Source organism: Micrococcus terreus (genome assembly GCF_900116905.1).
In the GTDB taxonomy this organism is placed as follows: domain Bacteria; phylum Actinomycetota; class Actinomycetes; order Actinomycetales; family Micrococcaceae; genus Citricoccus; species Citricoccus terreus.
Window position 1 is genome coordinate 1 of record NZ_FPCG01000003.1, and the last position, 57671, is coordinate 57671.

51 protein-coding genes and 1 pseudogene (1 of these 52 running past the window's edge) are annotated in these 57671 nt (G+C 69.0%); 41 read left to right on the forward strand and 11 right to left on the reverse strand.

From position 1 onward, the window contains the following. On the forward strand, positions 1-332 hold a 332-nt coding region (locus tag BM355_RS04445; RefSeq protein WP_143109415.1), incomplete at its 5' end, for an integrase core domain-containing protein. 81 nt (positions 333-413) lie between these two features. Here the strand turns inward: BM355_RS04445 and BM355_RS04450 are convergent. Next, positions 414-1985, reverse strand: coding sequence for a DUF1846 domain-containing protein (locus BM355_RS04450; protein ID WP_091696004.1), 1572 nt, complete (start codon positions 1983-1985; stop codon positions 414-416). A gap of 94 nt (positions 1986-2079) precedes the next feature. On the opposite strand from BM355_RS04450, the pseudogene BM355_RS14920 reads away from it, so the two are divergent. The 3 genes and pseudogenes from BM355_RS14920 to BM355_RS04460 all read left to right on the forward strand — a co-directional run. Beyond that, a pseudogene (locus BM355_RS14920) lies at positions 2080-2214 on the forward strand (helix-turn-helix domain-containing protein); the annotation flags it as partial. 249 nt (positions 2215-2463) lie between these two features. Next, on the forward strand, positions 2464-2757 hold the full coding sequence (locus BM355_RS14545; RefSeq protein ID WP_245760596.1) for a hypothetical protein: 294 nt from the start codon (positions 2464-2466) through the stop codon (positions 2755-2757). Then, positions 2747-3496: a hypothetical protein gene (locus BM355_RS04460; protein WP_143109416.1), complete on the forward strand. Its 750-nt coding sequence runs from the start codon at positions 2747-2749 to the stop codon at positions 3494-3496. The genes BM355_RS14545 and BM355_RS04460 overlap by 11 nt, the downstream gene beginning before the upstream one ends. Before the next feature lie 70 nt (positions 3497-3566). On the opposite strand, the gene BM355_RS04465 is transcribed toward BM355_RS04460, so the two are convergent. Further along, on the reverse strand, positions 3567-4004 hold the full coding sequence (locus BM355_RS04465; protein ID WP_091695450.1) for a hypothetical protein: 438 nt from the start codon (positions 4002-4004) through the stop codon (positions 3567-3569). 14 nt (positions 4005-4018) lie between these two features. Next, positions 4019-5965: a primary-amine oxidase gene (locus BM355_RS04470; protein WP_091695452.1), complete on the reverse strand. Its 1947-nt coding sequence runs from the start codon at positions 5963-5965 to the stop codon at positions 4019-4021. A 187-nt stretch (positions 5966-6152) separates the two neighbouring features. Here BM355_RS04470 and BM355_RS04475 point away from each other — a divergent pair, with 187 nt between their 5' ends. The 5 genes from BM355_RS04475 to BM355_RS04495 all read left to right on the forward strand — a co-directional run bounded on the left by BM355_RS04475 (position 6153) and on the right by BM355_RS04495 (position 13964). Next, on the forward strand, positions 6153-6743 hold the full coding sequence (locus BM355_RS04475; RefSeq protein WP_091695454.1) for a TetR/AcrR family transcriptional regulator: 591 nt from the start codon (positions 6153-6155) through the stop codon (positions 6741-6743). Between the two features lie 95 nt (positions 6744-6838). Next, the gene (locus BM355_RS04480; RefSeq protein ID WP_091695457.1) at positions 6839-7837 is read left to right on the forward strand and encodes an AraC-like ligand-binding domain-containing protein; all 999 of its coding nucleotides are present in this window, start codon (positions 6839-6841) and stop codon (positions 7835-7837) included. A 111-nt stretch (positions 7838-7948) separates the two neighbouring features. Continuing rightward, positions 7949-9430 (forward strand): APC family permease, encoded by a 1482-nt coding sequence (locus BM355_RS04485; protein ID WP_091695459.1) that lies wholly within the window; start codon positions 7949-7951, stop codon positions 9428-9430. Between the two features lie 64 nt (positions 9431-9494). After that, positions 9495-10922, forward strand: coding sequence for an aldehyde dehydrogenase family protein (locus BM355_RS04490; protein WP_091695462.1), 1428 nt, complete (start codon positions 9495-9497; stop codon positions 10920-10922). 270 nt (positions 10923-11192) lie between these two features. After that, positions 11193-13964 (forward strand): cation-translocating P-type ATPase, encoded by a 2772-nt coding sequence (locus tag BM355_RS04495; RefSeq protein ID WP_091695464.1) that lies wholly within the window; start codon positions 11193-11195, stop codon positions 13962-13964. Positions 13965-14000: 36 nt separating this feature from the next. Here the strand turns inward: BM355_RS04495 and BM355_RS04500 are convergent, their stop codons facing one another. Beyond that, positions 14001-14675 (reverse strand): flavin reductase family protein, encoded by a 675-nt coding sequence (locus BM355_RS04500; RefSeq protein ID WP_091695467.1) that lies wholly within the window; start codon positions 14673-14675, stop codon positions 14001-14003. Continuing rightward, positions 14672-15757: an AlkA N-terminal domain-containing protein gene (locus BM355_RS04505; protein ID WP_245760597.1), complete on the reverse strand. Its 1086-nt coding sequence runs from the start codon at positions 15755-15757 to the stop codon at positions 14672-14674. The genes BM355_RS04500 and BM355_RS04505 overlap by 4 nt, the downstream gene beginning before the upstream one ends. 130 nt (positions 15758-15887) lie before the next feature. Between BM355_RS04505 and BM355_RS04510 the strand changes: the two genes are divergently transcribed. From BM355_RS04510 to BM355_RS14775, 3 genes are all read left to right on the forward strand, one after another. Continuing rightward, a complete protein-coding gene (locus BM355_RS04510) occupies positions 15888-16352 on the forward strand; it encodes a hypothetical protein (RefSeq protein ID WP_143109417.1) in 465 nt (154 codons plus the stop codon). A 67-nt stretch (positions 16353-16419) separates the two neighbouring features. Then, entirely contained in the window at positions 16420-17910 is a 1491-nt protein-coding gene (locus tag BM355_RS04515; protein ID WP_143109418.1) for a hypothetical protein, read from the forward strand. A gap of 71 nt (positions 17911-17981) precedes the next feature. Further along, positions 17982-19781 (forward strand): HNH endonuclease signature motif containing protein, encoded by a 1800-nt coding sequence (locus BM355_RS14775; protein ID WP_281247558.1) that lies wholly within the window; start codon positions 17982-17984, stop codon positions 19779-19781. A gap of 3 nt (positions 19782-19784) precedes the next feature. Here BM355_RS14775 and BM355_RS04525 read toward each other — a convergent pair whose 3' ends face one another. Both BM355_RS04525 and BM355_RS04530 read right to left on the reverse strand, forming a co-directional pair. After that, complete coding sequence (locus BM355_RS04525; RefSeq protein WP_091695475.1) at positions 19785-20366, reverse strand: DUF421 domain-containing protein; 582 nt, start codon at positions 20364-20366, stop codon at positions 19785-19787. 15 nt (positions 20367-20381) lie between these two features. Then, on the reverse strand, positions 20382-20801 hold the full coding sequence (locus BM355_RS04530; RefSeq protein WP_091695478.1) for a phage holin family protein: 420 nt from the start codon (positions 20799-20801) through the stop codon (positions 20382-20384). A gap of 201 nt (positions 20802-21002) precedes the next feature. Here BM355_RS04530 and BM355_RS04535 point away from each other — a divergent pair, with 201 nt between their 5' ends. From BM355_RS04535 to BM355_RS04640, 22 genes are all read left to right on the forward strand, one after another. Continuing rightward, the gene (locus BM355_RS04535; protein ID WP_091695480.1) at positions 21003-22037 is read left to right on the forward strand and encodes a hypothetical protein; all 1035 of its coding nucleotides are present in this window, start codon (positions 21003-21005) and stop codon (positions 22035-22037) included. A gap of 89 nt (positions 22038-22126) precedes the next feature. Next, positions 22127-24769 carry a hypothetical protein gene (locus BM355_RS04540; protein ID WP_143109420.1) on the forward strand — a complete coding sequence of 881 codons (2643 nt, stop codon included), beginning with the start codon at positions 22127-22129 and terminating at the stop codon, positions 24767-24769. Between the two features lie 127 nt (positions 24770-24896). Continuing rightward, positions 24897-25427 (forward strand): septum formation family protein, encoded by a 531-nt coding sequence (locus tag BM355_RS04545; RefSeq protein WP_091695485.1) that lies wholly within the window; start codon positions 24897-24899, stop codon positions 25425-25427. A gap of 166 nt (positions 25428-25593) precedes the next feature. Continuing rightward, the gene (locus BM355_RS04550) at positions 25594-26685 is read left to right on the forward strand and encodes a histidinol-phosphate transaminase (RefSeq protein WP_091695487.1); all 1092 of its coding nucleotides are present in this window, start codon (positions 25594-25596) and stop codon (positions 26683-26685) included. Positions 26686-26816: 131 nt separating this feature from the next. After that, complete coding sequence (locus tag BM355_RS04555) at positions 26817-28043, forward strand: thiamine pyrophosphate-dependent enzyme (protein WP_245760599.1); 1227 nt, start codon at positions 26817-26819, stop codon at positions 28041-28043. Then, positions 28040-29092, forward strand: a complete 1053-nt coding sequence (locus tag BM355_RS04560) for an alpha-ketoacid dehydrogenase subunit beta (protein WP_091695490.1) — start codon at positions 28040-28042, stop codon at positions 29090-29092. Before BM355_RS04555 ends, BM355_RS04560 begins: the two co-directional genes overlap by 4 nt. Before the next feature lie 24 nt (positions 29093-29116). Next, positions 29117-30787, forward strand: a complete 1671-nt coding sequence (locus tag BM355_RS04565; RefSeq protein ID WP_091695494.1) for a dihydrolipoamide acetyltransferase family protein — start codon at positions 29117-29119, stop codon at positions 30785-30787. A 249-nt stretch (positions 30788-31036) separates the two neighbouring features. Continuing rightward, positions 31037-32059, forward strand: coding sequence for an ABC transporter substrate-binding protein (locus BM355_RS04570; protein WP_218154307.1), 1023 nt, complete (start codon positions 31037-31039; stop codon positions 32057-32059). A gap of 499 nt (positions 32060-32558) precedes the next feature. Beyond that, the gene (locus BM355_RS04575) at positions 32559-33365 is read left to right on the forward strand and encodes an ABC transporter permease (protein WP_091696013.1); all 807 of its coding nucleotides are present in this window, start codon (positions 32559-32561) and stop codon (positions 33363-33365) included. Then, the gene (locus tag BM355_RS04580; RefSeq protein ID WP_091695497.1) at positions 33362-34135 is read left to right on the forward strand and encodes an ABC transporter permease; all 774 of its coding nucleotides are present in this window, start codon (positions 33362-33364) and stop codon (positions 34133-34135) included. Before BM355_RS04575 ends, BM355_RS04580 begins: the two co-directional genes overlap by 4 nt. A 304-nt stretch (positions 34136-34439) precedes the next feature. Beyond that, positions 34440-35252 carry an ABC transporter ATP-binding protein gene (locus BM355_RS04585; RefSeq protein ID WP_091696016.1) on the forward strand — a complete coding sequence of 271 codons (813 nt, stop codon included), beginning with the start codon at positions 34440-34442 and terminating at the stop codon, positions 35250-35252. A 141-nt stretch (positions 35253-35393) separates the two neighbouring features. Then, the gene (locus BM355_RS04590) at positions 35394-36266 is read left to right on the forward strand and encodes an IclR family transcriptional regulator (protein WP_091695500.1); all 873 of its coding nucleotides are present in this window, start codon (positions 35394-35396) and stop codon (positions 36264-36266) included. Between the two features lie 133 nt (positions 36267-36399). Next, positions 36400-37614: a 4-hydroxybenzoate 3-monooxygenase gene (locus BM355_RS04595; protein ID WP_091695501.1), complete on the forward strand. Its 1215-nt coding sequence runs from the start codon at positions 36400-36402 to the stop codon at positions 37612-37614. A gap of 193 nt (positions 37615-37807) precedes the next feature. Further along, on the forward strand, positions 37808-38572 hold the full coding sequence (gene pcaH, locus BM355_RS04600) for a protocatechuate 3,4-dioxygenase subunit beta (RefSeq protein ID WP_091696019.1): 765 nt from the start codon (positions 37808-37810) through the stop codon (positions 38570-38572). Continuing rightward, positions 38572-39225 (forward strand): protocatechuate 3,4-dioxygenase subunit alpha, encoded by a 654-nt coding sequence (gene pcaG, locus BM355_RS04605; protein WP_091695502.1) that lies wholly within the window; start codon positions 38572-38574, stop codon positions 39223-39225. The genes pcaH and pcaG overlap by 1 nt, the downstream gene beginning before the upstream one ends. A 136-nt stretch (positions 39226-39361) precedes the next feature. Beyond that, positions 39362-40897, forward strand: a complete 1536-nt coding sequence (locus BM355_RS04610) for a lyase family protein (RefSeq protein WP_091695504.1) — start codon at positions 39362-39364, stop codon at positions 40895-40897. After that, on the forward strand, positions 40894-41691 hold the full coding sequence (locus BM355_RS04615; protein ID WP_091695507.1) for an alpha/beta fold hydrolase: 798 nt from the start codon (positions 40894-40896) through the stop codon (positions 41689-41691). The genes BM355_RS04610 and BM355_RS04615 overlap by 4 nt, the downstream gene beginning before the upstream one ends. Then, a complete protein-coding gene (gene pcaC / locus BM355_RS04620; protein ID WP_091695510.1) occupies positions 41688-42149 on the forward strand; it encodes a 4-carboxymuconolactone decarboxylase in 462 nt (153 codons plus the stop codon). The genes BM355_RS04615 and pcaC overlap by 4 nt, the downstream gene beginning before the upstream one ends. Positions 42150-42260: 111 nt before the next feature. After that, positions 42261-43475 (forward strand): thiolase family protein, encoded by a 1215-nt coding sequence (locus BM355_RS04625; protein ID WP_091695512.1) that lies wholly within the window; start codon positions 42261-42263, stop codon positions 43473-43475. 55 nt (positions 43476-43530) lie between these two features. Continuing rightward, positions 43531-44337, forward strand: a complete 807-nt coding sequence (locus BM355_RS04630; RefSeq protein ID WP_091695514.1) for a 3-oxoacid CoA-transferase subunit A — start codon at positions 43531-43533, stop codon at positions 44335-44337. A 13-nt stretch (positions 44338-44350) separates the two neighbouring features. Then, complete coding sequence (locus BM355_RS04635) at positions 44351-45052, forward strand: 3-oxoacid CoA-transferase subunit B (protein ID WP_091695516.1); 702 nt, start codon at positions 44351-44353, stop codon at positions 45050-45052. Positions 45053-45472: 420 nt separating this feature from the next. Further along, complete coding sequence (locus BM355_RS04640) at positions 45473-46906, forward strand: NAD(P)-binding domain-containing protein (protein ID WP_091695518.1); 1434 nt, start codon at positions 45473-45475, stop codon at positions 46904-46906. Positions 46907-47007: 101 nt separating this feature from the next. On the opposite strand, the gene BM355_RS04645 is transcribed toward BM355_RS04640, so the two are convergent. Next, the gene (locus BM355_RS04645) at positions 47008-47502 is read right to left on the reverse strand and encodes a MarR family winged helix-turn-helix transcriptional regulator (RefSeq protein ID WP_091695520.1); all 495 of its coding nucleotides are present in this window, start codon (positions 47500-47502) and stop codon (positions 47008-47010) included. A gap of 190 nt (positions 47503-47692) precedes the next feature. Here BM355_RS04645 and BM355_RS04650 point away from each other — a divergent pair, with 190 nt between their 5' ends. The 5 genes from BM355_RS04650 (at position 47693) to BM355_RS04670 (ending at position 52425) form a co-directional block, all read left to right on the forward strand. After that, a complete protein-coding gene (locus BM355_RS04650) occupies positions 47693-48625 on the forward strand; it encodes an SDR family NAD(P)-dependent oxidoreductase (protein ID WP_091695523.1) in 933 nt (310 codons plus the stop codon). 8 nt (positions 48626-48633) lie between these two features. Continuing rightward, on the forward strand, positions 48634-49590 hold the full coding sequence (locus BM355_RS04655; protein ID WP_091696021.1) for an amidohydrolase family protein: 957 nt from the start codon (positions 48634-48636) through the stop codon (positions 49588-49590). Then, positions 49583-50779, forward strand: a complete 1197-nt coding sequence (locus BM355_RS04660; protein ID WP_091695525.1) for an acyl-CoA dehydrogenase family protein — start codon at positions 49583-49585, stop codon at positions 50777-50779. Before BM355_RS04655 ends, BM355_RS04660 begins: the two co-directional genes overlap by 8 nt. A gap of 98 nt (positions 50780-50877) precedes the next feature. Next, a complete protein-coding gene (locus BM355_RS04665) occupies positions 50878-51351 on the forward strand; it encodes a MaoC family dehydratase (RefSeq protein WP_091695527.1) in 474 nt (157 codons plus the stop codon). Positions 51352-51420: 69 nt separating this feature from the next. Next, positions 51421-52425 carry an ABC transporter substrate-binding protein gene (locus BM355_RS04670; protein ID WP_091695529.1) on the forward strand — a complete coding sequence of 335 codons (1005 nt, stop codon included), beginning with the start codon at positions 51421-51423 and terminating at the stop codon, positions 52423-52425. Between the two features lie 79 nt (positions 52426-52504). On the opposite strand, the gene BM355_RS04675 is transcribed toward BM355_RS04670, so the two are convergent. Next, positions 52505-52993: a MarR family winged helix-turn-helix transcriptional regulator gene (locus BM355_RS04675; RefSeq protein ID WP_177227835.1), complete on the reverse strand. Its 489-nt coding sequence runs from the start codon at positions 52991-52993 to the stop codon at positions 52505-52507. 234 nt (positions 52994-53227) lie between these two features. Between BM355_RS04675 and BM355_RS04680 the strand changes: the two genes are divergently transcribed. Continuing rightward, positions 53228-54787, forward strand: coding sequence for an acyl-CoA synthetase (locus BM355_RS04680; protein ID WP_091695533.1), 1560 nt, complete (start codon positions 53228-53230; stop codon positions 54785-54787). A 29-nt stretch (positions 54788-54816) separates the two neighbouring features. Here BM355_RS04680 and BM355_RS04685 read toward each other — a convergent pair whose 3' ends face one another. Together BM355_RS04685 and BM355_RS04690 are read right to left on the reverse strand one after the other, a co-directional pair. Continuing rightward, positions 54817-56037, reverse strand: coding sequence for an aminotransferase-like domain-containing protein (locus tag BM355_RS04685; RefSeq protein ID WP_091695536.1), 1221 nt, complete (start codon positions 56035-56037; stop codon positions 54817-54819). A 50-nt stretch (positions 56038-56087) separates the two neighbouring features. After that, a complete protein-coding gene (locus BM355_RS04690; RefSeq protein ID WP_091695538.1) occupies positions 56088-56915 on the reverse strand; it encodes a GerMN domain-containing protein in 828 nt (275 codons plus the stop codon). Between the two features lie 490 nt (positions 56916-57405). Here BM355_RS04690 and BM355_RS04695 point away from each other — a divergent pair, with 490 nt between their 5' ends. Continuing rightward, positions 57406-57671, forward strand: the beginning of a protein-coding gene (locus BM355_RS04695; RefSeq protein ID WP_091695541.1) for an HpcH/HpaI aldolase/citrate lyase family protein. 580 nt of this gene lie beyond the right edge of the window; the window shows 266 of its 846 coding nt (coding positions 1-266); its start codon is at positions 57406-57408; its stop codon lies off the right edge, out of view.

Sequence of the window (57671 nt, forward strand, 5' to 3'; positions counted from 1 at the left end):
GCACCGTGAAGGGCTCCCAGCACTACCCCGGAGTCTTCCAAGACATCGACCACGCCCAGACCTGGGTCACGGACTGGGTCTGCTGGTACAACACCGAACACCGCCATTCCGCTCTGGCCGGATACACCCCAGCCTCCATGCACGACGGGAGCTGGACACAGCAGGCGGCGGCCCGGCAGCAAGCCATGCACGCTCACTACCGGGCACATCCACGCCGCTACCGCCAGGAACCAACCGTCCTGACCCCACCAGCTCGGGCCACGATCAATCTCGCCAACGACGGCTCCCGACTGAAGCTACCCCCGACCATTCACACCCTCATATCCCACTAACGGTTCACAACAGGTTGACACCCGTCGAAAGCAGCCGATGAGAGTGATAACTGACCTCCAGATGCGAAGTGAGGGCGGCGCCTACTTCTTCCGGTACAGCGCCTTGCGCTGGTACCGCGGCTCGGAGGTGACCAGGACCCCCAGCGAACGGAAGATGCCCTCGTCCACCGGGCCCAGGATCGTGGTGGTGTGCACATCGCAGCCCCGCAGGTTGGCGAGCTGACCGAGGGCGCGGCGGGCGTCGTCGTTGGATCCTGCCGAGACGGACAGCGCGATCAGCACCTCATCTGTGTGCAGGCGCGGATTGCGTGAGCCGAGGTGCTCGGTCTTCAGGGTCTGGATCGGCTCGATCGACTCCGGCGAGAGCAGGTGCACGTCATCGTCGATCCCGGCCAGCTGCTTGAGCGCGTTGAGCACCATGGCCGCCGAACAGCCCAGCAGCTCGGTGGTCTTGCCCGTCACGATGCGCCCGTCCGCCAGCTCCATGGCCGAACCCGGCTCACCGGTGCGCTCCTCCACGGCCACGGCAGGCCCGACGACGGCCCGATCCTCAGGCGTGCATTCCGCCTTGGCCATCACGATGGCGATGCGTTCGGAGGCATCCGCGTCCCGCTCGGACTCCCGCTCCTCCACGAGCGCCTTGTAGTAGCGGCGGATGATCTCCTGACGGGAGGCGTCCCGGCAGACCTCGTCGTCCACGATGCACCGTCCCACCAGGTTCACGCCCATGTCCGTGGGGGACTCGTACGGGGAGGAGCCGGTGAGCTGGATCAGCAGGGCCTTGAGCAGCGGGAAGACCTCCACGTCCCGGTTGTAGTTGGTGGCCTGCTCGCCGTACGCGCTCAGATGGAACGGGTCGATCAGGTTCACGTCATCCAGGTCTGCCGTGGCCGCCTCGTACGCCAGGTTGACCGGGTGCTCCAACGGGAGGTTCCAGATGGGGAAGGTCTCGAACTTGGCGTACCCGGAGGCCACCCCGCGCTGGTGGTCGTGATAGATCTGCGAGAGGCAGGTGGCCAGCTTGCCCGAGCCCGGACCCGGCGCCGTCACCACGATCAGATCGCGCGTGGTCTCCGAGTACTCGTTCTGCCCGAAGCCCTCCTCGGAGACGATCCGCGCCGTGTCCTGCGGGTATCCCGGGATCACCCGGTGCCGCGCGACCTTCAGGCCCAGCCGGGTCAACCGCTCCCCGAACGCGTGCGCCACGTGGTTGGACTCCTCCAACTGGGTCATCACCACGTGCTCCACCAGGAACCCGCGCTCGCGGAAGACATCCACCAGGCGCAGCACGTCCTCCTCGTAGGGGATGCCCAGGTCCGCGCGCACCTTCTGCCGCTCCAGGTCCTTGGCGTTGATGCACACCATGATCTCCAGCTCGTCCGCGAGCCGCTCGAGCATGGCGATCTTGTTGTCCGGCGTGAACCCCGGCAGGACGCGGGAGGCGTGGAAGTCGTCGAAGAGCTTGCCGCCCATCTCCAGGTAGAGCTTGCCGCCGATCCGCTCGCGCCGCTCCTGGATGTGCCGCGACTGCAGCTCGATGTACCGCTCCCGGTCGAACCCGACCGGCCGTGCTGGGCCCGTGAGGTGAGGCGCGGCCTCCGCGGCGGGGTCAGTGGGGGTCTGGACGGCGGGGGAGGAAGGCTGGCTGCTCACCCCCACCACGGTAGTCCAGGTGGGTGGGTCACCGAGGGTGAGATTCCCGACGACGAGTATGTACTAATAGGTCCGCTCTCGGTAGTATTGATGCATGTTGACCACCGGAGAGGTCGCAGCGCGACTCGAGGTATCGGAGCGCGAAGTCAGGCGGCTTGCCGCGCGTGGAGTGCTGTCTTCAAGGAGGATCGGCGGTGCACATGTCTTCGATCCCGCTGACGTGGCCAGGGTGGCGCGACAGTCCCGCAGCCCGGGCAGGCTGTGGTCTGCGCGCACTGCCTGGGCGGCCCTTGAACTGCTCACCGGACTGGACACGGACTTGGTGGATCAGCCTCGGAGGTCCCGGCTCAAGCAGCGGCTGCGGAGCCTTGACCCAGAGCGGCTCCACCGTCTGGCCGCCCACCGAGCGGAGGTCTTTCGGTTTCACGCCAGTGAGAGAGGTGCGTCTCGCCTGCGCCAGATGGTGACACCCACTGGCGTGAGCTCCCTCGAAGATGATCACGAGGCGCGTCAGTTCGGTCTGGTGCAAAGCGCCGAGTCACGGCGAGTCGATGGCTACACCCGTGGCCCGCTGGATGACATCGTCAGGCGGTGCAGGCTCGTGTTGAATGCGGGAGGCAATGCGACGGTTCGGGCCCTGCCAGCCGGCCTGAGGGTCGATCATCTTCTGGGGACACTGCCGGTGGTCGCTGTGGACCTGATGGATTCCGAGGATGTCCGGGAGCGAAGCAGTGGTCGAGACATGCTGGAGAGGTTGACCCGTGAACTCTGATTTCGGTCGACCAGTCGTCCCCGTGGACGGCGGTCATTGGCCGTTTCCCTGGCCCGCCGACTTCGAGTTGGAGAACACGGTCGGCAGTCAGCACTGGTCTCTCATCGGCGGGCTGATGGTCCAGTATGTCAACGACATGGAGCCGACCAGGGCCACCACGGACATCGACACGCTGGTTCACGTGGAGATCGAGAACCAGGGGAGTCTCAATGCCTTGACATCGGGGCTGCGGAAACTCGGCTACACAGCGGTGCCCAGGCTCGACTCACGTCAACCAGTGCATCGATTCCGGCGAAAGGACGGTGCTGGAGAGACGCAGGTCGATTTCCTGGTGGCCGACCACGTTGCACCACGGGTGCTGGACCGGCTGCGACCTCCGACGCCGGTGGAAGCACCCGGAGGGACCAACGCACTGTCTAGGACTCAAGTCTTTGAGGTGACTCATGAGACAGGGATGTCTCGCATCTCCACACCTGACATCGTCGGTGCACTGGTCCTCAAGAGTGAGGCGTATCGGGTTGACTCGCGTGACAGGGAACGACATCTGATGGATGCGGTCACCTTGGCCTTACTCCTTGACGGCGAGAACTCTGGGCCACCGCTGCATGGCACAGCTTCTCGACGCATGAGGCGACTGATCAGGCGACTTGATGACCCACGAGCCTGCGACCGTGCCGGACTGGACCGGGACGATGTGAGCGATGCGATCATCGCGCTGGAAGACCTGCTGGACGGGTAGACCCGGTCAGCATCCCCCGCCCCTTGTCATCCCGAGGTCAGTTATCACCCGCAAGCGCCCGATTCGGGGGCTATGGGGGTGATAACTGACCTGCAGGTGCCGCGGAGAGGGGAGTGCGCCGCAGGGCCACGGCGCAGACGACGGCGACGGTCAGCTCCAGGGCGATGATGCCCACCATGAGCGCGCCGCCCTCACCGTGCCCGGCGGCAGCACCGTGCCCGTGATGTCCACCCGTCAGTCCAGGCGGTCCTGCCAGCAGTGCGCCGTGCAGCACGGCCATGGTGACGGCCATCGCCCACAGGTGCATCACCGGCGGACGATGGAACCTCCGCCCGGAGCGCCACACATGCAGCGCGCACAGGGCACACCACCCGGTCATCACCACCATCAGCGTGGTGATGACCGGATCGTGGTGTCCCATGGCGAACATGACCACGTGCAAGGGGACCGCGGCCAGTGCCAGGGTGGCCGCTGCCCGGGCCGCCCAGGTCCGCAGGGAGGCACTCATGGTGAGGTGGGCGCTCAGTGGCAGGAGCCGCCGTCGTGCTTCTGGCCTGTCTTTCCGGGTGCGCCGCCTGCCGGGGCGCAGTGACCGGGCTTCGGCGCGGGAACGTCTAGCACGGGAGAGCGGTCGAAGAAGCCCTCCGGGCGCAGGCGGAAGCCCACGTGGTCCACGGGCATGATCGGCCAGTCCTCCACCCGCGGGAAGTGGGTCAGCCCGAAGGTGTGCCAGACCACGATCTGCTCGCCGTCCACCGAACGGTCCTGGGCGATCCACTCCGGCAGGCCACCGTCCCCGGCGTGCTGGTTGGGAAAGTCGCCGGTGGGGTAGCGCTCGTCCTCCTCATACTGGGAGACCCACAGCGCCTTGGAGGCGAACGTCGCGCGCTTGTAGATCGACGAGCCCTCCGCCGCGAGCAGGGTGGGCTGCCCCTCCGGATGCAGCTTGTAGCCCACCGGCTGGCCCAGACGGTTGGTGGACTCCGCACTGGAGACCACCCAGGTCCGGCCCACAGACATGTCCGCATCACGCACGGCCTGCTGTTCCGTGGACAGCACCGTGCGCTTGCGCGTGAAGGCGTTGCCGCGGGGATTGGTGTCCGAGATCGGCAGCCGCACGGCGTCCTCCTCCTCCACCCGGCACGGTCCGCCGTCCAGGGCGAAGTCCAGCCGTGCCGAGAACAGGTGCTGGTGGAACGGTGCGCCCAGCCCCGGGGCCATCTCCGAGGCGAAGTCCGTGGGCCCGTCCGGCAGAGCAGAGGTGAAGACCACGCCGGTGGCCTTGGCCTCGAACTCGATGGTGCCGTCCAGGTAGAGGTACCAGTAGAAGCCGTAGTCGTAGTTGCCCACCGTGGTGAAGAAGGAGATCACCAGGCGGCGGTTGCGGCGGGTGTAGTCGATCCCGCTCCACAGGTCCGAGTGCTTGGAGAGGATCGACCAGTCCTCCTCGTGCATGCAGATGCCGTTGGTGATCTCGCGCGGCTCTCCGCGTCCGGTCACCACGGTGGGGGAGAGGTAGGTGATCTCGCCCAGGCAGTCGCAGCCCAGCTCCAGGGAGTTCGCCCACTGGCCCACGAGGTACTCACCGGTGTCGAAGTAGTTCTGCCAGGACCGCACCGGGGAGGGATCGCCGTAGGGCACCACCATCTCCGCGATCGCCGCCCGGTCCAGGATCCGGCGGGTGCGCTCGCCGTCCTGGAAGGAGATGTTGTGCAGGACCAGTCCCTCGCGCATGTCGAAGCCCACGTCCAGGCTCCAGCGCTCCCACTCCACGTGGTTGCCGCCTGTCACGGTGAAGGAGGGTCCCTCCGGCTGGGTGATGGAGATCGGCTTCTGGCTGGTGCGCAGCGGGCCGGTCAGCTCCGGGTCGGTGTAGTTGCCGTGCTCCCGTGGGACGGGCATGACCTCCAGGTCCAGGATCTGGTCCACGCTGTTGTTCGTCACGTCCACATAGGCCACCAGGCCGTCGATGGGGTGCGCCCAGGCGGAGTCCTGCTCATGGGTCTGCAGGAACGCCAGTCCGCGCAGGATCCGCCGCCCCTTCTCCTCGGGGTACTCGAACACTCCGGCGGACAGCGGTGCCACGCGCACCTGCTCCACCTGCAGGCCACGCTTCTCCAGGGCGGCCAACCACTCCGGGTGGGTGGAGAGGATGCGCTCGACCGCCTCGAACTCCTCCTCCAGCACGGGCAGCTCACCGGTCTGGGAGGTGTCCAGTTCGGTGTTCGAGACGACCCTCTGATCGGTGGCCGAGACCACCACATCGCGGGTCGGTCCCCCGTCCACGTCCAGCAGGAACACGCGGAACCGGCGGTCCACGGGCTGATCTGCAGGAGTGTCGCGGGCCGGTTCCACCAGCCCCAGGTAGGCCATGCGGGCGGACTCGGGGAAGAGCCCCTCCCGCTCGAGCACGGTGCGGACGGTGGAGATCTCCTCGGGAGACTGCAGGCTGAAGGCAGAGGTGGTCATGGAGGGGTCCTTCGTGAGGGCGGGGGGTGGTGTGCTGTGATTCAGGGCACATGTATATCTACAGGTGTAGACAATAAGCACGACGACGGCCGGCTGGCAAGACGTGGCCGATGGCGATTCCTGCCAGAATGGCGGGAGAGGCCAGGGCCGGGTGTCCGGCCGCAGGTGAGCGCAGGGGGGAGGGGCGATGCCCAAGATCGTGGACCATGACCAGCGCCGGCAGGAACTGGTGGAGACCACGTGGCGGATCATCGCCCGGCGGGGGCTGTCCGGCGCGACCATGCGGCAGATCGCCCATGAGGCCGGCTACGCCAACGGTGCGTTGAAGCCCTATTTCGCCACCAAGGACGAGCTGCTCGAAGCGACGTACCAGCACGTGTTCGAACGCAGCGACCGGAGGATCGAAGAGGCGCTGCGGGGTCGGCGCGGGCTGCAGGCGCTGCGGGCCCTGTGCCTGGAGGTGCTGCCGGTCAGTCCGGACCTGGTGGACGAGGCCCGGCTGGTGATCGCCTTCTGGAACGGCGCCGCCCATGATCCTGACGAGGCCGCCCTGGCCTCCGGCGCGCTGGACCGCTGGCGCTCGCGGATCCTGTCCACCCTGGACCAGGCGCAGACGGACGGGGAGCTGCGGGACGGGGTGGACCACGCGCGGGTGGCCGGGCTGCTGCTGGGGCAGCTGTTCGGCTCCCAGGTGACAGCGGTGGTGGACCCGGTCAGCTTCAACGGCGATCGGCTGGGCGAGCACCTGGACGGGCTGTTGGATCTGCTGCGGGCCTGACCCGATGACGCCCCAGGGGTTTGCGTCTACAGTGGGAGAATGTGATGCGGACCACAGGCTGTCCGCGGACGGCATCCCAGTGTGAAGGAGTGGTCATGCATCAGCATGCGCTCGCCCCCGACTTCGACTCCTGGTCCGAGGTCATCTCCGGCTCGTTCGTCCCCCTCGAGACCGAGACGGTCGGCCGCCCGGGCCCACGAGGCTTCCGCGGCTCGGTGGACCTGTACGACCTCGGCGACCTCGCCCTGTCCACCGTGAACGCCGCCCCGCACACCGTCCAGCGCACCGAGCGGCTGATCCAGGCCGGCGGCAACTCCCTGTACAAGCTCAGTCTCCAGCTCGCCGGGCGCGGACTGCTCATCCAGGACGGTCGAGAGGTGGTGCTCGAACCAGGCCGCATGGCCCTGTACGACACCTCCCGCCCGTACACCCTGACCTTCGACCGCTCCTTCTCCTGCTATGTGCTGATGTTCCCCCACGAGCAGCTGGAGCTACCGGCCGACCAGATGGAGCAGATCGGCCAGCTCACCGCCACCGATCTCGGCACCCTGCACGGCATGGGCGGGATGATGGGCGGCTACCTGGACAACGCCCGCCGGGTGCTGCCCGGTGTGGACGAGACCGTCGGCGCCCGGCTGGTCCACCACGCCGTCGACCTGCTCGGCACCGTGGTGACCGACTCCCTGGGTGCCCGCGCTGAGGCAGCCGCACCTCAGCTGCCCTCCGCTCCGGGACCACACGCCTCCCGTGAGGCGGACCGCGAACGGACGCGGGCCGACGTCGTGCGCTATGTGGAACAGCACCTGGCCGAACCGGACCTGGACCCGGCACGGATCGCCCGCGCGCACTTCATCTCCGTGCGCAGCCTGCACCAGCTCTTCGCCACCACCGAGACCACCGTGGGCGCTCTGATCCGGGACCGCCGGCTCGAGCGGTGCCGGGCCGAACTGGCCGATCCCGCCCACGCGCAGCGACCTGTGGCCGTGGTCGGGTCCCGCTGGGGATTCACCGACCCCGCGCACTTCTCCCGGGCTTTCCGCGACCGCTTCGGCGACTCGCCGGCACGGTACCGGCGCCTGGTGCTCGGCAGCTGAGGAGAGGAGCCTGCACGGACCGTCAACTGCTCTGCCCCGCCGGTCAATCCGATCCCTCCCCTGTGGGGCAGGGTGCTGAGCACACATCCGCATCTCCCTGAGGTGAACACCATGACCACCGTCTCCTCCCCCCACCACGCGCCCGTCACCACCGCCGATCAGCTCGGCGCACGGCGGATCGGCGTCCCCTCGCTGGTCTTCATGATCATCGCCGCCTCCGCCCCGCTGACCGTGGTGGCCGGCGGCGTCCCCAGCAACTTCGCCGTGACCGGCCTGCTGGGCATCCCGCTGTCCTTCCTGGTGCTGGGCGTGGTGCTGCTGCTGTTCTCCATCGGCTACGCCGCCATGTCCCAGCACGTGCACAACGCCGGTGCGTTCTTCGCCTACATCGCCAAGGGTCTGGGCAAGTCGGCCGGTGTGGGTGCCTCGCTCGTGGCACTCGTGGCCTACAACGCCATGCAGATCGGCATCGCCGGCATGTTCGGCTTCGTCCTCTCCTCCTTCCTGGAGGGCCAGTTCGGGCTGGCTGTCCCCTGGTGGGCCTGTGCGCTCGTGGCCTGGGTGCTGGTGGGCGTGCTGGGCGTGAACCGCGTGGACCTCTCGGCCAAGGTGCTCGGGGTGATCGTGGCACTGGAGTTCGTGATCGTGCTGGTCTACGACCTGATGGGCCTGAGCGCCGCCCCGGAGGGCATCTCCGCGGACGGCCTGCTGCCGGACCAGCTCTTCGCCGCCGGTGTGGGTGCGGCCCTGGTGTTCTCGATCGCCGCGTTCATGGGGTTCGAGTCCGGGGCCATCTACAACGAGGAGGTGAAGGACCCGAAGCGGACCGCCGGCCGGGCCACGGTGATCGCCATCATCCTGATCGCGGTGTTCTACGCGTTCTCCGCTTGGGCGATGACCATGGCCGAGGGGCCCTCGAACGTGGTGGCCGCCTCCCAGGAGAACGGTCCGGACCTGATGTTCGTCTTCCTGGCAGAGCGCGGCCCGGCCTGGTTCATGGACCTGGCGAACATCATGTTCATGACCAGCCTGATCGCCGCCCTGCTCGCCTTCCACAACATCGTGGCCCGCTACTTCTTCGCCCTGGGGCGCGAGCGTGTGGTCCCGCACTGGCTGGCCCGCACCTCCACGCGGACCGGCGCCCCGGTGGCCGGCTCCCTGGCCCAGTCCGGTCTGGCACTGATCGTGCTGATCGTCTTCGCGATCTCCGGTGCCGGGTCTGACGATCCGCTGTTCCCCGTGGTCACCCTCTTCACCTGGCTGACCAACATGGGCGCGTTCGGGCTGGTGCTGCTGATGGCCCTGACCTCCCTGGCGGTGGTGGGCTACCTGCGCCGCTTCGAGCACGAGTACTCCGTGTGGACCCGGATGATCGCCCCGGGGCTGGCCGCGATCGGCCTGATCGTGCTGTTCGTGATGATCATCCTGAACTTCTCCGTGCTGATCGGCGCCGAGGGCGAGAGCGTGCTGAGCTGGCTGCTCCCCGTGCTCGTGCTGGCCCCCGGAGCGATCGGCACCGCCTGGGCGCTGTGGCTGAAGTCCAACCGACCGCAGACCTACGCCGGGATCGCCACCGGCGGCGAGCTGGGCTAACCCGTCCGGCCCCTCTGACACCCTGACCTCAGAACCGAATCCCCCGAGCTCGAAGGAGAGCACCATGACCCAGAACCAGACCACCCTGACCTACGAGGAGCTGCTCGCCGCCATCTCGGCACCCGAGGGGCAGGGAGCCGAGCTGAAGGACCCTGCCACCGGGGCCGTCGTCGGGAGGGCGCCGCAGGCCTCCACCGCGGACCTGGACGCCGCCGTGGAGAAGGCGCGCGCCGCGCAGAAGGAGTGGGCCAAGCTCTCGCACGCCGAGCGTTCCGAGCACCTGAACCGGGCCGCGGATGCGATCGAGGCCAACGCCGAGACTCTGGCCGAACTGCTCTCCCGCGAGCAGGGCAAGCCGCTGAACGGTCCGAACGCGCGGTTCGAGGTGGGCGGATGCTCGGCGTGGACCCGGGCGAACGCCGCCTTCCCCGTGGAGCCGGAGGTGCTGGTGGATGACGAGTCCGGGCACGCCGAGCTGCACTGGACGCCGATCGGGGTGGTGGGTGCCATCGGCCCCTGGAACTGGCCGATGATGATCTCCATCTGGCAGATCGCCCCGGCGCTGCGCATGGGCAACACCGTGGTGCTCAAGCCCTCCGAGTACACCCCGCTGTCCGTGCTGGGCCTGGCCCACGTGATGAACCAGGTCCTGCCGGAGGGCGTGCTGCAGGTCCTGGCCGGAGACGGTGAGCTCGGCCGGGCCATCACCTCCCATGACGGGATCGACAAGGTCACCTTCACTGGATCCGTGGAGACCGGCAAGGCGATCATGCGCTCCGCCGCGGACGACCTGAAGCGCCTGACCCTGGAGCTGGGCGGGAATGACGCCGGGATCGTGCTCGAGGATGCGGACCCGAAGGCGCTGGCCGAGGGACTGTTCTGGGGTGCGTTCATCAACACCGGTCAGACCTGCGCCGCGCTCAAGCGCCTCTACGTTCCGGACTCGCTGTACGACGCCGTGTGCGAGGCGCTGGTGGAGGTCGCCCAGAAGATGCCGATGGGTGTGGGGCTGGAGGAGGAGAACGTGCTCGGACCGCTGCAGAACAAGGCGCAGTGGGAGATCGTGGACCGGCTGGTGCGCGCCGCGAAGGACGGTGGCGGGCGCGTGCTGGTGGGCGGCGATCCGGACCCTGACCAGGACGGATACTTCTACCCCACCACGCTCGTGGCCGACCTGGACAACGACAACCCGCTGGTGGCCGAGGAGCAGTTCGGGCCCGCGCTCCCGATCATCCGCTACACCGACCTGGACCAGGCGATCGAGTGGGCCAACGGGCTCGAGGTCGGGCTGGGCTCCTCCGTGTGGGGCACGGACCTGGACGCCGCCGCCGAGGTGGCCGCACGGCTCGAGGCCGGCACCACGTGGATTAACAAGCACGGCGCCATCGACCCCCGCGTGCCCTTCGGCGGCGTGAAGCAGTCCGGATTCGGCCTCGAGTTCGGCGTGGAGGGGCTCAAGCAGATGGCCCTGCCCAAGGTCATCTCCCGGTAGTCAGCAGGATCAGAAGAGCACCGTCCCGACGACGGCCACCCACCTCTCAGCCAAGGGGCACCTCAGGTGCCCTGAGACAGGGACGGTGGGTGGCCGTCGTCGTGATGTGCCCGTCCCTTGTGCAACTGCGGGTCAGTTATCACTGGCAAGACCCCGGATTCGGGGCTATGAGGTGGATTTCTGACCTTTCGATGCACGTGGGTGTACAGGCGGGGAGCGTGTCCGGGACACTCGATAGGGTGGAGGGGCACCCCACCGGAAGCTGAGCTGATGCACCCGATCACGGAACTGCCCCCGCACGCACTGCCCTCTGACGAGGTCCTCCACCACCTGGAGGCCACCGCCGACGGGTTGGACTCCGCCGCGCACGCCGCGCGGTTGGAGGAGCATGGTCGCAACGAGCTCGAGGTCGCCAAGCCGGATCCGTGGTGGCTGACTCTGCTGCGGCAGTTCGCCAGCCCGATGATCATCTTCCTGCTGACCGCCGCCGTGGTGACCACCCTGATGCAGGAGTGGATCGACACCGGCGCCATCCTGCTCGCGCTGATCCTCAACGCCGTGATCGGGTTCTGGCAGGAGCGCAAGGCCGCCTCGGATGTGCAGGCGCTGCGCTCGCTCTCCAGCCCCACCGCGCGGGTGCGCCGGGAGGGGACCACGCAGACGGTGGACGCCGCGAGCGTGGTGCCCGGGGACGTGGTGCTGCTCGAGTCCGGCGACCGGGTGCCCGCCGACCTGCGGCTGCTGGAGACCTCCGGGCTGCGCGTGGACGAGTCCATGCTGACCGGCGAGGTGCTGGCCGTGGACAAGTCCGTGGACCCCGTGGACGCGGACACCCCCATGGCCGAGCGGCACTGCATGGTCTACTCCGGAACCCTGGTGGTGACCGGGCGGGCGGCCGGCGTCACCACTGCCACCGGGCGGCACTCCGAGCTCGGAGAGATCAACGAGCTGGTCCAGACCGAGGCCACTCAGACCCCGCTGCAGATCCTCACCCACCGCATGGAGAAGACCATCGCCGTGGTGATCCTGGGGGTCGCGGCGGTGCTGTTCGTGATCGGGCTGGCTTCCGGCACGCCGGCCTCCGAGCTGTTCCGCACCGCGGTGGCGCTGATCGTGTCCTCCATGCCGGAGGCCCTGCCGATCGTGCTGACCGTGGCCATGGGTGTGGGCGTCTCCCGCATGGCCGCGCGCAATGCTGTGGTCCGGCGGCTGCCCAGTGTGGAGACGTTGGGCTCCACCACAGTGATCGGCTCGGACAAGACCGGCACGCTGACCCAGAACCGGCTGACCGTGGAGCGGATCTGGAGCGCCGCCGGGTTCCGGGACCTCACTGACGGGCCGGACCGGTCCGAGCTGAGCGAGCTGGAGTGCGCGGTGGCCCGGGCCGGTGCGCGCACGAATGAGGCACGACTGGCGGGTGCCGCTGGTGCTGGCGGTGCTGGTGGCGGGGACGCTGGCGGGCGTGATGCGGCGCAGGCCGATCCGGCCGACGCCCTCCAGGGCGACGCGGTGGATGTGGCCATGGCCGCTCTCGCCCTGCGCGCCGGGGTGCTGGCCCCAGAGGACCTGGAGACCGCGCGCGAGCGGGACATGCCCTATGAGCCGCACCTGCAGTTCTCCCAGTCCGTGGTGACCGAGCCGGACGGCGACCGCGTCCTCTACGTCAAGGGTGCGCCGGAGCGGGTGCTCCGGTTCTGCGACCGCTGGGCCGGTCCCGGCGGCGTGGAGAAGCTGGATCAGGAGGCGCACGAGGAGATCGCCGCGGCCAACGAGCAGATGGCCGAAGACGGACTGCGCGTGCTGGCCACCGCGTGCCGGCGCATCCCGGACGGCGCCGAGCTGCCGGAGGAGCTGCCCGAACCGGAGTCGCTGATCCTGCTGGGCCTGGAGGGCATGGCCGATCCTCCCCGACCCGGGGTTCCGGAGGCCGTGGCGGACTGCCAGCGCGCGGGCATCCGCGTCATGATGATCACCGGTGACCACCCGGTCACGGCCGCCTCGATCGGCGCCCGGCTGGGTCTGGACTCCGGTCCGGACACACCGCCGCTGACCGGACGCGAGGTGGATGAGCTGGACGACGCTGCCCTCACCGAGCGCCTGCGCACCGTCTCGATCGCCGCCCGGATGACCCCGCAGAACAAGCTGCGCGTGGTGGACCTGCTGCGCGCCCAGGGCGAGACCGTGGCCGTGACCGGAGACGGCGTGAACGACGCCCCCGCCCTGAAGGCAGCCTCGATCGGGGTGGCCATGGGCCGCTCCGGCACCGACGTGGCCCGGGAGTCCGCGGACGTGGTGCTCACGGACGACAACTTCGTGACCATCGTGGACGCCGTGGAGCAGGGGCGCGTCACCTTCTCCTCCATCCGCAAGGCCAGCTTCTTCCTGCTCGCCAACGCCACCGCGTTCCTGGTGGCCGTGGCCGCGAACATGTTCACCGAGCTGCCGCTGATCTTCCTGCCCGTCATGCTGCTGTGGACCAACATCGTCACCAGCGGACTGCAGGACGTGGCGCTCGCATTCGAGAAGGGCGAGGGGGACGAGCTCACCCAACGCCCGCGCGACGCCTCCGAAGGTGTGCTCAACCGCACCATGTGGATCCGCACCGCCCTGACCGGCGTGTGGATGGCCGTGGGCACCCTGTTGGTCTACCGGTTCTCCCTGGCCGCCGGGTACGAGCTCGACCACGCCCGCACCTTCGCGCTGACCACCATGGTCCTCTTCAACTTCTTCAACGTGATGAACGCACGGACCGAACGCCGCTCGGTGTTCGGCATCAGCCCCTTCAGCAACCCTCTGTTGATCGCCTCCAGCATCGCCGCACTCATCCTGCACTGGGCTGTGATGAACTGGTCCGTCACCGCCGGGATCATGGGACTGTCCCCGCTCACCCTGGGCGACTGGGCACTGTGCGTGGTCATCGGAGCGACCGTGCTGGGAGTGGTGGAGCTGGAGAAGCTGCTGCGCCGTCGTCGGGCCGGGGAATCTGCAGGTCAGTCATCACCCGCACGCGGCCTGAATCCGGCTCATGCGGGTGATAACTGACCTCCAGTTGCGGGGGGTCGGGGGCGCGGGGGAGAGTCAGGCCCGAGGCCGCTCCAGCGCGATGATCTCGCCCAACCGCGCCCACTCGTTGCGTCCGAGCCGGGCCATGGGGTCCAGCGCGCGGGCGTCCGGCAGGGTGCGGCCGCGCGCGTCCGTGGTCAGCACAGCGGTGTCCACACTGACGTGCCTGACCTGACCGAGCACCAGGAAGCTGTCACCCACGGGGATCACCTCGTGCAGGGTGCACTCCAGCACGGCCGGCGAGTCCGCCACGCGCGGTGGGCGGATGGTCACCGAGTCCTCCTTCCCGACGACGGCCGCTGCGAACTCGTCCACCTCGCCCGGGTAGGGGGCTGAGGTCTGATTGGCCTGATCGGCCAGGCGGTGCGGGACCAGGGAGACGCTGAACTGGCCGGTGGCCTCGATGTTGCGCAGCGAGTCCTTGCGTCCCGTGGAGCCGAAGAGGACGATCGGCGGCTGACCGGACGCCACGGTGAAGAACGAGTGCGGGGCCAGGTTCGGGGTGCCGTCCGCGCTGAGGGTGCCCACCCAGGCGATGGGCCGGGGGATGAGGATCGACTTCACCAACAGGGTGGTCTCGGCGTCGCCCAGCTCGGCCGGGTCGAACTCGGTGCGGTGGGGTGCGGGGTTCTGGTGCTGGGGTTCGGGCTGGTGGGAATCGCGCGCGGGGGCCTCGGAGTGCTCGCTCATGGCTCCAGTCTGGCAGGCGGTGTGCCCGGTGCGGCTCCGGGGGGACCCGCTGCGCGCCAGAGGTGCAGCACCGCGTACGACCGCCACGGGGACCACCTCTCCGCGTGATCGGCCAGCGCCCGGTGCTCCCGTGCGGTGGCCCGGCCCTGCGCCGCCGGAAGGATCCCGAGTGCACGAGCACCGGCCACCAGGGCGACGTCCCCGGGCAGCCACGCATCCGGGTCCCGGGCCACTCGCATGCTGATGTACCCGGCGGTCCAGGGGCCGATGCCGGGCAGCTCCAGGAGCCGGGCGCGGAGGGCTGCGGCGTCCGGGGGTGCGCCCTCGTCAGTGCCCAGGTCGATCGCCCCATCCGCCAGCGCCCGGGCCGCCCCGCGCACCGCTTCGACACCCGCGCGCGGCAGCCGCAGCGGACGGTCGGGGTCCAGACTCTCACCGCGCCCTGGCGAGGGAGGAAGCTGCGCCAACTGGGCCGATGTCGGGAAGATCCTGCTCAGCCCCGCGAACGGCGAGTCACAGGGTGAACCCAGCCGCGCTGCCAGGCGGGAGAGGTGCGTGCGCGCCGCGGCCACGGAGATCTGCCGGCCCACCAGCGCGCGGATCACCAGCTCCTGCGCGTCCGCCGCGCCGGGCACGCGCAGACCGGGGTGCGCGTGGACGGACGGGGTGAGATGTGGATCGGAGCTGAGCGCCGAGTCGACGACGTGGGGGTCCGTGTCCAGGTCGAACAGCCGCCGGAGCCTGCGCGCGGCCTCCTCCACGTCCTCCGGGGCGGCGGAGACCCGCGCGGTCAGGGTCCACGGTGCGGCCCGGCCGCCCCTGCCGGCACCACCTCCACCTCGGCGACGGGCCGTCACCTCCACGGATCCGGTTCCGTGGGGCAGGGCGAGGGTGCGCGCGTAGACCAGACGGCAGGGATCGGTCAGGTCGGTGGACTCCACTCCGGCGATCGCACGGGCGGCCAGGAAGGAGAAGATCCCCGGGGCGTCGTAGGGGTGCGGGGCTGAGAGGTCGACGGTGAGGGGCGTGCGCGCGGGCATCTGCTCAGTGAACCAGGCGGTCTGGGCAGGGTGGCAGTTCACGTCCTCTCCTGCACAGCAGACCGATCACGGCGCCGGGTCCCCAACCGGGGAGGCTGGCCCACCACTGCGGGGTAGGGATTCATAGCGTGGTGGACAGCGAGATGGATGCTGTTCGACCAGGGAGGACATCGTGACGACGAGACCGTGGGATCTGGCGCCCGGAGGGCCGTCCGTGGGGTTGGGCGAGATGGTCCCCTCAGCACTGCCCGTGGATCGGTTCTGCGACACCGCACACGGGGTGGCCCAGCTGATCGCTCCGGAGGAGTCCGTGCTGCGTGTGCTCGAGGCGGCGGTGGCCCAGCTGCACCAGGTGGTGGAGGAGCTGCGCGGCGTGGCTGCGGGGACCCGGCAGATGGGGGAGTCCGTGGGGCAGCTGCTGACGATCGACTGGCGGTCCCCGGCGGGGGAGGCCTTCGTCGAGCGCACCGGTCGGATGCGGCTGCGCGCCGGTGAGCTGGCCGAGGTGGCTGAGGAGCTGGTGCTGACCTCGCGCGCTGCGATCGACGAGCTGCAGCACCGGATCGACCAGACACGGCAGAACATCGCCGTGGCCAAGGCGACCGCCGTCACCGTGCTCAGCGGCGGGGTGTGCTGAGATGCCCATGCTGGACGGCGACGCGTGGACTGCACTTGGCCGTCCGTCGTCGGGGTATTCGGGGCCGGTGCCCGCGCGCGTGCAGATCCAAGGTGGGCCCACCTCCATCCACGCGAACATCATCGAGCTGGAACGGGGAACCACGGTGCTGGGCGCCCAGGGGGAGCTGGCCCTGGGGCTGTCCGTGCGGGCCGGGGCGAGCGGTGGGCTGATGAGCCTGGCCGCGAGCCACTCGTCGTTGGCATCCGTGGTGGCGGGGCGGACGGCTCAGTTGGCGGGAGGCCTGGCGGCCCTGGGAGCTGAGGCGGCTGTGATGCGGGAGGCGGTGCACCGCTCGGCGGCAGCGTACCGGGAGGCCGAGGCGCGGGCGGACGCGGCGATGACGAAGCTGCTGGGCCTGCCGGCACTGATCACGGCAGGGACCCTGATGGCCGCAGGACAGGAGGTGCCCCAGCCGGTCAACAGCCTGGTGTTCAACGCCATGCCGGAGCTGATCGCCCTGGGGCTGAACGGAGCCGTGGGTGGACTCGGGAGCGCGTTCACGGTGGTCTCCTCGGCACATGCGGTGCAGTACCGGGACGAAGGTCGGACTGGGCCGCTCTCGGCCGCTGAGGTGCTCTATCCGGCGTTGCACTGGGTGGGATCGAAGACCGGAGTGGTGCAGTTGGGACCCGTGCGGGTGGCGGGTCGGACCGGGGAGGCGCGCGTGGATCTGGACGGCAGCCTGGTGGACCTGATGGAGCTGCAGAAGCGCGGACAGGACGTGGGGCCGGGAGAGATCCAGGTGGCACAGGTGACCACCCAGACGCCGGGCGCACCGGAGCGGGTGTTCGTGGTGACCGTGCCGGGGACACAGAACTGGCTCGGCTCGGAGAAGGAGTTCACCAATCCGTTCGACGGAGGCGGGATCGCCGAGGCGGCGGTGTTCGACTCGCAGCATGTGGCCGTGGGAGTGGACGAGGCGCTGCGGCAGTCCGGCGCTCAGCCGGGGGATTCGGTGGTGTTCACGGGGTACAGCCAAGGTGCCATGCACGCCATGCGCGTGGCCAACGACCCCCGGGTGAACCAGCGGTACCGCGTGGAGGCGGTGCAGACCACGGGCGGACCGGTGGAGGAGATGCCCTTGCCGGACACCGTGGAGGCACTCAACCTGGCCGACGGCGAGGACTTCGTGGCGGCGGCCGGAGGACGGCCGATCCACTGGGGACCGCGGCGGACCACGGTGACCTTCCACGGCGGGGGACCGGCCGAGGGCGAGGGCATGGGTGCCCAACATGAGCTCGACAACTACCTGCGGCACACCCGTGATCTGGACGGAAGCGAGCAGGAGACGGCCCTGGCACCGACGTTGGAACGGTTCTCCCTACTGACGAAGGGGTCAGCGGTGGTGCACACCTATCAGCTGAAGCGGGAGCCACGGCCCGAGCCGAAGCACCCGTTGGAGCAGTCGAAGCCCCGTCCTGCCACGGTGCGCCGTGAGGTGCCGGGCGAGAGCGCGTTCCGCCCGAGCCTGGTGCGCGACCTCGACGTGCCTGGACGGGGGAGGTCCGCTCCTTAACGTGTCTGGGCTATGTGTTCGAATATCTGTACGAGGAGAACGGGTTCTCGTGAGGTCGGCTGGAGGAGGTGGTGGTGGTCGTGGCAGTGGTGGTGGATGAGGCTGCGGCTATGCCGCCGCTGAACGTGAGCGTCGATCCTGGTGTTCTGGGCTTGAAGGAGCTTCTGGTGCTGGCGGGGCGGGTGACTCGTTCACTGACGGCGCGTCTGGTTCGACCGGATTTCGTGGAGTCGTTGGCTCCGGTGGTCTCTGAGGCACAGGTCCCGTCTGAGGTGGCTTCTGCTGGTTCGGTGACGTTGCCGGTGGTGCAGGAGCAGGTGGCTGCTCTGGTGCGGGTGGTGGAGGGTGCGGCGACGGCGGTGGCTGGTCATACGGCCCGGGTGTTTGAGGATCCTCAGGCCCGGCATCGGTGGTTGGGGCTGCCTCAGGGGAAGACCGGGTTCCGGTCCTCCGCGGACTTCGTGGAGAAGACCCAGCACACGCCGGCCCGGCAGACCCGGGAGCGGGAGAACCGGGCGGCCCAACACCTGACGGTCTCCTCGGATGGTCCAGAGGCTGGTGGTTCGCTTCCTGAGGTGTCTGGTGCGTTGTGGTCCGGTGCGGTGGACCCTTCTGTGGTGGATGTGATCACTCGGACCCTGGGCCAGGCCCGGCGCGCGGCGGCCACGGCGCGGGCGTCGAGATCTTGGGTGGAGCAGCAGGTGGCTGCGGGTGAGGTGGAGTTGATGGGTCGGGCGCGTCGGGAGTGTCCGGGGGTGATGGTCCAGGTGTGCAAGCGCTGGCTGGCAAGGTTCAACGACGACCTGGAGCGCACCACCGGTGAGCCACCCCAGGAAGTGGTGCATCAGGGGCGTGCTGCCCGGTTCGTGCGGGAGGAGGGCGGACTGTTCCTGTGGCACTTGTTCCTGACCCAGGCCCAGCATGAGATCTTCAAGACCGTGGCCTCAGCTGGTGCCAATCCGCGGGCCCGGAAGAACCAACAGGCCGCTGATGGTGGGCCTGCTGGTCAGGACGGTGAGCTGTCGCCAGATCTCTTGAGCCTGTTTGATCAGGCCACGCAGGGCGCAGAAGAACAGGACCGGGCCACTGAGGACGAGGTGTTCTGTGCTGGTGTGGCTCCGTGGGTGGAGCGGGGTGAGGAGCGGAATCGTCGTCAGGTCGATGCGGTGATCACCGCCCTGAGCGCGGCGCTGCGGATCAAGGATTCGGGGTTGCCGGATACGGGTGGGTATGCCCCGCAGGTGATGGCGGTGATCGACTACGACACCCTGGCCGGCAGACTCTTGGACCACCCTGACCCGCCACCACCACCGGAGGTCCCGACGGAGCTGTTGCGGCCAGGGGAGCCCGGGTATGAGCCTCCGGGGAAGCCACCGCCGGGTGGGGTGGACTTACGGGGGTCTTTGGTGTCCACGGCGGGGTTCACGGGTCCGATCGACCCCAGGGTGATCCGGGCGTGGGCCTGTGACGCGCAGATCCTGCCGGTGGTGTTGGGGGCTCAGGGGCAGATCGTGGATGCCGGGCCGGCCCGGAGGCTGTTCCCGGCCCCGTTGCGGCGGGCGATCATCGCCCGGGACCGGGGATGTGCTGCTCCGGGGTGTGGGCAGCCGGCCACCTACTGTCAGGTCCATCATGTTCAGCACTATGAGCATGGGGGTCGGACCACGGTGGAGAACGGGGTGCTGCTGTGCGAGCACCACCACCAGGCGGTGCACCATGACCAGTATCGGATCCACATGCGCCACGGGATCCCCTGGTTCGAGGACACCAGCCCCACCGCCCGGTCCAGGCAGGCCAGCTCGAGGACCGGTGATGAGCCGGAGCTGACCCGCAACCAGTACTGGGCCGACCACCCAGACCCACCATGGTGAGGTTCAGGGACGCTGGTGGTCGCCCTGGACGAGTTCCTGAGGAATGAGATCGGCATGACGGACACCGCGGAGCAGGTAGGGATCGATCGCGATGCCTCGGCGGAGCACGCTCAGGGCGCCGGTCGGCTCCATGATCACGCAGGCCACCTCAGACCGGTTCCGGATGCCCGCACGGCGCAGCGCCGTGTGCAGCTCCAGATCGGTGACGTGGGTGCGGCGCATGGCCTCGGGCAGCTCCCGTTCGCCGATCATGAGCACCACCGGTTCCGAGGTCAGCAGTCGCGCACCGCGCAGGGTGCCGCGAATGTGACCGAAGGCCGCCTCCAACAGGAAGAGGGTGAACAGGCCCAGCGCGCCGGCGGCCAGCGTCGGCGGGTGGCCCAGGATCACCCGGCCAGCCACCGCACCGAGCATCACCGTCACCACGATGTCGAAGGTGCCCAGCCCGCTGAGCACACGCTGGCCGAACAGTCGCACCAGGAGCAGGAACACCAGGTAGATGCCCACGGCTGAGATCACCACAGCCACACCCTGTTCCAGGTTCAGGCCGAGCCGCTCGCCCACTGCCGTCCAGTCCAGGTCCATGTCCACCGTCAGGGGTCAGCGGGTGCTGGGCTTGCGGACGGTACCCACCAAGCCGTTGGCCAACATCGAGACCAGAGAGACGATGATCGCCGCCAGCACCGCCGTCCAGAAGAACGAGTCGATGGTCAGGCTGACGGGCAGGAACGAGGTCAGCCACACGGTCAGCATCAGCATGATCGCGTTGATGATGATCGTGAACAGGCCGAGCGTCAGACAGGTCAGCGGCAGCGAAAGCAACGAGATGATCGGCTTCACCACGGCATTGACGGCGCCGAACACCAGGCCGATCGCCAGGAAGGCCAGGATCTGGCCGACGTCCGCATTGCCCGTCGCGGCCGCGGCCGAAGCGGACGAGACCTCCATGCCCGGCAACAGCAGGGTGGCGACCCAGAGCGCGGCGGCGTTGATGATGACGCGTATCAGCAGACCGATCATGCATCCATCGTCCCACGCGAGGCCTGGATAGAGTGGTGCAGGATTCTGACAGGACCGAGGGGACGATCCATGGGCCGGCACGGGCAGACGAAACGCGTGACCTGCGCCTGATTCTTCGCCGTGTGCACCCTGCTGATTGCGGGAAGCCTCCCTGCCGGTCTTGCTCATGCCCAGCCTTCGCCAGTTCCAGGTGCTCAGACCGTGGCCGATCAGGCCCCAGAGCCGGTCTACCCCACGAACACCGAACTGCCCGTCCCCGGGACGGAGCCGCCACCGGCGGTCCTGGATGAGGACTACGTCTCCGGCGACTGGATCGCCCAGGACGGTCGGGTGATCCCTGCGGTCGGCATCGTGACCGAGAGCATCGACCAGGCGGTCCTGCATCGTCTGCGTCCTCTCGTGGACCAGCGTCGGATCATCGCCGTCACCCGTCAACTGCCCCTGGACGGCCGGCGGCTCATGCTCATCGTGGACAGTGCCGACGAGGCCGACACCGCCCACCAGATCCGAACAGACGCAGAGGCCACCGCCCACGCGATGATCACCGAACGCCGGACGGGCATGCTGCTGGAACGCCTGGCCCCGGACACCGAACGCCGCCCGCGTCTGGACCCCGGGTGGATCGTCCTGACCGTGACGCTCCCGTCCACACCCGAGCAGCAGGCGCAGACGGTCCTGGAGGTGGGCGAGGGAGTCGGATGGAAGGAGGAGGGGTCAGCGCAGCGGATCGAGCAGGCAGGACGTGACCTTCGGGCAGACGAACTGCTCAGCGACGGATTGATGCAGCTCGTCACCACGGCGGTCGAGGAGACCACCCCACCGGACCGCGGCGTCTGGGCATCACTGACCCAGGGGCGGTGGATTCCCTTGGCCGGCGTCGTGCTTCTGCTGGTCGCAGTCGCCGTGATCTCGCGCCTGCTGCAGCGACGCAGGGTCCGCGCGGTCACCGCTCACCGGGCCGATCATCGCTGGTATGCCTCTGCAGGAGCAGATCCGGCGCTGCGCCTGCGGCAGGTCATCGAGGCCCTTGCCCTGGCCCTGGACGCACCTCACGCGCGCGCATTGCCCTCAGCGAGGCCTGCCCTGACCACGATCGTGCAGGACACCTTGGAGCTGGACCGGATCGCACCGAGGAGTCGAACCGGTCATGCGGCGCCGCCCCGGAGAGCTGGCGCGCACGGGATCGAGGAGCGACTGGAAGCGGCGCTGCAGCTGCTCGCGCAGCTGATCCGGTAGGGAGCCGCAGCCCGGCCACGTGTGGACTTTCCCGACGACGTCCATCAGGTCCTCCATCAGGGTCCCGGCACGCAGGGGGAGAGCGGGCCATGAACCGACAGGCGAAGTCAGGCCGGGGGCTGGGACGGTGGCTGGTGGGGCGACGGATGACCACGGCCGTGGGCTGGACGGCCCTGGGGACGTTGCTGCTGCCCTTTCTGCTCGGCATCTGGGGCTATGTCACCCTGACGGCTCAGCCGCAGCACACGGTGCAGATCACCGTGGACGAGGGCCTTCCCTGGCAGATCACCCAGGCCACCGTGGACGCTGCCATGGCCGATGCCCCTGTGCGGTCCTGGGAACAGGTCACCCTTCGCGTGACGGACCAGTACTTCACCACGGCTCACCAGCGGCAGCAGGAGGGGACCGAAGGCTTCGGAGCTGACCTCATCCTCTCTGTTCACCCTGATCCGCTCTCCTCAGGTCTGTCCAGCCGAGAAGCGACCAACAGCGGGGTGGCGGCACATCCGGAGATGCCGACGTTCTGGCGTGAGTACGGCGGACCGGCCGATGAGGTCGCACGCCTGTACCGAGCCAACCTGGGTGTGGGCCAGGGGCCGTCAGGGGTGGTGGCCGCAGCACGGCACATCGGTGAACTGACCTACTCCGGCGCGCCGCGCGTGCCTGCCGCATGGATCGCCTGGACAGGGGGGACCGCTGCCGCGGCGCTGCTGCTCGGCACTGTCTGGGTGCGGCTGCATCGGCGGGACGCCGAGGTGCGTCGAGCCTTCCAGCGAGGACAGGCCGACCTCGCCCGGGTGCTCCTGGAGGAGGACGCGCTGGCGCTCACCCTGGTGGCTGTGCCCCCTCAGCAGCAGAAGCGTCACCCCGGCTATCAACGCCTGAGACGTCAGGTCACCGAGGGGACCACGCCGCTGGTGCGGCGCGAACAGAAGATCGCCGACGGCCTGGCCTCCACCGAACGCGAGGCCTGGAGCACCGCGGCTCGGGATGTGCCGGGATTCACGGCGCAGGCCCGACTGCTGGCCGAGCAGACCGAGGCACTCCTGGCCGCCGGTGAGGTGCTCACCGGTTCCCGGACAGGGCAGGGCGTCTTGGACCGAGTGGCCGACCCTCTCGTCACGGCGGCGAGGAGCCTGCAGGCGCGCCTGCGCACGGCGCCGCCAGGAACGGTCCAGCCCGGTCGACTGGACGAGTTGGACGAGGCGGTCCTCGCCCTGCTGGCCGTGGTCCAGAAGGACGCCCCGTCCGATGCGCCCGGCATCAGTGCCTCAGGTCGGAGCGATTGGGACCGGGCCGAGCGTCGGCTCACGGGAGTCGCACGAAGCATCAGATCCGACCTCGAACGATTCCCGCTCGGCCGCACGGCAGAACGAGAACCGAGTCACACATCGAGTGACACCCAGCTGCGGAACGGTCTGGGCCTGACGCTCCGCCAGGACGGAGGAGCCAGGCGCGCTCTGGCTCAGACCCAGGCCGTGGCGACCGCTCTGCTGGGAGAGCTGGAGGGCGCGATGTCCGCCCCGACGTCGAGTGCCGTTCGTTCTGACACCGGGGATTCACCCGCGACGCGCGGCGGTGGGCAGTGGTGGAAACGCTGGCGCGGGTCGGGCACCGTGATCGCTGCCGGCATGCTGCGCCGCGGTGGAGGGGCTGGGGTGCAGGGCCTCCGACTGACCGGACGGAGATGGCTGATGGCCACCCTGCTGAGCCTGGTGATCGCCCAGCCGCTGGCGGGCGCGTGGGCTGAACGGGCAACGCCCCATCAATCCTGGGACCTGCAGGGACGGGAGGCCATCCGCAGTCTGGTGGTGGATGGCCCGAACCTGGGCATCAGCCCTGAGCGGGTGCTGGACCGGATCGACGGCAGCTTCCCGGAGCAGCTGGACGTGGTCGTCGCCGTCCGCGCTGCGGAGGCCTATGTCACTCCCGAGCCGGTCGACGGGGAGCTGCACCCAGGAGACGTGGTGCATGCGGAGGTCCACTCGGTGATCGAGGGAGCGCAACGCATCCGTGCTGAGTTCCCCGAGCGGATCGACCCTGACACTGGGGAGCTGCTGACGGGGCAGGTGATCGTGCCGATCCTGGTCTGGGAGGACGGGCGTCGGTCCATGATGGACACCCAGCTGCCGCGACCACTGGTGGGAGGGCACGCCTTCAGCGGTGGGAATCCGGGGTTGCTGACCGGAGTGGAGGCGGTCTCGCTGGACGGGCGGGTGGCCAGCGCGCTCGCCGATGTCGCTCGAGACCTGCAGACCGATCCAGCGGACCTGGTGGAGGACCTCAGCGAGGAGAGCCTCCGGCTGCTGCTGACCCTGATGCTGACCGTGCTGATCCTGGCCCTGGCCGCCCTCGTGGAGTCGTTCGCGTCCTTCGCCTGGGGGCTGCGCGGCATCGGCTCGCTGAGCCGCTCTGGCCGTCGTCTGCGGACCGTGCGCCGGGAACTGGGACAGCTGCTGCTGGAGCTCGACCGCACCCGACTGGACCGCGTGGCCGTCCTGGGTGCCGGGCCCGCCGGCTCTCCGCAGGAGGCGGAGCAGAGACTCTACGAGCGGGCCCTGGACTCGGCCTGGCGTGATGCCGAGGACCTGGGCAACCTGACCATCGGCCAGCGGTTGCGTGGGGCGGCTGAACCGCGGTTGGAGCGTCTCGAACAGGCCGTGGCGCTGCTGCAGGATCGCGACAGCGATGTGGCGGATCGAGCCGCTCGAGTGCTGTCCCTGGCCCGCTGACGGGACGCTCGAAGAGCACCTGTGGGACAGGTCACCACGGGTCTGTGCGGCCGTCGGCGCGTGGTTAGACTGACCGGCGGCCCGGCGGGATCGCCGAGCGCACCCCACACCTCAGGAGCTGATCGTCATGTCATCCGCCGCCTTCCGCGGGATCTCCGTCCGCGCCGCCGCCCTCAGCGCCGTCGCCCTGTTGGCCCTGACCGGGTGCAGCGGAGGGTCTGACCAGGACGGCACCGAGCAGCCCACCGCAGCCTCGTCTTCGACCCAGGCCTCAGGCTCGGCCACCGAGGAGTCCACCGCAGAGACCGAGGCCCAGCCCGTCTCCTTCGAGCCCGGGGACTGCCTCACCGCCGACCCCGGCATCCGCAACGTCGCCTCCTTCCAGAAGGTGGACTGCGAGGGCGAGCACACGGCCGAGTACCTGTGGTCGGTGCCGGAGTCCGATCCGGCCGATGAGGACGCCCCGGACACCGAGGCCGCCTGCCGTGCCCAGACCGAGGAGTACCTGGACGAGGTCGATGTGCCGCTGACCGCCACCGAGCTGCGCAACGCGTCCGACCAGTCCCAGCACTGCATCGTCTACTCGGTCACCGACCCGTGGACCGGTCAGATCGTGGACGCCTCCGTCACCCTGGATGATGCCCTCGCCCAGCAGTGATCCATTCCGGCCGGTCCGGAGCTCCCCACCGGGAGACCGGACCGGCTGTCCGTCACGGGCATGCGCGTGAGACGACCTGCGTGCCGGGGCCGCGCTGCCTGACGGAGTGTCGGGCATCCGGCCCGGGACTGCCCCCGCGCGCAGCCCGGGACTAGGCTCTGGAATCATGAACGAGCCCGTCAGCATCAGCCCCCGCCCGGTCCTGGACACCCTGCCCGCCTACGCCGCAGGCAAGCCGCCGGCCGCCGTCGAGGGCCTGGTGGCCTACAAGCTGGCCTCCAATGAGAATCCCTACGGCCCTGTCCCTGCCGTGCGCGAGACGATCGCCGAGTTCGATGCGATCAGCCGCTACCCGGACCCGCTGGCCACGTTGCTGCGTGAACGCCTGGCCGAACACCTGGACGTGCCTGCCGCGGACATCGTCACCGGGGCCGGCTCCCTGGGCGCGCTGACCCAGATCATCAACACCTTCGCCGGCGCCCGCCCGGACGGCACCCAGGACGAGGTCATCTTCCCGTGGCGCTCGTTCGAGGCCTACCCGATCGTGGTGCGCACCTCCGGCGCGAAGGACGTGCAGGTCCCGCTGACCGAGGACTTCCGGCACGACCTGCAGGCCATGGCCGCCGCCATCAACGACCGCACCCGCGTCATCCTGCTGTGCACCCCCAACAACCCCACCGGGCCGATCCTGTCCACCGAAGAGGTGGAGGGCTTCCTGGCCCAGGTGCCCCCGCATGTGCTGGTGGTGATCGACGAGGCCTACCTGGAGTTCATCCGGGACGAGGGCGCCGTGGACGGGATCGAGATGTACCGCCGCCACCAGAACGTCGTGGTGCTGCGGACCTTCTCCAAGGCCCACGGCCTGGCCAACCTGCGGGTGGGCTACTCGGTCTCCCACCCCCACATCACCCAGTACCTGTGCGTGATCGCCACCCCCTTCGCCGTGTCCAGCCTGGCCGAGCGCTCGGCCGTGGCCTCCCTGGACCACCTGGACCAGGTGATGGAGCGCGTGGACCAGGTGGTCTCCGAGCGTGAGCGCGTGGTGCAGGGCCTGCAGGACGCCGGGTGGGACGTGCCGGACACCCAGGCCAACTTCGTCTGGCTGCCCCTGGGCGAGCGCACCCCGGAGTTCGTGGCCGCGGCCGAACGCCAGGCGCTGTCCGTGCGAGGCTTCGGCACCGAGGGCGTGCGGGTCTCGATCGGTGAGGTGGAGGCCAACACCCGGTTCCTGGAGCTGGTCCGCGCGTTCGGGGCCTGATCCGCGCCAGCCCGAGCCGGGACGTCTCGGCCCACGGGACCGTGCCGTCTTCTACTGAGGGGTAACACCCCGCGGGTCTAGTCTGGTTCCCGTGCCGGCGGCCCCTGTGCCGGTGCGGAAGGAGACTCCACGTGGAACAGCCGCGCCCCGGTGCGCCCGCAGCCCAGCTGCCGGAGGGCGCCGTCAGCCTTCTGGACCGCGAGGGGTCGTTGCAGCGCGATGAGCGCTTCGCCCGTTACCTGCCGTACCTGGACACTCTGATCGAGGACCGGATGCGCCAGATGTACCGGTGGATGGTCACCGAGCGTCGGCTGGACCGTGAGGCCACGTCCCTGCAGCGGCAGGGGCAGCTGGCCCTGTGGGTGCCGGCGATCGGTCAGGAGGGTGCCCAGGCCGGTGCCCTGGCCGCACTGCACCAGGACGACTGGATCTTCCCCACCTACCGTGAACACCTGATGGCCCTGGCCCGCGGGGTCACTCCGCGCCAGCTGCTGCTGCTCTTCCGCGGGGCGGCCCACGCCGGATGGGACGCCGAGCAGCACCGTGTCCAGCCCTACACCCTGGTGCTGGCCGCCCAGACCCTGCACGCCACCGGATACGCCTGGGGCATCGCGCGCGACCAGGCCGGCTGGGACCAGGACCGCCGCGCCCAGGACGGCCAGATCACCCTGGCCTGCTACGGGGACGGCGCGTCCTCGGAAGGCGACGTCCACGAGTCCATGGTGTTCGCCGCCAGCTACGACCTGCCCGTGGTCTTCTTCTGCCAGAACAACCACTGGGCGATCTCCGTGCCCTCCAGCACCCAGACCCGCGTCCCCCTGGCCCGCCGTGCGGCCGGCTACGGATTCGAGGGCGTCACCGTGGACGGCAACGACCCCCTGGCCGTGTACGCGGTGACCGCCTGGGCCGCCGAGCAGGCTCGCACCGGCGCCGGCCCCGTGCTGGTCGAGGCGGACACCTACCGCGTGGGCGCCCACACCACGGCGGACGACCCCACCAAATACCGCACCGCCGAGGAGGAGCAGGCCTTCGCCGCCCTGGATCCGCTCACCCGGTTCGAGACACACCTGCGCGCCACCGGTGTGCTGGACGACGCCTTCGCCGCAGAGGTCCACGACGAGGCTGAACAGCTGGCCGCCCAGACCCGCGAGGCCGTTCTCGGCATGACCCCGGAGACCATCGGCACCCTGGACGACGTCTTCGCCCACACCTACGCCGAGCCCCACCCGCTGATCGAGGAGGAACAGGCCTGGCACCACCAGTGGCAGGCCGGGTTCGCGGACCTGGAGAGCGCGCCGGAGGTCGCCGGTGGCGAGAGCACCGTCCCCGTGGACGGACCGGAGGGAGCACCCGCATGAGCACCAGCCAGATTCCCGACGGCGGCCACGTCGCCTCGAGCGCCCAGCAGCCCGTTCCGCAGACCGAGACCCTGACGATCGCCAAGGCGATCACCCGCGCGCTCGCCGACGAGCTCGCCGCGGATGAAAAGGTCCTGCTGATGGGCGAGGACATCGGTTCGCTGGGCGGGGTGTACCGCGTGACGGAGGGACTGAAGGCCACCTTCGGCGCCGACCGTGTGGTGGACTCGCCCCTGGCCGAATCCGGGATCATCGGCACCTCGATCGGCCTGGCCATGCGCGGCTACCGCCCGGTGGCGGAGATCCAGTTCGACGGCTTCGTCTTCCCCGGGTTCAACCAGATCACCACGCAGCTGGCCAAGATGCGCGCCCGTACCCAGGGCACCCGCGAGGTCCCGGTGACCATCCGCATCCCGTACGGCGGGGGCATTGGGTCCATCGAGCACCACTCGGAGTCGCCGGAGGCCCTGTTCACGCACACCCCCGGACTGCGCGTGATCACCCCGTCCAACGCGCATGACGCCTACTGGATGACCCGCCAGGCCATCCAGTGCCAGGACCCCGTGATCGTCTTCGAGCCCAAGCGCCGCTACTGGCTGCGCGGCGAGGTGGACACCAGCCCCGCCGCAGGCGACGCCCAGCCCAGCCCCTTCCGTGCGGTGACCGTGCGGCAGGGAAGCGATGCGACCGTCGTCGCGTGGGGGCCCTTGGTGCCGGTGGCCCTGGCCGCCGCGCAGGCCGCCGAGGAGGATGGCCGGTCCCTGGAGGTGATCGACCTGCGCTCGCTCTCCCCGGTGGACTTCGACGCCCTGCAGGCCTCCGTGGAGCGCACTGGACGCATGGTGATCGCCCATGAGGCGCCCACGTTCGGCGGGCTCGGCGGGGAGATCGCCGCGCGGCTGATGGAGCGTTCGTTCCTGCACCTGGAGGCCCCGATCCTGCGCGTCGGCGGCTTCCACCTGCCCTACCCGCCCTCCCGTGTGGAGGAGCACTACCTGCCGGACCTGGACCGGATCCTGGACGCCGTGGACCGGCTGTTCACGTACTGACGAGAAGTGAGACGAGAGAGCGCCATGGAGATCTTCACCCTTCCCGACGTCGGCGAGGGCCTGACCGAGGCCGAGATCACCGAGTGGAAGGTCGCCGTGGGGGACACGGTGGCCGTCAACGACGTCCTCTGCGAGATCGAGACCGCCAAGTCCCTGGTCGAGCTGCCCAGCCCGTATGCGGGCACGGTGCGTGAGCTGATGGTGCCGGTGGGCGAGACGGTCGAGGTCGGCACGCCGATCATCGGGATCGCCACGGACGGAGAGGCCGGCGCGGGGGAGAGCGGGCCGGGGGATGAGGCCGGCTCCAGCGAGCCTGCCGCCCCCACGGAGCCCCCGACGACGCCCGGCACCTCGGGCGATCAGGTCGCCTCGGTGAGTGGTCAGGTGAGTGGTCAGATGAGTGAGGCAGAGCAGGACGCCGGCTCCACGTCGCAGCCGGGGCAGCCGGTGCAGACGCAGGCCGCCCTGGTGGGCTCCGGTCCGAAGGCCGACCCGGTGAAGCGCCGGCCACGCACCAACCGTCCGGCCCCGGCGGCACAGCCCCCACATGCGAGCGCGACGAGCACCGCATCAGAGCCCGCGCCCACCCCTGCACCAGCGCGCGACGCCGCGCCCGCGCCTGCACCCGCACGCGAGGCCGCCTCCCAGACTCCCGCGTCCACGCACGAGGAGGGCACCGCTGAGCCCTCGGCGCTCACCCCACCCTCGTCGCCGAACCCACCCGCGGCACCCACCCCACCCCAGGCTCCCGTGGGCCGGGGCCGGAAGCTGCCGGCCGCCGTCGGGAATGCCGTGCAGGATGTGGCCGGACTCTGGTCCAAGGTGCTGGCCAAGCCGCCGGTGCGCCGGATCGCCAAGGAGCTGGGCGTGGACCTGACCCAGGTGCGCGCCACGGGTCAGCACGGGGAGATCACCCGGACCGACGTGGAGAACTACCTGGCAGAGCGGGACACATACATCGAGCAGTCCGGTGGGTTCTGGATGCCGGACAGCGGGGACAACGAGCACCGCACCGAGCGGATCAAGGTCAAGGGCGTGCGCCGGGCCACCGCGGCGGCCGTGGCGCAGTCCTACCGGGAGGCCCCGCACGTCTCGATCTTCGTGGACGTGGACGCCAGCCGGACCATGGAGTTCGTGCAGCGGCTGAAGAAGAACCCGGACTTCGAAGGAGTCAAGGTCACCCCGCTGCTGATCCTGGCCAAGGCCGTGATCTGGGCGGCCGCGCGGAACCCGCACGTCAACGCCACCTGGACGGACGAGGAGATCCTGGTCAAGCACTACATGAACCTGGGGATCGCGGCCGCCACGCCCCGGGGGCTGCTGGTGCCGAACATCAAGAACGCCAACGAGCTGTCCCTGCGTGAGCTGGCCGTGGAGCTGACCGCCCTGACCAAGCGGGCCCGGGACGGCAAGACCCAGCCGCGGGAGATGGCCGACGGCACCATCTCCATCACCAACATCGGGGCCCTGGGGATCGACATCGGCACGCCCATCATCAACCCGGGTGAGGTGGCGATCGTGGCGTTCGGGACCATCAAGCAGAAGCCGTGGGTGGTCTCCGGCGAGGTCATCCCGCGCTGGATCACCACCCTGGGCGGCTCGTTCGACCACCGCGTGGTGGACGGGGACCTCTCCGCGCGGTTCATGGCGGACGTGGCCGCGATCATGGAGGAGCCCGCGCTGCTGCTGGAGTGATGCCGGTACTCCGGGGCATCCTGTTGATCCAGAAGCAGTGGCGACCATGGACTCCCATGGTCGCCACTGCTTCTGGATCAACGTGGGTCCTGAGGTGGTCCGGCCCGCCCCGGGGCCGGCCGACCAGCGCTTCCCTGCATTGAGACGCTCGGCGTCTCGACCCAGATGTTCTGAGTATGGCCAATTGTTGATGATGTCAACTAGTGTGGGGTGGATCACCCCCACATCTGCATCGTCTCAGGAGTCGTCATGACCAGCATCACCCCTCGCGCATCCCGCCGCGCCCTCGCCCGCCGGTCCTTCATGGGCCTCACCGCCATGGCCGCCATCGCCTTCACCGCGGCCTGTGGATCCGGCTCACCTTCCGGCGGGGCCGGTGAGCAGTCCGGCTCGGGTGCCGCCGCCGAGGGCGAGCTGCAGACCGTCAACGTCGGCGTGATCCCCATTGTGGACACGGCGGCCATCTGGCTCGGTGAGGACGAGGGCATCTTCGAGAAGCACGGCCTGGACCTGGAGCTGCAGACGGCCTCCGGGGGTGCTGCGATCGTCCCGGGAGTGGTCTCCGGGGACTATGACTTCGCCTTCTCCAACCTCGTCTCGATCATGGTCGCCCAGGACAAGGGCATCGACCTGAAGGTCGTGGCCAACGGCGTGACTGCCGCGGACGGTGACGAGGACTTCGGGGCCGTCATGGTCAAGGACGACTCTCCCATCCAGTCCGCCAAGGACCTGGAGGGCAAGACCGTCTCGGTGAACAACCTCTCCAACATCGGCGACGTCACCATCAAGAGCGCCATCAAAGCCGACGGCGGTGACCCGTCCTCGGTGGAGTTCATGGAGATCGGCTTCCCGGACGCCCCCGCCGCGCTCGAGTCCGGCCAGGTGGACGCCGCATGGGTGCTGGAGCCCTTCCTGACCTCCGTCCTGGATCAGGGTGGTCGCGTGGTGGCCTACAACCACACCGCCATGGATCCCGAGCTGGACATCGCGGCCTACTTCACCAGCGCCCAGACCGCCGAGCAGGATCCGGAGCTGGTGCAGAAGTTCACTGACGCCATGAACGAGTCTCTGGAGTTCGCCCAGGCCAACCCGGACCGCGTGCGCGAGATCGTGGGCACCTACACCCAGATCGACGAGGAGACGCGCGAGAAGATGATCATGCCTCGCTTCAAGGCTGAGTTCAACGTCGAAGCCGATCAGAAGCTGGCCGACGCCGCCGCCGAGTATGGCGTGGTCGGCACGGCTCCGGACATGTCCGAGATGCTGCCCTGATCCACGGATCACCTCTGGAGGGTCAGCTCTCCTTCCCGACGGCGTCTCGGCGGGTGTTCTGAGGATCTCTCCTCGGGGCGCCCGCCGGGCCGGTCGTGGGCCCGCAGCCACGAGTCCGATCATTGAGACTCAGAACGATTGATCTCTTGAATGATTGATCCTGAGGCACTAGCCTGATTCCACCCTGTGGTGCACGTCACAGGGCATCCTTCCCCAGTCATCCCCACCAGTCTCGAGCGGAGCGACAGCACAGATGACGGACCAGACTTCCACCCCCGGTGCGCCGGACCCTCGTGGTCCTGGCGGTCCGGACCGAGAGACGGAGATCGAGCGGCTGCACCGCCTCGAGGCCTCGTCCGGTTCGGCTCGCCGCCGTGGCGACACTCGGCGGCACACGGACGCGGCCACGGTGGCCGCCCTTGACATCCCCACCCGTCCTGACGCCAATGCCCCGATCACCTCGGTGGCCCAGGCCGGAGCCACGGGTCGGGCCACCGGCATGGGTCCGGGTGTGGCCCGGCGTCGTGGCCGGCGCAGCTGGAGCATCAAGCTGCTGGGCTTGGCAGGCATCCTCGGGTTCCTGCTGACCTGGGAGCTGGTACCGCGGCTGGGCATCGTGGACGCGCGGTTCATGCCGCCGGCCTCGGAGGCCATCGCCGCGCTGTTCCGCAACTTCGGACTGACCGCGTTCTGGGAGGCCGTGGGGGACACCATGCTCGCCTGGGCCCTGGGCATGCTGATCGCCGTCTCGCTGGCCGCGGTGCTGGGGTTCATCATCGGCTCCTCCACCTTCCTGCGTCGGTTCACCAACTCCACGATCGAGTTCATGCGGCCGGTGCCCTCGGTGGCGCTGATCCCGCTGGCGGTGCTGCTGTTCGGCGTGAAGATCGAGTCCTCGCTGATGCTGATCGTCTACGCCTCGTTCTGGCAGGTGCTGATCCAGGTGCTGTACGGGGTGGCTGATGTGGACAACGTGGCCATGAACACGGCCCGTTCCTACGGTCTGGGTCCGTTCGCCCGGCTGCGCTATGTCATCTTCCCCACCACGTTGCCGTACCTGATGACCGGTGTGCGTCTGGCGGCGGCCGTGGCGCTGATCCTGGCGGTGACCGCTCAGCTGATCATCGGCACCCCGGGTCTGGGCAATGAGATCGCCAAGGCCCAGTCCGGCGGGGCCACGGCCGCCATGTACGCCCTGGTGCTGGCCACCGGCCTGCTGGGCGTGATCATCAATCTGGTCATGCGGGTGATCGAGCGACGTGTGCTGGCCTGGCACTCCTCGGTCCGGACGGAGGTCGCCAAGTGAAGTACCTGAAGGGATTCCTCTACATCGTCGCTCTGCCGGTGATCCTGCTGAGCATCTGGTTCTTCGCCACCACCGGTGAGCCGAACTTCTTCGTTCCCACCCCGGCCGTGCTGGCCGAGGCCTTTGGGGAGACCTGGACCTGGGACCGGATGACCACGGACGTCTTCCCGTCCCTGGGCCGTCTGGCCGTGGGCATCGTCTGCTCGATCCTGATCGGGATCGTCGGCGGTCTGCTGATCGGCTCGATCCGCTGGCTGCGCGCCCTGCTGGAGCCGACCATGGAGTTCTTCCGGGCCATCCCTCCCACCGTGCTGATCCCGGTGCTGATGCTGCTGGTCGGTGTGGGCGATGAGATGAAGGTCGCGGTGATCATCTTCGGCGCGGTCTGGCCGATCCTGCTGAACACCATCGAGGGCGTGCGCTCCATGGACGAGGTTCTGGCCGACACCACGCACACCTATGGGATCACCGGGTTCAACCGGGTCCGCTACCTGATCCTGCCCTCGGCCATGCCCCAGATCATGGCCGGCATCCGCCAGTCCCTCTCGATCGCCCTGATCCTGATGGTGATCTCGGAGATGTTCGCCTCCTCCTCGGGCCTGGGCTTCGCGATCGTGCAGTTCCAGCGTTCCTTCGCCATCCCGGAGATGTGGTCCGGCATCGTCGTGCTGGGCCTGATCGGCGTGACCATGTCGTTCATCTTCCAGGCCGTCGAGCGCGTGGTGCTGCGCTGGTACCACGGACTGAGGGAGATCGAGAATGCAGCCTGAGCCCAGCCCCCATCCTGACCAGACCTCCATCCCCACCCCTGAAGGGACCCCCTCCATGAGCACGGAGAACACTCCCGGCGCCTCCTCCGAGCACGTCGCCGGCTCCTCGGCCGCAGACCTGACCGCCTCGCCCGCCACCTCCACCACCGGCCAGCCCGACGGCGGCTCCCTCGCCTCGGGTGCTCCGGTCACCGATCGCCCTGCCGCACCGGCAGGGGAGTCTGAGGTGGTGAACCAGGGCAGCGTCCAGGAGACGGCCGACGGCCTGCTGCCGGTGGGTCGCACTCAGCCGGACGGGGAGGCGATGCTCTCGGTGCGGAATCTGAAGAAGGTCTACCACACCGACGGCGGCGACATCGAGGCCGTCCGCAACCTCACCTTCGACCTGCCCCAGGGCGAGCTGGCCTGCCTGGTGGGCCCCTCGGGTTCGGGCAAGACCACCCTGCTCAAGTGCATCTCCGGACTGCTGGCACCGACCTCCGGTGAGGTGATGCTGCATGGCAAGAAGGTCACCGGTCCGCCCAAGTCCATGGCCGTGGTCTTCCAGGAGTACGGCCGGTCCCTGTTCCCGTGGATGCGGGTGCGGGACAACGTGGAGCTGCCCCTGAAGAACCAGGGTGTGGACAAGGCCAAGCGGGACGAGCTCGTGGACAACGCACTGGAGGCCGTCGGCCTGGCCCATGTGCCCAAGTCCTACCCCTGGCAGCTCTCCGGCGGCATGCAGCAGCGCGTGGCGATCGCCCGTGCGGTGGCCTACCAGCCTGAGGTGCTGCTGATGGACGAGCCCTTCGCCGCCGTGGACGCCCAGACCCGTGCTGACCTGGAGGACCTGGTGCGCCGGGTCTGGAAGCAGCTGGGCGTCTCGGTGCTGTTCGTCACCCACGACATCGATGAGTCCGTGTACCTGGGCCAGCGCGTGATCATCCTGTCCTCCTCGCCCACCGTGGTCCAGCAGGACGTGCTGGTGGACCTGCCCGACGAGCGCGACCAGCTCGAGACCCGCTCCTCGCAGCGGTTCTCCGAGCTGCGCCACCACGTCTACGAGCAGATCCAGCTGGCCAAGAAGGGCTTCCGCCCCGAGGACAGCCTCCAGGCCGGATCCGGCCACCGCGGCTGACCCGAGCCACCCGGCGCTCCGGGGCATCCTGTTGATCCAGAAGCAGTGGCGACCATGGGAGTCCATGGTCGCCACTGCTTCTGAATCGGCGCGTGTCCTGAGCTGGTCCGGCCCCGCCCCGCACTGGCCTAAGGTCGAGGCATGAGCTCACCTGAGGACCGTGCCGCGGCCCCCGCCGCGCACCCCGCACACTCCTCACATGACTCCACCCTGGACCGGCTGATCCGGATCCTGGACGCCTTCGAAACCGACCGTCCGGTGCTCCACGTGGCGGCACTGGCCCGCCGCGCGAACCTGCCCCTGCCCACCGCCTACCGCTGGGTGGACCGACTCGTCGGTGCCGGGCTGCTCCAGCGGCACGAGGACGGGACGGTCGGGCCCGGGCTGCGCCTGTGGGAACTCGCCGCCCGCTCGGCGCCCACCACCTCCCTGTGGGATGCCGCCCGCCCGTTCATGGACGATGTCCAGGCCGTCCTGCGCCAGCACACCCAGCTCGCCGTGTTGGACGAGGACGGCGTGCTGGTCATCGAACGCCTCTCCGCCCGCAGTGCCGTGGCCAACCAGGCCAGCGTGGCCGGCCGACTGCCCACCTTCACCACAGCGCTCGGTCTGGTGCTGCTGGCGCATGCGCGCCGCGACGTGACGGAGGCGTTCCTCGCCTCCCATCAGGACGCGCTGGGCCAGCCTCTGGTCTGGGGGACAGGGCACGACGTCGGCTCAGCCAGGGGAGTGCTCAACCCCACCGCGGCGGTGCTCCGGCAGCAGATCGCTGAGGTGCGTCGGCTCGGGTATGCGGCGCTGGACGGCCAGGTGGACGATGAGACCACCGGCGTGGCCGTGCCCATCCTGGGCGGCGACGGGACCATGCTCGCGGCACTGGGCGTCGTCGTGCCTCGCCATTCTGACCTGGCACCCGGTCTGGCTCCCATGCTCCTGGCGGCCGCGCGGGGCATCTCTCGAGCGCTTGCCTCACAGCCGGCCACGCATCCGTACCCTCACCTCCCGCAGGCATGATTCTCACTGAGTGAGAATGGCCGGGACGTGCACCTGTCACCTCGCTCACACTGGGCAGAACGCCCTGTCCCGTGAGGTCCGTGCACGTCCTGTGCGGACCGGGGGACCCGCACCGCCGACGAAGGAGTCCTGCATGAGCGCACCGGAGAACATCACCCGCACCACGGTGGGGATCGTCGGCGGAGGCCCGGCTGGCCTGCTGCTCTCCCACCTGCTCTCACAGCAGGGGATCGAGAACGTGGTGCTGGAGAAGCGGGACCACGAGACCATCGCCAACACGCACCGCGCGGGCATCCTGGAGCAGCAGGCGGTGACGATGCTGACCGAGACCGGCGTGGACGGCCGCGTGCTGACCGAGGGCGATGAGCACTCCGGCATCAACCTGCGGTTCAACGGTGAGTCCCACCTGCTGGACTTCCCGGACCTGGTGGACGCCACCGTCACCCTGTACGCGCAGAACGAGGTCTTCGTGGACCTGGCCGCCGCCCGGAAGCGGGACGGCGGGGACGTGCGCTACGAGTGCGAGGTCGTGGACGTGCTGGACCTGAAGACGGACACCCCCAAGGTCCGCTTCCATGACCTCTCCGCAGGCGGGGACCCGAACCAGCTGCAGGAGCTGCTGTGCGACATCCTGGTCGGCGCGGACGGCTCGCGCTCATTCTGCCGCCGCGCGGTGGGCGAGGCCGAGGGCCACCGGGACTTCAAGATCGAGTACCCCTTCGCCTGGTTCGGCATCCTGACCGGGGCTCCCAAGTCCTTCCCGGAGCTGATCTACGCCAACTCCCCGCACGGCTTCGCGCTGATCTCGCAGCGCTCGGAGACCGTGCAGCGCATGTACTTCCAGTGTGATCCGGGCGAGAACGTGGACGACTGGTCGGACGATCGGATCTGGTCCGAGCTGCAGAAGCGCGTGGACGGCCCGGACGGGTTCCAGCTCAAGACCGGCCCCATCTTCGACAAGACCGTCCTCGGCTTCCGCTCCTTCGTGCGCGAGCCCATGCGCCACGGCAACATGTTCCTGGCCGGCGACGCCGCGCACACCGTCCCGCCCACCGGCGCCAAGGGGCTGAACCTGGCGTTCGCAGACATCAAGGTGCTGTTCGAGGCGATCGAGTCCTATGTCTCCACCGGCTCGAAGGACCTGCTGGACGCCTACTCGGACACCGCGCTGAAGCGGGTCTGGAAGGCGCAGAACTTCTCCTACTGGATGACCAGCATGCTCCACACCCGCCAGGACGCCAATCCGTTCGAGACCAAGCGGGCCCTGGGCGAGCTGGAGACCGTGACCTCCTCGCGCTACGGCCAGCAGTACCTGGCCGAGTCCTACACCGGCTGGCCCCACGCCTGACGGGCCCACCTCACAGACCACCTTCCCGACGACGGCCACGCACCTCGCTTGGCCACCCCACCTCCCAGCCCCCCCGATTCCCCACAGAAAGGAGCAGCCCGTGAGCAAGGAACCCACCGCGGTCCCGCGGTCCTCCGGCGCGGCCGACCAGTCCGGTCAGGCACCTGCCGATGAGTCGTTCAACAACAGCCACGTGCTGGACCCCGCCGCGACGCAGGACTCCCAGGAGACCATCGACGCGGAGATGAAGCAGATCCACGACGCCGCCTCCGGGGAGACCCAGCCGCGCGTGAACTTCCCGCCGTACCGCAGCTCCCTGCTGCGCCACCCCACCAAGTCCATGCACCACGCGGACCCGGAGACCATCGAGCTGTGGTCCCCGGCGTTCGGACACCGGGATGTGCACACCCTGGAGTCGGACCTGACCATCCAGGGCAACGGAGAGCCGCTCGGCGAGCGGATCGTGGTGCGCGGGAAGATCCTGGACGGGGACGGACGCCCTGTGCGCGGCCAGCTCGTGGAGATCTGGCAGGCCAACGCCGCCGGCCGCTACGTGCACAAGCGGGATCAGCACCCGGCCCCGCTGGACCCGAACTTCACCGGCATCGGCCGCACCATCACCGGGGACGACGGCTCCTACCAGTTCACCACCATCAAGCCCGCGCCGTACCCGTGGAAGAACCACCACAACGCCTGGCGTCCGGCCCACATCCACTTCTCGCTGTTCGGCACCGACTTCACCCAGCGGATGATCACCCAGATGTACTTCCCGGGCGATCCGCTGTTCAGCCTGGACCCGATCTACCAGTCGATCACCGACCAGAAGGCCCGGGACCGCCTGGTGGCCACCTATGACCACAATGTCTCCACCCATGAGTGGAACACCGGCTACTACTGGGACATCGTGCTCAGCGGCAGCAACCGCACCTGGATGGAAGACGAGGAGGGCGATCACTGATGCGCGTGGACGTCAACGATCCCAACGCTGACCGCACCGCCGAGGGCAAGCTGGTCCCCACCCCGGGGCAGACCATCGGCCCGTTCTTCGGCTACGCCAACGGCTACGAGCAGGTCCACCTGCCCTTCCGGGATGGCCACCACCTGGTGCCGCCGACCCACCCGGATGCCGTGCGCCTGACCGGCACCGTGTATGACGGCAACGGCGATCCCATCCCGGACGCCATGCTGGAGATCTGGCAGGCGGACCAGAACGGTGAGATCCCCCAGGAGACCGGCTCGCTGGTCCGGGACGGCTGGACCTTCACCGGCTGGGGCCGCTGCGCGGTGGACAACGTGGGCACCTACACCTTCTCCACGGTGAACCCCGGTCCCACCGAGGACGGCAAGGCGCCGTTCATCCACCTGGTGGTCTTCGCCCGCGGTCTGCTGAACAAGCTGCACACCCGGATCTACTTGCCGGAGGACACCGAGGCCTTGGCCCAGGACCCGCTGCTGAGCTCGCTGGACGAGACCCGGCGCCAGACCCTGATCGCCGAGCGTCGCCCGGACGGCTCGCTGCACCTGGACATCTGGGTGCAGGGCCAGGGCGAGCACGCGGACAAGGAGACGGTGTTCCTGCAGTTCCCCGGGATCGACTACCCGCAGAACTGATCCGGACACCGCACGGCGGGCCGGGGTGCCTCACCAGAGGTCACCCTCGGCCCGCCCACTGCACTGAGCAGTACCCTGGACGGACCGGGACCACCCGCTCCGTCCAGCCCGCCAGCCCCCAGGAGTCACCCCGCCCATGACCAGCCCCGCCGAGCAGCACCCCCGTCAGGCTGACCCGTCCGCACCGGCCGCGCCGGACCGACTGTCCCTGCTGGCCGAAGCGGACACCGGGCTGCTCAACCCCGGCTGGGCCGGATCCCCGGTGGCCCAGGAGACCTCGGACGCCGCGTTCCTGCGCCACATGCTTCAGGTGGAGGCCGCCTGGACCGCTGTGCTGGCCGAGCACGGCCTGGCCACCGCCGAACAGGCCGAAGCCGCTGAGCAGGCCTGCGACCCCTCCGCCTACGATCTCGTCGCCCTGGCCCACGCCGGACAGGACGGCGGCAACCCGCTGATCCCCGCGCTCAAGGCCCTGCGGGAGCACCTGGCCGGGGTCGCCGGGGCGTCGGGGGCCGTGCACGTGGGCGCCACCAGTCAGGACATCATCGACACCGCCCTGATGCGGATGACCACCCAGGTCACCGCCGCCATCCTGCGGGACGTGAGGGCCGCCGTCGGGAGCCTGGTGGAGCTGGCGCGCACCCACCGCCAGACGCCCATGGTGGCCCGCTCCCTGGCCCAGCACTCGCTGCCCTCCACCTTCGGACTGCGTGCCGCGAACTGGCTGGACGGGCTGGCCCAGGCCGGGCGCCGGCTCGAGACCGCCACCGCCGAGCTGCCCCTCCAGTGGGGTGGGGCGGCCGGGACCATGGCCGCGCTGTCCGGCAAGGTCGCCGAGGCGCACCGGCAGGGGATTCTCGACGACGGCACCGGCACCTTCCACCTGATCGAGGCCTTGGCCGCGCGGCTGGGTCTGAGCACGCCAGCAGGGCCCTGGGACACCAACCGGATGCCGGTCACCGGGGTGGCGGCGGCGCTGGCCGATGTGGTGGCCGCCTGCGGGAAGATCGCCAATGACGTGCTGATCTCCGCCCGGATCGAGAACGGGGAGCTGGGCGAGCCGCTGGTGGCCGGTCGGGGCGGGTCCTCGGCCATGCCGCACAAGCAGAACCCCGTGCTCTCGGTGCTCATCCACTCCAGCGCCCTGTCCGCACCCGGGGCGCTGGCCCAGGTGTACACCGCGGCCGGGGCGGCCAACGAGGAGCGTCCGGACGGAGCCTGGCACACCGAGTGGCCGGCCCTGCGCCAGCTGCTGCGCACCGCCGGGGGCACTGCAGCGCGCACCGCCGAGCTGGTGGCCGGACTGCGCGTGCACGAGGACCGCATGCGGGAGAACCTGCACCGCACCGGCCCGCTGCTGGTCTCGGAACGGCTGATGTCCGATCTGGCACCGCGGATCGAGCAGGCCCGCGGCGGCGAGCCCGGCTCCGGGAAGAAGCGGATCCAGGCGATCGTGGACCGTTCGCTCTCGTCCGCCCACGCCGCCGAGAACACCGGCGGGTCCGCACCGGAGAACTCCGCGGACTTCCGCACCCTGCTGCGCGAGGCGGCGCTGGACACGGTCTCGGACGAGGACCTGGAGACCATGCTGGACCCCGCGAACTACATCGGAGAGGCCACCGCACTGGTGGACCGGATCACCCAGAAGCACGAGGAATGGAGCCGAGCATGAGCACACCCCAGATCACCGCACTGGCCCTGACGGAGGCCGGCCAGGGCAAGGACGTCCTGGTGGTCGGCGCCGGGCTGGGCACCGGCGTGCAGGGACTGTGGCAGGAGGCCGCCGGTCAGCTGGCCGACCGCTTCCAGATCATCGGGTGGGATCTGCCCGGCCACGGAGAGTCCCCGGCACACGCCGATCCACTGTCCATCGCGGACCTGGCGAACGCCGTGGCGGACCTGGTGCGCGCCCAGCACGCCTCCGGCACCATCGCACCCGGGGCCAAGGTCTACTACGCCGGGGTGTCCGTCAACGGCGAGGTGGCCCTGCAGCTGGCCCTGGACCACGGGGACCTGTTCAGCGGGATCGCCGTGATCTGCTCGGCGGCCAAGATCGGTGAGGCCGAGGCCTGGCGCGAGCGGGCCGCCACCGTGGAGGCCTCCGGCACGCCCACCATGGTGGAGGGATCGGCCCAGCGCTGGTTCGCCCCCGGGTTCATCGACAAGCACCCCGAGCGCACCACCCGGCTGCTGCACGCCCTGCAGAACGCCGACCGTTTCTCCTACGCCCGGATCTGCGAGGCCCTGGCCGACTTCGACGTGCGCGAGCGGCTCGGGGAGATCAGCGTCCCCATCCTGGCCGTCACCGGCGCCCATGACCAGGTCTGCCCCCCGGCCCGCGGGGAGGAGATCGCCGGCGGCGTGCAGGACGGACGTGCGGCCGTGGTGCAGTCCGCCGCGCACCAGGCGCCGATCGAGGACCCCGAGGAGATCGCCCGACTGCTGAAGAAGAGGTTCGCCGCATGAGCACCCCGAACGCTGAGACTGCTGACGGCCAGCCCATCGGACACCGGATGGACGCCACCTCCCAGGAGGTCTACGACGCCGGCATGGCCGTGCGCCGCGAGGTCTTGGGCGCGGCCCACGTGGACCGCGCCGAGTCCAAGAAGGACAGCACCACCGAGGACTTCCAGAACCTGATCACCCGCTACGCGTGGGGGACGGTCTGGACCCGCCCCGGACTGGACCGGAGGATGCGCTCGGCGGTTACCATCTCGGCCATGGTCTCCGGCGGGTACTGGGACGAGTGCGCCATGCACCTGCGTGCCGCGCTGCGCAACGGGCTCACGCGGGAGGAGATCCAGGAGATCCTGCTCCAGACCGCCATCTACTCCTCGGTTCCGGCGGCCAATATCGCCTTCAAGCTCGCCCAGGAGGTCTTCGCCCAGGTGGACGCCGACCTCGCCGACGGCAAGCCCCTCTGACCCCACCCCCACCCAGGCGCAAAGTGACCCCACCCCCACCAAAGTGACCGGGTTTCGTCACTTTGCGCCTGCCCCCTTCGGACCACCGGACCCCCAGTTCAGGAGCATCACATGACTGACACCACCGACGCCTTCATCTACGACGCCGTCCGCACCCCCTTCGGCAAGGTCGGGGGAGCGCTGGCCAAGACCCGCCCGGATGATCTGGCCGCCCTCGTGGTGAAGACCTCCGTGGAGCGTGCACCCGGACTGGCCGGCAACGCCGAGGCCCAGGCGCAGATCGACGAGGTCTTCTTCGGCAACGCCAACGGCGCCGGTGAGGAGAACCGCAACGTCGCGCGCATGGCCACCCTGCTGGCCGGGCTGCCGACCTCCATCCCCGGCTCCACCGTGAACCGCCTCTGCGGGTCCTCCCTGGACGCCGCGCTCATCGGCTCCCGCCAGATCAACACCGGTGAGGCCGACGTCGTGCTGATCGGCGGGGTGGAGTCCATGTCCCGCGCTCCGTGGGTGCTGCCCAAGACCGAGAAGCCCTTCCCCATGCAGAACCTGGAGCTGGCCAACACCACGTTGGGCTGGCGCCTGATCAACCAGAACATGCCGAAGGAGTGGACCGTCTCCCTGGGTGAGGCCACCGAGCAGCTGCGCGAGAAGTACGGCATCACGCGAGAACGGCAGGACGAGTTCGCCGCGCAGTCCCACCAGCGGGCCGCCGCAGCGTGGGAGGCCGGCAAGTACGATCAGCTCACCGTCGCCGTGCCGGACGTGGACCTGGCCCGGGACGAGACCATCCGTCCGGACTCCACCCCCGAGTCGCTGTCCGGTCTGCGCACCGTCTTCCGCAAGGAGAACGGCACCGTGACCGCCGGCAACGCCTCGCCCATGAACGACGGCGCCTCCGCGGCCTGGCTCGGATCCTCCCGCGCGGCGGACATCCTGGGGCTGCAGCCGCTGGCCCGGATCGCCGGTCGCGGTGCCGCCGCCAACGAGCCCCAGTACTTCGGCTACGCGCCGGTGGAAGCGGCCAACCAGGCCATCGCCCGGGCGGGATTCACCTGGAAGGACGTGGCCGCCGTCGAGCTCAATGAGGCCTTCGCGGCACAGTCGCTGGCCTGCACCGATGCCTGGGGGATCGACCTGGACATCGTCAACGCGTGGGGCGGGGCGATCGCCATCGGCCACCCGCTCGGCGCCTCCGGTGCGCGCATCCTGGGCACCCTGGCCCGCCGCCTGCAGGAGTCGGGCGAGCGCTGGGGCGTGGCCGCGATCTGCATCGGCGTGGGCCAGGGCCTGGCCGTGGTGCTGGAGAACGTGGAAGCCCGCTGACCCACCCAGACCTGATCTGACGACAACGGAACTGACGAACACTCAAGGAGAGACGATGCGTGAATTCGTGGACACGGCCGCCGAGGCCGTCTCCCGGATCACCGACGGCGCAACCGTGCTGATCGGTGGATTCGGCAACGCCGGACAGCCTATGGAGCTGATCGACGCGCTGTTGGAGTCCGGGGCGAGCAACCTGACGGTGGTCAACAACAACGCCGGGCAGGCCGAGGCCGGTCTGGCCCTGCTGATCAAGGAGCGGCGGGTCGCCAAGATCATCTGCTCCTTCCCGCGGCAGCCGGACTCGTGGCACTTCGATGAGGCCTACCGCGCCGGGGAGATCGAACTGAAGCTGGTCCCGCAGGGCAACCTGGCCGAGCGGATGCGCGCAGCCGGCGCCGGGATCGGGGCGTTCTTCAGCCCCACCGGGTACGGCACGCAGCTGGCCGAGGGCAAGGAGACCCGGGAGATCGACGGGAAGAACTACGTCCTGGAGCACCCCATCCGTGGAGACTTCGCGCTGATCAAGGCCTACGCCGCCGACTCCTACGGCAACCTGCGCTACCGCAAGACCGCGCGCAACTTCGGCCCGGTCATGGCCGCGGCCGCCGAGCACACCATCGTCCAGGTGGACGAGCTGATCGAGGGCTGCCTGGACCCCGAGCACGTGATCACCCCGGGGATCTACACGGACACGATCGTGCGCATCCCCTCCAGCTCGGGTGCGTTCCAGCGTGCGGAGGACGAGGCCCTGGCCGCCGGTCGGCCCAAGCCCTGCGCGGCGCCAGCCGACGAGGCGCCCGCTGGGGGAGACATCGCCCCGGAGTCCGAGTCCGCCGCAGCCGGCGCAGCAGAGCAGAAGTGAAGGGACAGACACCATGACTGACACCACCCAGAACGCTCAGAACACCCAGGCCCCGCGGGTGACCGACCAGCCGCTGACCCAGCAGGAGCTGGCGCAGCTGATCGCCGCGGACATCGAGCCCGGCTCCTTCGTGAACCTGGGCATCGGCCAGCCCACCACCGTCTCGGACTACCTCTCGCCGGAGAAGCAGGTCACCCTGCACACCGAGAACGGGATGCTGGGCATGGGCCCGCAGGCGCACGGGGACCAGATCGACGAGGACCTGATCAACGCCGGCAAGATCCCGGTGACCGAGCTGCCCGGCGCCAGCTACTTCCACCACGCCGACTCCTTCGCCATGATGCGCGGCGGCCACCTGGACGTCTGCGTGCTCGGGGCGTACCAGGTCTCGGCCACCGGCGACCTCGCCAACTGGTCCACCGGCAAGCCCGGCGCCATCCCGGCGGTCGGCGGCGCCATGGACCTGGCGATCGGGGCCAAGGACACCTACGTGATGATGGACCTGTTCACCAAGAAGGGGGACATCAAACTCGCCCAGGAGTGCACCTTCCCGCTGACCGGCGTCGGCTGCGTCTCCCGCGTGTACTCCGACCACGGCGTGTTCCTGCTGGACGAGTCCGGCGTGGTCAAGGTCCGTGAGCTCCACGGCATCACCTTTGCCGAGCTGCAGGAGAAGCTGCCGGACGTCCAGCTCGAGGACCGCACCGGCGCCTGACCGTTCCTCACTCTCTCCCCGGAAACTCCTCGCCCTGCGGGGCGGTGAGGATCCGGGCTGGGAGTGAGGAATCAGACCCACCTCCACCACCGCAACCATCCCGACGACGGCCACGTCACCTCCCAGCGCGGAGGTGCCGTGGCCGTCGTCGTGGGTCCCTGTCCCACCACCCTGGCTCGCCAGCCCCAACAATATCTGGTACAATCTCCTGTGATGGTCGGTGCCTCTGAGGCCCGGCCCGTCGTTCGGACTCCATGCCGCCCACGCGGGGCGGACCTGTCCGAGCGCCGGAGAGATCGGTCCCCGGTTGAGGCGGCCGCACCGCACCCGACGTGCACAGCGCCCTGAGGCCTCCCGGCGGATGAGAGCAGCTCGAGAGAGCGCGAACAAGGCCGTGCGCACACGGTGGGAAAGGGAACTGTGACCCAGAAGAGGATCGCGATCATCGGCGCTGGCCCCAGCGGCATGGCGGCACTGCGGGCGTTCGAGTCCGCTGAGAAGGCAGGCGCAGAGGTCCCGGAGATCGTCTGCTACGAGAAGCAGGGCGACTGGGGCGGCCAGTGGAACTACTCCTGGCGCACCGGGATCGACCAGTACGGCGAGCCGGTCCACTCCTCCATGTACCGCAACCTGTGGTCCAACGGCCCCAAGGAGGCCCTGGAGTTCGCCGAGTACACCTTCGACGAGCACTTCGGCCGGCCGATCTCCTCCTACCCGCCGCGCGAGGTGCTGTGGGACTACATCGACGGCCGCGTCCGCCAGTCCGAGGCCAAGTCCAAGGTCCGCTTCGCCACCGCCGTGCGCTGGGTGCAGTTCCATGAGGACACCGAGACCTTCACCGTCACCGTGGAGGACCTGCGCTCCAAGCAGACCACCGCCGCCACCTTCGACCACGTGATCGTGGCCACCGGGCACTTCTCCTTCCCCAACGTCCCGGACGTGCCGGGCATCGAGACCTTCCCGGGCACCCTGCACCACGCGCACGACTTCCGCGGTGCCGAGAAGCTCGCGGACAAGCGCGTGCTGCTGATCGGCGCCTCCTACTCGGCCGAGGACATCGGCGTGCAGGCCTACAAGATGGGCGCCCGCTCGGTGACCATGTCCTACCGCTCCCGTCCGCAGGGCTATGACTGGCCCGAGGGGATGGAGGAGCTGCCGGGCATCCAGGAGATCCAGGGCCAGACCGTGCACTTCAGCAACGGTGAGGTCCGCGAGTTCGACGCGATCGTGCTGTGCACCGGCTACCTGCACAAGTACCCGTTCCTGCCCACCGAGCTGGCGCTGGAGTCCCCGAACAACATCTACCCGGACCACCTGTACCGCGGCGTGATCTGGCAGAAGAACCCGCGGCTGAGCTACCTCGGTGCCCAGGACCAGTGGTTCACCTTCAACATGTTCGACGCCCAGGCCTGGTACGTCCGCGACCTGATCCTGGGCCGCGCCGAGCTGCCGTCCGAGCGTGAGCGCGCCGAGCACATGCAGTCCTGGCGCAACCGGTTCATGGCCCTGGAGACCGACGCGGACGACGTCCAGTTCCAGGCCGACTACATCCAGGACCTGATCGAGGCCACCGACTACCCCATGTTCGATCTGGACGAGGTGGTCAAGACCTTCCTGGACTGGAAGAAGGACAAGAAGGCCAACATCCTCACCTACCGGGACAAGCAGCACCGTTCGGTGATGACCGGGACCATGGCGGCCAAGCACCACACCCGCTGGCTGCATGAGCTGGACGACTCCCTGGAGCGCTACCTGGGCGCCCCGAAGGAGGACGAGATGCGCTCGCGCTTCGAGGCGGACGACGCCGACGAGGACATCGAGCGTCTGCCCCTGCAGGAGCGCATCCAGCGCTGATCGGCGCACGGCACTGCTGTTCCCCACGGCATTCCCGACGACGGCCACCCACCTCCCAGCGAGGAGGCAGGGTGGCCTTCGTGGTTCCAGGAGCCTTCAGCTCAGAACGCGACCTTCTGCAGCAGCGCGCGCAGCTGACGGCGTTCACGCGGAGAGAGGGTCTGCAGCACTGTCTCCTCAGACTCACGGGTCAGAGCCGCCGCCTGCTCATGCAGGTCGTGGCCGGACTCGGTGGGGACCACGATCTTGGAGCGCCGGTCCCGAGGGTCGGTCTCCCGCCGCACCGCGCCGCGCTCCTCCAGACTGTCCACCAGGGCTACGATCTGACTGGGATCCAGGTCCAGGAACTCGCCGAGTTCGCGCTGGGTGGGGCGCTCCTCGGTGCAGACCAGGGAGAGAACGGAGAAGTGGCGCACCTTCAGGTCCAGTTCAGCCAGCATGAGGTTGGCGTGGGAGTTTCCGCGTCCGCGGGCGCGGGCGATCAGGAACTGGATGTCCGAGGCGACCCGGGCGCTCTGCAGTCGCTCGATACCCGTGGCGGACGGGGCGGTGGACTCGTCGGCAGGGGTCTTCTCTGGGGTAGCGGTGGTGGGCATGCGGGCGGCTCCTCGCCAGGGGGGTGACGTCATCCGTCGTCACCGGGAGATCAGGGCTGGGAAAGAGTCTACGCCCGTCACTGTAGATAAACTAGATCATTGACTTTCTCAATGAAATGCGATCTGATGGTGGCAGATCAACGGCGCCCTGGCCCTGGGGCGCCGACCCCTCTGGCTGAAGGAGCCCACCATGTCGCTTGCCGGAAAAGTCGCCGTCGTCACCGGATCCGGAGCCGGACTCGGCCTGGCCTACGCCCAGGAGCTGGCCCGTCAGGGTGCAGCCGTGATCATCAACGACGTCAGCCAGGACGCCGCCGACGCCGCCGTGGCCTCCATCACCGAGGCCGGGGGCAAGGCCGCCGCCGTGGTCGCTCCGGTCGGCTCCTCCGAGACCGCCCTGCAGCTGGTGGACACCGCCGTGGAGACCTTCGGCGGGTTGGACATCCTGGTCACCAACGCCGGCATCCTGCGGGACAAGTCCCTGTTGAAGATGACCGACGACGACTTCGACGCCGTCATCAACGTCCACCTGCGCGGCACCTTCACCTGCGTGCGCGCGGCCTATGCGTATTTCAAGGAGAACGGCGTGGCCGGCCGCATCGTCTGCATCGGCTCGCCGACCGGACAGCGCGGCAACTTCGGCCAGACCAACTATGCCGCGGCCAAGGCCGGGATCGTAGGGATGGTCCGTACCTGGGCCATGGAGATGAAGAAGGCCGGCGTGACAGTCAACGCCGTCATCCCGGTGGCCGCCACCGCCATGACCAAGACGGTGCCGTTCTTCCAGAAGGCCGTCGAGGCCGACGAGCGGGGCGAGGCCATGCCGGAGTTCTTCCGCAGGGAGCTGGGCTTCGGTCCCGCGCAGGACGTGGCCGGCGTCATCGCGTTCCTCTCCTCGGACGAGGCCGCCGGCGTGACCGGTCAGGCTGTGGGCGTGGGCGGCGACCGTCTGCAGGTCTGGTCCCACCCCGAGGCCGTGGTGCAGGAGTACCACGAGGGCGGTTGGGACTACCAGACCATGCTCACCGAAGGGCGGTCGATCCTCGAGGCCAACGTCCAGTCCGTCGGCGAGACGTTCCCCGAGCTGCCCGCTGAGCTGCAGCCTGAGGATCCGGCGAAGTGAGCGCGGCCATGAGCAAGGGTGCCCCCGTGCAGGACGGATCGGACCAGCCGGTGCGGTACGAGTGCGCAGTGGATGTGACGGCGATCCAGGCCGTGGACATGCACGTGCACCTGGAGGTGGACTCCTGCGGGCACAAGGCCTTGCCGGAGGACTTCTTCGAGGCCTCGGCCAAGTACTTCAAGGCCGAGGAGCGGACTCCGTCCATCGATCGGATCGCCGAGATCTACCGAGAGCACCGCATGGCCGCGGTGGTCTTCACGGTGGACGCCCGCACCCAGATGGGCCATGAGCCCAATTCGATCGACGACCTCGTGGCCGGCTGCGCCCGCAGCAACGATGTGCTGATCCCCTTCGGCTCGGTGGATCCGCGCACGGGTGCCGCCGCACTGGAGGAGGCCCGCCGTCAGGCCGAACAGCTGGGCGTGCGCGGCTTCAAGTTCCACCCCTCCGTCCAGGGCTTCGATCCCTCGGATCGGCAGTTCCACCCGCTGTGGGAGGTGCTGGAGCAGCTGGGTCTGCCGTGCGTCTTCCACACCGGTCAGAACGGCATGGGCGCCGGACTGCCCGGCGGGCGCGGCATCAAGCTCAAGTACTCCAATCCGCTGCTGCTGGACGACGTCGCCGCTGACTTCCCCGGACTGCCGATCATCATGGCCCACCCCTCGGTGCCGTGGCAGGACGAGGCGAACTCGATCGCCACGCACAAGGCCAATGTCTACATCGACCTCTCGGGTTGGTCTCCGAAGTACTTCCCGGAGTCCCTGGTCCGCCAGGCCGGCAACGTGCTCTCGCGCAAAGTGCTCTTCGGCACGGACTTCCCCCTGATCACCCCGGAGAAGTGGCTGACCGCCTTCGAGTCCCTCCCGCTGAAGGACGAGGTGCGGCCACTGATCCTCAAGGAGAACGCCGTGCGCCTGCTCGGCCTGGACGCTCCGGCTGCGCAGGAAGGCGAGCTCCGTGCGTGAACCCGTGACCGGAACCGTGATCCCCTCGGACCTCTACGGCTTCGCTGAGCGGCTGACCGAGGCCGAGCGCAGCGTGCTCTCCACGCTGCGTGAGGACCTGCGCACGAAGGTCTATCCGCGGGTGAACGACGCCTGGGACCGTGCCGAGCTGCCCGATGAGCTGGTGCAGGCCGTCCGCGGACTGGACTTGATGGACCCGCGCCAGCTGCGCGAGGCCGGAGAGCCGATCCGGGACATCCTCACCGGCTTCCGCAACTTCGAGCTGGCCCGTTGCGACATCAACGTCGGCACCCTGTACAACGCCCAGGCCGGGCTGTTCCGCACCGCCTGCACCTTGGGCGGATCGCCGGAGCAGGCCGCCGAGCTGGACCCGAAGATCGTCACCTATGAACTGACCGGAGTGTTCGGCCTGACCGAGCCGGACCACGGCTCGGACGTGGCCGGTGGCCTGGCCACCTCGGCGACCTACGACGACGCCACTCAGGAATGGGTGATCAACGGCGCCAAGAGATGGATCGGTGGCGCGACGATCTCCGATGTGGTGGCCACCTTCGCCCGGGACACCGCGGACGGGCAGGTCAAGTGCTTCCTGGTCCCGCGTGAGGCTGAGGGCGTGACCATGACGATCATTCCGAACAAGGCCTCCCTGCGGATCATGCAGAACGCGCACATCGACTACCGGGACGTGAGGGTGCCGGAGTCGGCCCGGCTGCAGGGGATCAACTCCTTCGCGGACGTGGCCCGGTGCCTGCGCAGCATGCGCTCGGACGTGGCCTGGATGGCCGTGGGTGCCCAGGCCGGCGCCTATGAGGCGGCGCTGAAGTACGTGCGCGAGCGGGAGCAGTTCGGCCGACCGATCGCCGGGTTCCAGCTGATCCAGGAGAAGCTCGCGGTGATGCTGGGCAACCTGACCGCGTCCCTGGGGATGATGGTCCAGCTGACCGAGCAGCAGGCGCAGGGCATCTTCAAGGACGAGAACTCCGCACTGGCCAAGATGTACACCTCGCTGCGGCTGCGTGAGACCGTGGGCCTGGCCCGGGAGGTCTGTGGCGGCAACGGCATCACCCTGGAGACCGATGTCGCCCGGTTCCACGCCGATGCCGAGGCGATCTACTCCTACGAGGGCACCCACGAGATCAACGCCCTGATCGTGGGCCGGGCCATCACCGGGATCGGCGCCTTCGTCTGACCGACTCGACCCGACGATCCCGATTCAATGTTTCGTGATCGTCAACCATTGCACTCATCAACCATTGTGATGTAGAACACATTCAGGAGGATCTACCCATGACTGAGAACACCACCGCCGCCACGGTCGTCAGCTTCGACGAGGCCAAGGACCTGGCTGGACGTGACCTGGGATACACCGAGTGGCGCGAGGTCACTCAGCAGATGGTGGACACGTTCGCCGACGCGACCGATGACCACCAGTGGATCCACGTGGATCCCGAGCGCGCCAAGGACGGCCCGTTCGGCGCGCCCATCGCCCATGGGTTCCTCACCCTGTCCCTGATCATCCCGTTCTGGTCCGAGCTGTTCGACGTGACCGACGTGAAGACCAAGGTCAACTACGGCCTCGACAAGGTGCGGTTCACCTCACCGGTCAAGGTCGGCTCCCGCATCCGCATGAAGGGTGTCATCTCGGACGTCCAGGAGGTCAAGGGCAACGGTCTGCACCTGGTCACCGACGGCACCATCGAGATCGAGGGCGAGGAGCGGCCCGCCGTCGTGGCCACCTTCCTCTCCCGCTTCTACGCCTGAGTCCCCTCAGGGCAGAGGCACCATCCCCATCCCCCTCCCGGCTCCGGCCGGTTCTTTTCAGGAGTCCCCATGAACAGGAAGTTCGCCTCACTGCTGGCCACCGCGGCCGTCACCTCTCTGGCACTGGCCGGCTGCGGCTCTGGCTCCCCCTCCGGCGGCGACACGTCACCGGCGGGTGAGAACTCGGGCGCCGCCTCCGGCGAGCTGGAGAAGGTCACCCTCGGCGTGCTGCCGATCGCCCCGTCCGTGGGCGCGTACTACGGCATCGAGAGGGGCATCTTCGAGAAGCATGGTCTGGACGTCGAGCTCTCGACCTCCAACGCCGGCGCGGCCATGCTCCCCGCCGTGGCCAACGAGCAGATCACCTTCGGCGTGGGCAATCCGCAGTCTGTGCTCAACGCCAACGACCGTGGTCTGGACATGAAGATCATCGCCGGATACTCCAACTCGCTGGGCGAGGGGGAGGACATCGCTGGCGTCGTGGCCACCAAGGACTCCGGCATCGCCGGGTGGGACGATCTGGCTGGCAAGACCGTCTCCGTCAACGCCCTCAAGACCCAGGGTGACCTGACGATCATGGAGGCTGTGGAGAAGGCCGGCGGCGACCCTGCGGCCGTGAACTTCTCTGAGATGCCCTTCCAGGACATGGAGGCCCAGCTGGAGCGCGGGAACACCGACGCCGTCTGGTTCCCTGAGCCGTTCCTGAGCCGGGCCCTGGCCGATGATGCCAACCAGTTGGTGGGCTACAACTTCCAGGAGGCCATCCCGGGCATGCCCACCATGGTCACCTTCACCTCCGGGACGTATGCCTCCGAGAACCCGGAGGTGACCCAGAAGTTCGTGGACGCCATGACCGAGTCCCTGGCGGCGGTCGAGGAGAACCCGGAAGAGGCCCGCGCCATGCTCACCGAGTTCATCAACCTTCCCGAGGATGCCGCCCAGAACCTGCGCATGGAGGAGCTCTCCGGCGAGATCCGCAAGGAGCAGATCGAGCAGTCCGGCCAGCTCATGGTCAAGTTCGGGTTCATCGGCAAGGGCCCGGATGTGGAGAAGCTCTACTGGGAAGGTCAGTGACCCAGCCGTCCGTCAGCCGCTGAGCGTCTGACGCACGATGCCTCGGAGCCCCGACTGGGGGTCCGAGGCATCGTGCGGTCTACGGCTGGTCCCGACCCGCGGCATCCTCCGCGGTCAGGGCTCGGGTGAGGAGTCGATCCAGCTCCCGCTGCTCGGCCGCATCCAGGCCTGCCAGCAGCAGGCGATCGACCTGCACCGCAGGGCCATGCAGTTCGGTCAGGATCCCGTGGCCGGCCGTGGTGAGGGAGACGATCCGGCGCCGGCCGTCGTCGGGATCTCTGTGCACCGTGATCAGGCCGCGGCGCCCCATCCGCCGCACCAGCTCGGTGACCGTGGCCTTGTCCAGGTGAAGCCGGGCGCCGAGCTCTGACTGAACCAGCCCTTCCGGGGAGTGCCCCAGGCAGAGCAGCACGCCGAACTGCACGCTGGTCAGTTCGGTGGAGACCTGCTGCTGCCACAGCTGACCGTGCCGGGAGAGCAGTCGCCGCAGGGCCAGGCTGCGGAATCCGGTGACCGGTGGCAGGGCGCTCGGCTGGGGGGTGTCCAGAGTGTGGGGTGAGAGGGGCACGATCGTCCTTGGTCTCTGACGGCGAGGGGCGGGGTGGTCTGGGTCACTCCAGGGTACGCCAAGAGTGCGTATACGAACCACCTGGGGAGTCCCCTCGGGGGCGCCCTGCCGAGCCGATCTCATGTTCCGCACAACCATTGAGAATCTCAATGATCTACGACACAATGGCAGGGCCAGCACTTGACGGTCACTCGCCGTCGACGACCGCCTGCCGCCCCGAAGGAGTCAGCACCCATGATCAACCGTGGACTCGGAGACTGGATCCACCGCCGTCGGTTCACCTCGCGGGGACGCACTGCGGTCATCAGCTCCTCCGGTGAACTGACCTATGACCAGCTGGACGAGCGGATCAACCGTCTGGCCAACGCCCTGGCCGAGCGCGGGGTGCGCCCCGGGGACCGTGTGGCCTACCTGGGGGAGAACCACCCCTCGTTCCTCGAGACTCTCTTCGCCGCTGGCACACTCGGGGCGGTCTTTGTCCCGCTGAACACCCGGTTGGCACCCCCGGAGGTGGGCTTCGCCCTACAGGACTCGGGTGCGGCTGTGCTGATCGCCTCAGCCCCGCTGGAGCAGCTGGCCGTATCAGGGAGCCGCGGGGCCGACGTCGGGCATCTGCTGCTGGTGCAGGACGGGACACCGCATCCGGCTGAACGCCGCGAGGGAGACCTGGACGCGGAGGACTACGAGCAGGTGCTGACCGCGGGCTCCACGCAGCGACCTGAGGCCGAGGTGCAGCTGGAGGATCTGGCGCTGATCCTGTACACGTCCGGCACCACCGGGAACCCCAAGGGCGCCATGCTCTCGCACGGGAACCTGACCTGGAACAGCTTCAACGTGCTCGTGGACTTCGACATCACCAGCGATGAGGTGGCGCTGATGATCGCCCCAATGTTCCACGTGGCCTCGCTGAGCATGGGTGCCCTGCCGGTGCTGCTCAAGGGTGGGACGCTGATCCTGGAACCGCGCTTCGAACCCGGACGGGTCCTGGAACTGGTCGAACGGCACCGCGTCACTGAGATGTCCGGAGTCCCCACCACCTATCAGATGCTCGCCGAGCACCCGGCCTGGGATGACGCCGATCTGTCCTCGCTGCGCACGTTGACCTGCGGCGGATCGGCCCTGCCGCTGCGAATCCTGGAGGCCTACGAGGAGCGTGGACTCTCGATCGGGATGGGCTACGGGATGACCGAGACCTCGCCCGGTGCCACGGTGTTGCCTGCCCGCTACTCCCGGGAGAAGCAGGGCTCGGCCGGACTGCAGCACTTCCACACCCAGGTGCGTGTGGTGGACCCGATGGGCCAGGTGTGCCCGGCCGGCGAAGTGGGCGAGATCCAGGTGCAGGGACCCAATGTGATCCGCTCCTACTGGCAGCGCCCTGAGGCCACCGAGCAGTCCTTCGTGCAGGAGCCGGACGGCACGTGGCTCAAGACCGGCGACATGGGCTACTTCGACGACGACGGGGCGCTGTTCATCTCCGACCGACTCAAGGACATGATCATCTCCGGAGGGGAGAACATCTACCCTGCCCAGGTGGAGCAGGCGATCGCCCAGCTGGACGCCGTGGCCGCCGTGGCGGTGATCGGCGTCCCCGATGAGAAGTGGGGCGAGGTGGGGCGCGCGGTGGTCGTGGTGCGAGAGGGGCACGAGCTCACCGAGGAGCAGGTGCTGAGTCACCTGGACGGGACACTGGCGCGCTACAAGATCCCCAAGTCCGTGGTGTTCGTGGACGAGATGCCCCGCACGGCCTCCGGCAAGATCCGCAAGCCGGACCTGCGGAAGGCCTATGGAGGCTGACCGCAGTCCGACGGGCCCAGTTCAGAGGCTCAGAGGCGGTTCAGCGCCCCGTTGAGCACCGGTGCCAGGCGGCGCACGCCCTCCCGCAGCTGCTCACCCGGCACGAAGGAGTAGGCGAGGCGGAAGGTCGGGTGCGGGACGTCGTCGGGAGAGAAGGCCCCACCGGGGACGAACACCACGCCCTGTTCGGCGGCCTCGTGCATCAGCGGCAGCGTGTCCGCGCCCTGGGGCAGGGTGCCCCACAGGAAGAACCCGCCCTGGGGCTGGATGAAGGTGATGGCCGGGTCCAGTTCCTGGCGCAGCTGGTCCACCAGGGCGTCGGCGCGGACCTGGTACTCGGCGGTGGCGCGCTGCACGTGGCCGGTCCAGTCGCAGTGGGTGACGAAGGCGGTGGCGAGCATTTGGCTCAGGATCGAGGCGTGGATGTACGCCGACTCTGCCGAGAGGTAGAACGCGCGCTGCAGTGCAGGCGGGCACAGCGCCCAGCCCACGCGCACGCCGGGGGAGAAGATCTTGGACATCGTGCTCAGGTAGATCACCTGGTCGCGGTGCTTCGCGGCGATCGGCGGGACCGGGTCCGCGCCGAAGGCGAGCTGGCCGTAGGGGTTGTCCTCCACGATCAGCACGCCCGCCTCACGGCAGATCTGGGCCACCTCGTCCCGGCGGTCTGCCGGCAGCAGCGCACCAGAGGGGTTGGCGAAGGAGGGGATGGTGTACAGGAACGCGATCCGGCGCCCCTCCCGGCGCAGCCGCTGCAGGGTCTCACGCAGCCCCTCCGGGATCAGCCCGTGCTCGTCGGTGGGCGTGGCCACCGCGTCCAGCTCCCAGGTGTTGAAGGTGTTCAGCGCCCCCACGAAGGAGGGGTCCTCCACCACGACGACGTCACCGGGGTTTCCGAGCATCCTCGCCGCGGTGTCGATCCCGGCCTGGGATCCCGGGGTGATGGTGACCAGGTCAGGATCAGCGTCCGGGATGCCGTCGGCTGCCATCACGGTGCAGGCCGCCTGGCGCATCTCCGGGGTGCCTTGGCCGGTGCCGTACTGCAGGCTGACCTGGCCCTGCTGGGCGACTAGCTCCTGGGCGATCTGTCCCAGCTCGTACAGCGGAAGGTCGTCCAGCCACGGGTTGCCGCCGGCCAGGGAGATCAGCCCCGGAGTCATGGCCAGGTCGAAGACGTCACGCACGGCGGACTGGCGCACACCACGAGCACGGTCTGAAAGAAATGTTGAAGGATTCTGCACCAGCGTCATGTTAGCAACGTCACTCTCAGGGGGCCAGGGTGAGCCGCCGAGACGGGTGATCAAGGCCAGGGGGTGGACTCGGGGGTTGAGGCAGGTGCGGTGCCGGACGAGCCGGGCTCGGTGATCTCCCGGGAGTGGTCCTCGGCGGGATCGTGGTCGTCAGGGGCCTGCGTGGACTCGTCCAGGGGTCCGTCGGTGGAGTCGATGACGGGGTCCTCGGTGCCGCCAGCGCTGTCCGTCTCAGCTGAGGCGGAGGGGCTCGGCTCGAGGTCCGGCGTGGTGATCTCTGGCCCCAACTCGAAGGGGGACAGTCCCAGGTGCTCGTCCAGGTCCACACCGTTGAGGAGGATCTCAGTGTCCTGCACGCCGGAGGCGTCTGCGGCGGTGCTGTGCAGCTGGGCGCGGATCCGGTAGGACTCGCACTCACTCCGAGTGGTCAGCTCGCCGGTCAGCCGCACGGTGACCGTGTCCCCCTGGACGTCCAGTCCCTCCAGCTCGAGGTCCTCGTTGGAGAAGGCCAGCGAGTTGGTCAGGGCCGGGTCGCCGTGGCTGTAGTACTCATCGTGGATCAGGTACTCCAGCGCCGTGGTGGCCACGTCCTCGGTCTTCACGGGGACGGACTGGCGCCGGATGAGCAGGTCCCCGCAGGCCACCTCGTGACCGGTGGTGGCGGGTGGGAAGTTCCCCTGGATGCCCACGAAGTACAGCGGCACCTGGGTGAAGCCGTCCAGGGAGTTCTCCGGCAGGGAGTAGCCGGATTCGGAGGCGGAGGGGCTGGAGGTGTCCGGCTCCACCATGCACCCCGCCAGGGACAGGGCGAACACCGCTGCAAGGCCGGCCCCGGCGAGGCGGGGCAGGGCTCGGCGGTCCCGCGGGGAGTCAGGCATGGGGTTCAGTCTACTGAAGGACGGCCGGTGCCCGGTCGGTGGTTGCACGGGCTGAAGAAGAAGACGGCCGGGGCCCAAGAACGGGGTGGGCCCCGGCCTATCTGGCGGCCATCCGATCCTGGAGGGGGGGTCATGTGGATCGGTATTCACGCCAGACTCTGGCCCGCAGCACTGCGCTGCGGAAGTCTGTGACAGTCACGGCAAGAAGGCGGTCTCCACCCCTCGCTTCGACCACGATTGCTTGAATCATTCACCAATTTTGGGGTCGGTGTCAAATGGGTCGTGCGACGACGCCGTCGACTCGACACCTTAGGCCCTGTGACCCCTCGATGTGAAGATGTTTCTTCAGGGAGTCGCCGTGACCTCAGGCCGGCGCTGCTGCAACGCCGGTGCAGCGGCGAGGCCGCTGAGGTGACCTGATCTGTCAGGCGGGGGCCGTCGTCGTGACACTGATGGTCGGTGGTGCCACAGGAGCACTAGGCTGGAGCGCATGCCCCTTCGCAACCAACGTGCCGCCGCCCTGCCCGCCAAGCTCAGCCGGACCTGGCTGCTGGTGAACGGTGCCAAGCCGGAGGACTTCGCCCCGGGGCTGGCCTCGGAGGCGGACTCGGTGATCATCGATCTGGAGGCCTCGGTCCCGGACGAGAAGAAGGACGCCGCGCGCGGTCACGTGGTGGACGCGCTCGACGGCGGCATGACGGCCTGGGTGCGCATCAGCGGGATCGAGACCGAGGACTGGGAGAAGGACCTCGAGGC

Coding starts and splice junctions, on each gene's coding strand:
- BM355_RS04465 (WP_091695450.1), bottom strand. CDS start 4,004: ATGAGTGCCTCCCTGCGGACCTGGGCGGCCCGGGCAGCGGCCACCCTG.
- BM355_RS04470 (WP_091695452.1), bottom strand. CDS start 5,965: ATGACCACCTCTGCCTTCAGCCTGCAGTCTCCCGAGGAGATCTCCACC.
- BM355_RS04475 (WP_091695454.1), top strand. CDS start 6,153: ATGCCCAAGATCGTGGACCATGACCAGCGCCGGCAGGAACTGGTGGAG.
- BM355_RS04480 (WP_091695457.1), top strand. CDS start 6,839: ATGCATCAGCATGCGCTCGCCCCCGACTTCGACTCCTGGTCCGAGGTC.
- BM355_RS04485 (WP_091695459.1), top strand. CDS start 7,949: ATGACCACCGTCTCCTCCCCCCACCACGCGCCCGTCACCACCGCCGAT.
- BM355_RS04490 (WP_091695462.1), top strand. CDS start 9,495: ATGACCCAGAACCAGACCACCCTGACCTACGAGGAGCTGCTCGCCGCC.
- BM355_RS04495 (WP_091695464.1), top strand. CDS start 11,193: ATGCACCCGATCACGGAACTGCCCCCGCACGCACTGCCCTCTGACGAG.
- BM355_RS04500 (WP_091695467.1), bottom strand. CDS start 14,675: ATGAGCGAGCACTCCGAGGCCCCCGCGCGCGATTCCCACCAGCCCGAA.
- BM355_RS04525 (WP_091695475.1), bottom strand. CDS start 20,366: ATGGACCTGGACTGGACGGCAGTGGGCGAGCGGCTCGGCCTGAACCTG.
- BM355_RS04530 (WP_091695478.1), bottom strand. CDS start 20,801: ATGATCGGTCTGCTGATACGCGTCATCATCAACGCCGCCGCGCTCTGG.
- BM355_RS04540 (WP_143109420.1), top strand. CDS start 22,127: ATGAACCGACAGGCGAAGTCAGGCCGGGGGCTGGGACGGTGGCTGGTG.
- BM355_RS04545 (WP_091695485.1), top strand. CDS start 24,897: ATGTCATCCGCCGCCTTCCGCGGGATCTCCGTCCGCGCCGCCGCCCTC.
- BM355_RS04550 (WP_091695487.1), top strand. CDS start 25,594: ATGAACGAGCCCGTCAGCATCAGCCCCCGCCCGGTCCTGGACACCCTG.
- BM355_RS04560 (WP_091695490.1), top strand. CDS start 28,040: ATGAGCACCAGCCAGATTCCCGACGGCGGCCACGTCGCCTCGAGCGCC.
- BM355_RS04565 (WP_091695494.1), top strand. CDS start 29,117: ATGGAGATCTTCACCCTTCCCGACGTCGGCGAGGGCCTGACCGAGGCC.
- BM355_RS04570 (WP_218154307.1), top strand. CDS start 31,037: ATGACCAGCATCACCCCTCGCGCATCCCGCCGCGCCCTCGCCCGCCGG.
- BM355_RS04575 (WP_091696013.1), top strand. CDS start 32,559: ATGGGTCCGGGTGTGGCCCGGCGTCGTGGCCGGCGCAGCTGGAGCATC.
- BM355_RS04585 (WP_091696016.1), top strand. CDS start 34,440: ATGCTCTCGGTGCGGAATCTGAAGAAGGTCTACCACACCGACGGCGGC.
- BM355_RS04590 (WP_091695500.1), top strand. CDS start 35,394: ATGAGCTCACCTGAGGACCGTGCCGCGGCCCCCGCCGCGCACCCCGCA.
- BM355_RS04595 (WP_091695501.1), top strand. CDS start 36,400: ATGAGCGCACCGGAGAACATCACCCGCACCACGGTGGGGATCGTCGGC.
- pcaG (WP_091695502.1), top strand. CDS start 38,572: ATGCGCGTGGACGTCAACGATCCCAACGCTGACCGCACCGCCGAGGGC.
- BM355_RS04610 (WP_091695504.1), top strand. CDS start 39,362: ATGACCAGCCCCGCCGAGCAGCACCCCCGTCAGGCTGACCCGTCCGCA.
- BM355_RS04615 (WP_091695507.1), top strand. CDS start 40,894: ATGAGCACACCCCAGATCACCGCACTGGCCCTGACGGAGGCCGGCCAG.
- pcaC (WP_091695510.1), top strand. CDS start 41,688: ATGAGCACCCCGAACGCTGAGACTGCTGACGGCCAGCCCATCGGACAC.
- BM355_RS04625 (WP_091695512.1), top strand. CDS start 42,261: ATGACTGACACCACCGACGCCTTCATCTACGACGCCGTCCGCACCCCC.
- BM355_RS04630 (WP_091695514.1), top strand. CDS start 43,531: ATGCGTGAATTCGTGGACACGGCCGCCGAGGCCGTCTCCCGGATCACC.
- BM355_RS04635 (WP_091695516.1), top strand. CDS start 44,351: ATGACTGACACCACCCAGAACGCTCAGAACACCCAGGCCCCGCGGGTG.
- BM355_RS04645 (WP_091695520.1), bottom strand. CDS start 47,502: ATGCCCACCACCGCTACCCCAGAGAAGACCCCTGCCGACGAGTCCACC.
- BM355_RS04650 (WP_091695523.1), top strand. CDS start 47,693: ATGTCGCTTGCCGGAAAAGTCGCCGTCGTCACCGGATCCGGAGCCGGA.
- BM355_RS04655 (WP_091696021.1), top strand. CDS start 48,634: ATGAGCAAGGGTGCCCCCGTGCAGGACGGATCGGACCAGCCGGTGCGG.
- BM355_RS04665 (WP_091695527.1), top strand. CDS start 50,878: ATGACTGAGAACACCACCGCCGCCACGGTCGTCAGCTTCGACGAGGCC.
- BM355_RS04670 (WP_091695529.1), top strand. CDS start 51,421: ATGAACAGGAAGTTCGCCTCACTGCTGGCCACCGCGGCCGTCACCTCT.
- BM355_RS04680 (WP_091695533.1), top strand. CDS start 53,228: ATGATCAACCGTGGACTCGGAGACTGGATCCACCGCCGTCGGTTCACC.
- BM355_RS04685 (WP_091695536.1), bottom strand. CDS start 56,037: ATGACGCTGGTGCAGAATCCTTCAACATTTCTTTCAGACCGTGCTCGT.
- BM355_RS04690 (WP_091695538.1), bottom strand. CDS start 56,915: ATGCCTGACTCCCCGCGGGACCGCCGAGCCCTGCCCCGCCTCGCCGGG.